The sequence below is a fragment of the Pseudomonas sp. BF-R-01 genome (assembly GCF_019946615.1).
In the GTDB taxonomy this organism is placed as follows: domain Bacteria; phylum Pseudomonadota; class Gammaproteobacteria; order Pseudomonadales; family Pseudomonadaceae; genus Aquipseudomonas; species Aquipseudomonas migulae.
The window spans coordinates 1-47,840 of the sequence record NZ_JAGYFX010000048.1 but is presented as its reverse complement, the minus strand read 5'-3'; the positions used below and the strand labels follow the sequence as shown (position 1 = coordinate 47,840).

Sequence of the window (47,840 nt, the reverse complement as noted above, 5' to 3'; positions counted from 1 at the left end):
TGTAGCTGTAGCTCACCACGCCGGTCGCCGGGTTGTAACCGGTGATGGTGAAGATCGCGCCGGTGTCGGTCTCGCTCGATTGCGGGAAACCTGCCGCCACGCCCGCCGTGACCACGGCGATGCCGCCGACGGTGAGGGTTAGCAGGCCATCCGGCGCGTTGACGTTGAAGGTGCCAGTCTGGGTCAGGGCCGGAGCATCCGGGTCGGTGCCGTAGGTGAGGTTTTTTTCGTAAACGGTCAGTTCACCGCCATACGCGTCGAGGCCGTTGAGGGTGACCGGGCTGATGCAGCCATTGGTGACGTCGATGGTGATGGTCGTGGTGCTTTCGTCACCGTCGTTATCACGCAGGGTGTAGGTGAACACGTCGGTCGCGCCGGGGCCGTTCACGGCATTCGGGGTGCTGTGATATTCGGCGTTGCCCTGGGCGTCCAGGGTCAGGTAACCGTAGGTGCCGTTGATGTGGGTGTTGAGGCCGCCGTTGACCGGGGTCGAAGTGTCCGAGCCGGCGCGCACGCCGACCACACCACCGCCGAGCAAGGGTCCGTCGGCGCCGGCGACGTCGTTCCACAGCACGTTGCCGCTGACGGTGCCGCCCTCCACCACCGAGGTCGCGTCCGGGTTGGCGTTCGGTGTGTCATCGACGATGTTGACGTTGATCTGCCCGGTTGCGGTGCTGCCGTCGACATCCTTGGCCACCACGTCGAAGTGTTCGGAAATGCTGTCGGCACCGCTGGCATTCGGGTGGTCGCTGTCGTAACGCAACGTGTAGCTGTAGCTCACCACGCCGGTCGCCGGGTTGTAACCGGTGATGGTGAAGATCGCGCCGGTGTCGGTCTCGCTCGATTGCGGGAAACCTGCCGCCACGCCCGCCGTGACCACGGCGATGCCGCCCACGGTGAGGGTTTGCAGACCGTCCAGCGCGGTGACGGTGAAGGTGCCGGATTGGGTCAGCGCCGGTGCGTCCGGGTCGGTGCCGTAGGTGAGGTTTTTCTCGTAGACGGTCAGCTCGCCGCCCTCTACGTCGAGGCCATCCAGGGTGACGGGATTGTCTGGATTGTCTGGAGTATCCGGAATGTCCGGACGATCCGGACGATCCGGGGTATCCGCCACAATCGGTGCAGCGGTCGCATTGCCGCCATTGTCCGGATCACCGGCGTCCGGATCACCGGCCAGACGCTCCCGGGGAAACTCGGGAACACCATTGAAGCCCGCAGTGGGAAAACCGACAGTCGGATCGACCCGCCCGGCCACTTCCTCCAGCAGCACAAAACTATGGCCGCCACCCAATGCACCGCCGGGCGCACCTTGTGTGCCCGGCCCCGCCGCGGTCGCTTCAGCGGTTTGGGTCGGGTCGTCGCCCGCAGCGATGGCTTTTTGCACTCGCTCGACATCTGACAGTTGAGCCTGAGTCGGCGTAGTCGCTTCAGGTGTATTCACATGGGAGGCGTGATCCACCAGCAACTGAGGGTTCATTTGCAGACTGCTGCCACGCCCGAGCGTCAGTTCCTGGCCATTTTGCAGGTGCACCGCCACCGCGCCTTCGGCCCCGGTGATCAGTTGATCGCCGGCAAACAGCCGGTCCCCCTCGATCAGCACACGCCGGGTACCGTCGCTCCCCTGGGCGAACACCTGACCAATGACCTTACTGACGATACCGATGAGCGTAGCCATGTGCACTTCCTCCGCTGCCGACTGCCGTCGGCATCCTGTTGTTTGCGAAGAACGTGCTCATGGGTCAAGCGGTGGCCGGCGAGCCTCTTCCGGGGAGCAGCTCGTCAACACCAAGCCACTGCCCTGGCGACTATCTCGCCAAGCGTGTCGCTCACGGGCGACGTGTCCGCTACGGAATAAAACCCTCTGCAATCAAAGGCATCGGGATCCTGTTCGGTAACACCTCGTCCAGTGAGCGATGCGTAACGGTTCTGAACCAACCAAGTGACAAAAAACCGTCACCAAGAAAACCGTTTCGCGTCCCTCCCCTCCAGCACTTCTACGCCCTAGTCGATATGTGGGTGGAACTTTCCTTTTGCCCTTTCGAGCGCCCTAACGCTCATAAATCAAGGGCTTTCGACGTGAACAATGTGCTGGATTTTGCAGAGCGCATAAGTTTTTTTTGGCATAACCCTTATGAGAAATCCTTCTTAGATTCCTCCCAGAATGTTCTTAGCTCTGTTGTAAAGAGCATGAAACGGTTTTACCTATAAATTCCGTCAAATAATTGGCGACTAATAAGCACCATTAGGACTCAGGGAGATGTACCCATGCGCCGATTGAACCCCATCTGCAGTGCGATTCTATTGGCGATGGCCTGTACTTCTCAGGCTCACGCCATGTCACTGACCGAGGCGATCCAGAGCACCATTGCGACCCACCCGGAACTGGCGTCGCGGGTGGACAGCCGTCTGTCGGCCGATGAAGACGTGAAAGTCGCCAAGGGGGGCTTTTATCCTTCCGTGGACCTGAACGCCTCGTACGGGCGCGGGTACAGCGATAACACCAATACCCGGGCCTTCGGCAATCACCACACGGAAATCCTGAATTACACCCAATCGGAACTGCGTCTGCGGCAGATGCTGTTCGATGGCTTCAACACGGCCAACGAAGTCGAGCGCACCAAAGGCGTGGTCAATTCACGGGCCTATTACGCGCAGGGCACTGCACAGGATCTGGCCCTGCGCACCATCGAGGTCTACCTCGAAGTGCTCAAGCGCCGCGAACTGGTGACACTGGCCAAGAACAACCTGCAAGCCCACCTGCGAGTCAACGACCAGATCGGCCTGCGCACCCAGCGCGGGATCGGCAGCACCGCTGACGCCGACCAGTCCGTGGCGCGTCGGGCACTCGCGGAAAACAACCTCGACACCGCCGAAGTCGATCTGGCCGATGCCGAAGCGAATTTCTACGCCGTCACAGGGCGCATGCCCGATGAACTGGAAACGCTGCCATCGATTCGCGGCGAATTGCCGGCCACGATCCGGGATGCCCAACAGAGCATGGTCGACAACAACCCCTACCTGAAATCGGCCCAGGCAGATGTGCAATCGGCCGAGAGCCAGTACGAAGTCGCCAAGTCGCCGTTCTACCCACGCTTCGACGCTGAAGCCGCGGTGGGGGCGAATAACAACATCGCCGGTGAAGAAGGCCACGACAACGAATGGCGCGTCGGCGTCGTGATGAACTACAACCTGTTCCGCGGCGGCAGCGACAAGGCGCGACTGGCCTCCGACGCGCACAAGATCAACCAGGCCATGGACATCCGCAACAACGCCCTGCGCCAGCTCAACGAGAACATTCACCTGGCCTGGAACGCCATGGTCAACGCAAAAAAACAAACCCCGACTGCCCGCGAATACGCCGAAACCACCACCCGTGTACGGGCGGCGTATCAGGACCAGTTCGGCCTCGGCCAACGGACCCTGCTTGACGTGCTCGACAGTGAAAACGAACTCTACAACGCCAACCGTCGCTATACCGAAGTGCGCTACACCGAGGAATTCTCGATGTACCGCGTGCTGGCAAACATGGGCCAGTTGCTGAGCAAACAACGCGTGGTACTACCCGCCGACGCGATTGCCCAGACCGAAGTGAAAAACGAAGCCCGTTTGCCTGAACTGAAGTAGCGTACTGGAGCGAGCAATGTGACCAGCATGGAATCCGGCAACACTGGTGTCGATCCGCGGCTGAGCTTCGATGACCCGCTTCTGGACGGTCTGTTGATTCTCTGCAAACTTCATGGCGCGACGGTCAGTCGTGCCAGCCTGAGTGCCGGGCTGCCAATGGCACACCAACGCCTGAGCCTGGACCTGCTGCCGCGCGCAGCGGCCCGGGCCAGCTTGCAGGCGCGTTTGTTGCGCCGTGAACTGGACGACATTTCTGCGCTCAACCTGCCCGTACTGCTGATCCTCGACAACGGTCGCACCGCCGTGCTGCGTCGCTTTGGCGATGATGGTCGCCTGCTGATTCTGCCGAGCGAAGCCGACGGCGGCGAGCAATGGGTCAGCCGTGAAGAGCTGGCCGAAAGTTATAGTGGCCAGGCCTTGTTCGCCCGGCCACGGCATGAACTCGAAGACCTGCGTTCGCCTCTGGTGCCGCGTGTGGAAGCGTGGTTTCGCGACACCTTGAAGCTGTCGAAATGGCTGTACAGCGATGCGATCCTGGCGAGTTTCCTGATCAACTTGCTGGGGCTGATGGTGCCGCTGTTCGTGATGCAGACCTACGACCGCGTGGTGCCGAACCAGGCCACTTCGACCCTGTGGGTGCTGTCCATCGGCTTGCTGATCGGCACCGGTTTCGAGCTGGCATTGCGGGTGGTCCGCGCGCATTTGCTGGACACCGCCGGCAAGAAGACCGACGTGATCCTGTCCGCGACCTTGTTCGAACGCATCACCGGCATGTCGATGAAAGCGCGGCCAGCGACCATCGGCGGTTTCGCCCAGAGCATTCATGACTTCCAGGGCCTGCGCGAATTCCTCACCGCCGTTACGCTGACCAGCCTGATCGACCTGCCCTTCGCCGTGCTGATGCTGGTGGTGATCGGCCTGCTCGGTGGCTGGCTGGTAGTCATTCCGTTGCTGGCGTTTCCGATTACGATCCTGTTCGCAATGGTGATTCAGGTACGGCTGCGCGACACCGTGCAAAAAAGCCTGACCCTCGGCGCCGAACGCCAGGCGTTGCTGATCGAAACCCTCGGCGGCCTGGAAACCCTCAAGGCCTGCAGCGCCGAAAGCGAGCGCCAGCACAAATGGGAAAGCACCCACGGCGCCCTCACCCGCCTCGACAGCCACGCGCGCAACCTCTCGGCGCTGGCCACCAACGGCACGCTGTTCATCCAGCAGTTCTCCGGCATGGCGACCATCGTCGCCGGGGTCTACAGCATCATCGCCGGCAACCTCAGCGTCGGCGCACTGGTGGCGACCTACATGCTTGGCAGTCGCGTACTCGCACCGCTGGGGCAGATCGCCGGGCTGATCACGCGCTATCAGCAAGCGCAACTGACCATGAAAAGTACCGATGCGCTGATGGGCCTGCCGCAGGAGCGCGATGCGAAACAGCGGCCATTGGAGCGCACGCAACTGCAAGGCGCCCTCGACGTCAGCGGCGTGACCTTTCGCTACAACGGCCAGAATGCACCAGCGCTGGCCAACATCAGTTTCAGCCTCAAACCCGGTGAGCGGGTCGGCATCATCGGTCGCAGCGGTTCGGGCAAAAGCACCCTGGGGCGACTGGTCATGGGGTTCTACGAACCGGAAGAAGGCCAGTTGCTGCTCGATGGCCTGGACCTGCGGCAACTGGACGTCGCCGACCTGCGCCAGCAGATCGGTTATGTCGCCCATGACCTGCCGTTGCTGGCCGGCAGCCTGCGCGACAACCTGACACTCGGCGCACGCTACATCAGCGATGCGCGGATGCTGGAAGTGGCCGAACTGACCGGCGTCACCGAGCTCGCGCGTCAACACCCACAAGGGTTTGACCGGCCCGTCGGCGAACGCGGGCAGTTGCTGTCGGGGGGGCAACGCCAGGCGGTATTGCTGGCCCGCGCCTTGTTGCTCGACCCGCCGATCATGCTGCTCGACGAACCCACCAGCGCCATGGACAACAGCAGCGAAGATGTTCTGCGGCAAAAACTTCACGGTTGGGTCCAGGGCAAAACCTTGCTGCTGGTGACCCACCGCACCTCGATGCTCAGCCTGGTGGATCGGCTGGTGGTACTCGACAACGGGCGGATCGTCGCCGACGGTCCGAAAGAAGCGGTCATCGATGCACTGCGCAAGGGCCGTGTCGGCTCTGCGGCCGTCTAGGAGTCCGCTCATGTCATCGTCACAAAGCTCACGCGGCTACTTCGACAGCTTCAGCAAAAGCGCCGAAAGCGAGTTCATGCCGGAGACGGCCGGCGCTTCGTTGCAGGATTCCCCACGCTGGTCGCGGATCACCGTGTGGCTCGCCGCTGCGCTGATCATCAGCGCCGTGGTCTGGGCCAAATACGCCGTGTTGCAGGAAGTCACCATGGGCGAAGGCAAGGCGATTCCGTCGAGCAAGGTTCAAGTGATCCAGAACCTGGAGGGCGGCATCGTCACCGAGATTTTCGTGCGCGAAGGACAAATGGTGAACAAGGGCGACACGCTGCTGCGCCTGGATGACACGCGGTTTCTGTCGAACAAGGGCGAGAGTGAAGCGGATCGTTATGCCTTGACCGCGCAGGTCGAACGCCTGTCTGCCGAGGCCGAGGGACGGCCGTTCAGTTTGTCGCCGGAGGTGATCGCCAAAGCCCCGCAAGTGGCCGAGGACGAGCGCTCGCTGTACGAACAACGGCAACGCCGGTTGGCCAGCGAGCAACGCACGCTGACCGAACAACTGCGGCAGAAAACCCAGGAACTGGCGGAGTTCCGCTCCAAACAGGGGCAATACAGTTCAAGCCTGGCGCTGCTGCAACAGGAAATGAACATGTCCGCGCCACTGGTGGGCACCGGGGCGGTGTCGCCGGTGGAAATCCTGCGGCTCAAACGCAGCGCAGTGGAGATTCGCGGCTCGCTGAATGCCACGACGCTGGCGATTCCTCGCGCCGAGTCGGCGATCAACGAGATCAAAAGCAAGATCGACGAGTCGGAACAAACCTTCCGTTCGGACGCGGCGAAGGAGCTGAATGAGAAACGCACCGAGCTGTCGAAAATCACCGCGTCGAGCATCGCCATCGACGACCGCGTGAGCCGCACCACGGTGGTATCGCCGGTACACGGGATTATCAAAGTGCTGAAGGTCAACACCATCGGCGGCGTGGTCCAGCCGGGCAGCGACATGGTGGAAATCGTGCCCATCGAAGACAACCTGCTGATCGAAGCCAAGGTGCGCCCGCAAGACGTGGCGTTCCTGCATCCGGGGCAGAAAGCGATGGTCAAGTTCAGTGCGTACGACTACACGATTTATGGTGGGTTGAGTGCCAGGCTTGAGTTGATTGGTGCGGACACGATTACTGATGACAAGGGCAACAGCTTCTATCTGATTCAGGTGCGGACCGATAAAAACCACTTGGGCGGGGATGTGAAACCACTGCTGATCATTCCGGGGATGGTGGCGACGGTGGATATCATTACCGGGGAGAAGAGTGTGCTGGATTATCTGCTGAAACCGGTGTTGAAAGCGCGGACGGAGGCGATGCGGGAGCGGTAATCACTTTCCGAAAAATTTGGTGTTTGACCCGGCCTCTTCGCGGGCAAGCCTCGCTCCTACAGGTTATGCGTTGATTCCGACATTACGCATACCTGTAGGAGCGAGGCTTGCCCGCGAAGAGGCCCTCACTGACGATTATTTCGGACCGTGGTTGCGCTGGAAAACCTCCTCCCCCATCGCCGCAATCTGCCCCTCGATCAACGCCTCGAACGGTTTCAATAACGGCTCGAAACTGACAGGCGCTTCCAGCGTCTGCAACGCCTGCACAATCGCCTCCACCGTCGATAACGCCCCCGGCGCTGGCGCCTTGCGCAAGCGATACCGCGACACGCCACCCTCCACCAAAGTCACTCGGGGCAATGCCGCCAGCAACGGATTGAGGTGCAGCATTTTGCGCGCCTTGCGCCAGGTGCCGTCCGGCACCACCAACAAGAGTGGCTCATCGTTTGCGGTGTAAGCCTGCATCGGTTGCGCATCATCGGCCGGAAACAATAATCGCGCCTGATAGCCCGGCTGATTCAATAGCGCCGGCAAATCCTCGAACACCTCACCCACAACCAATTCGGCATTGTTCAACCCCAACGCCGCCAGCCTTGCGGTGTTCAGCGCATGGTTCACTTCGCTCGGATGCTGCAACAGAAGCACCCGAGTGCGGCTGTCGAGGCTCGGGATCAATGGGCACAGGCAGTGGGTTTGCGGACGCAAACAGCGCGGGCATTGGATTCTGGACATGGTTTCAAGCCTGATTGAGCTGCGCCTTGAGCAGGTCGCGGAAGGTCTGGATCAACGGTTCGCGGCTGCGGCCCCGGCGCATGATCATCGAAAACGGCGCCTGGTAACCGAAGGTCGCCGGCAGCAACACGCGCAAATCACCCTTGTCGGCCCAGGCCTGGGCGTAATGCTCCGGCAGGTAACCGATGTAGGCGCCGGACAGCACCAGAATCAACTGCGCCTCCATACTTTCCACGGTCGCGGCACTGTGCTTGAAGCCGTGGCGCGCCAGTTCGGCCTGGCTCCAATAACCGCGACCGACCATGCGCTGCTGGGTGATGACCTGTTCGGGAATACGCCGCTCGGTGAACAGCGGATGACGGCTGCTGCAATAGAGCCAGTGTTGCTCGCGGTACAACGGCATGTAGACCAGCCCGCTCATGCGCGTGGAAAACGCGCCGATGGCCAGGTCGAGGCGGTTGTCCTGCACGCCGAGTTGCAGCTCGTACGGGCTCATCACCGACAGGTGCAAATGCACGGCCGGGTGTTCCTGGCTGTAGGCGCCGATGGCTTCGGCGAACGGCAAGGCCTTGTCGCTGACGGTGGAGTCGATGACGCCGAGGTTCAGCGTACCGCGCAATTCGCCCTTCAGCGCCGCCGCGTATTGCTCGAAGCCTTCAAGTTCGCCGAGCAGGCGCAGGGTTTCCTGATGGAACAGCTCGCCTTTGCTGGTCAGGCTGAAACCGCCGCGCCCGCGATGGCACAGCACCAGACCGAGGGCCGCTTCGAGCTGGCTCATGTAGGTGCTGATCGCCGAGGTCGAGAGGTTGAGCTCTTGCTGGGCGTTGGCAAACCCCTGATGGCGGACCACGCTGACGAAGATGCGTAATAGTTTCAGGTCGGGTAAAGCGTTGGCCATCGAAAGCTCCGATCTTGGGGTAACCCACACGGTTGAAGACAATGAAGATCATTGTGGGAGCGAGCCTGCTCGCGATAGCGGCAGCACAATCAACTCCAATGTTGACTGACCCACCGCCATCGCGAGCAGGCTCGCTCCCACAAGGGGTCACCGTGGCAGGGTGTCTGGCGAGAAGTCTATCCCCCCTCCCGCCATTAGTTTAGAAAAATCTGAACTAAGTATTTGTCCGTAGCGATTCTTCCCGGCCACTACATTTCGCAGAATCGGCCCCTAACGGTGCCCGAGCCTCCCCGGTGCGGTGCAACCGACATAAATAAAACAACGACGATGAGGCCCTACCCGTGGACAAGATTCTTCACCAACCACTGGGCGGCAACGAAATGCCGCGCTTCGGCGGCATCGCCACCATGCTCCGACTCCCCCATGTACCTACCGCTGCCGGCCTGGACGCTGCCTTTATCGGCATCCCACTGGACATCGGTACTTCCCTGCGCCCTGGCACCCGTTTCGGGCCGCGTGAAATCCGCGCCGAATCGGTCATGATCCGCCCGTACAACATGGCCACCGGCGCAGCACCGTTCGACTCGCTGTCGGTTGCCGACATCGGCGACATCGCGATCAACACCTTCAACCTGCTCGACGCCGTGCGGATCATCGAAGAGTCCTACGACAACATCCTTGAACACGATGTGATCCCCCTGACCCTCGGCGGCGACCACACCATCACCCTGCCGATCCTGCGTGCCATCCACAAAAAGCACGGCAAGGTCGGCCTGGTGCACATCGACGCTCACGCCGATGTGAACGATCACATGTTCGGCGAGAAAATCGCCCACGGCACCACCTTCCGTCGCGCCGTCGAAGAAGGTCTTCTGGATTGCGACCGTGTAGTGCAAATTGGCCTGCGCGCTCAGGGCTACACCGCCGATGACTTCAACTGGAGCCGCAATCAGGGCTTCCGTGTGGTTCAGGCCGAAGAATGCTGGCACAAATCCCTGGCCCCCCTGATGGCCGAAGTTCGCGAGAAAGTCGGCGGCGGTCCGGTGTACCTGAGCTTCGATATCGACGGTATCGACCCGGCCTGGGCACCTGGCACCGGCACTCCGGAAATCGGCGGCCTGACCACCATTCAGGCAATCGAGATCGTTCGTGGCTGCCAAGGTCTCGACCTGGTCGGTTGCGACCTGGTAGAAGTCTCGCCCGCTTATGACACCACCGGCAACACCTCGCTGCTGGGCGCCAACCTGCTGTACGAAATGCTCTGCGTACTGCCTGGCGTGGCCCACCGCTGAGGATTGGTCATGAACGAGCGTGATCAGGTTCTGCACGCTGCCGCCGATCTGGTGGCAGCCTTTGCCCGTAATGATCGCGAAGCCTACTTCGGCGCCTTCAGCGCCGATGCCAGCTTCGTCTTCTACACCCTCGAGCAGCCTCTGCTGTCGCGCGATGCCTATCAGGCGTTGTGGGACACCTGGCGTGCCGAGGATGGCTTCGAGGTGCTGTCGTGCACCTCGAGCAACGCTTTCGTCAGCCTGCAGGGTGACGTCGCGATTTTCATCCATGACGTGGCCACCGAGCTGCGCATGCAAGGGGAGCAACACTTCAGCCAGGAGCGCGAGACGATTGTTTTCAAGAAACAAGCGTCTGGCCAAGAACAACAAGGCCTATGGCTGGCCTGCCACGAACATTTGTCCGCAATGCCGGAAGGGCTGCCAACCCCTTAGCCAAACAGGTGACGCTCACACACGATGAGCGCGCCTTTATGATCGGAGCAGATCATGAATAACAACAACAACGACCAAAGCCTTACGCACATTGAAACCTACGGGGTCGAACAGATCCCGGACAACGAACGCACCGCAGGCCCGACGGACTTGTTCCGGATGATCTTCGGCGGTTCCAATACCTTTGCCACCGCCGTGCTCGGCAGTTTCCCGGTGCTGTTCGGCCTGTCATTCCAGGCGGGCGTCTGGGCGATTGTGCTGGGCGTGTTGCTGGGTTCGCTGATCCTCGCGCCGATGGGCCTGTTCGGCCCGATCAATGGCACCAACAACGCCGTGTCTTCCGGTGCGCACTTCGGCGTGCACGGGCGGATCGTCGGCTCGTTCCTGTCGTTGTTGACCGCTATCGCCTTCTTCTCGCTCTCGGTGTGGAGTTCGGGTGATGCGCTGATCGGTGGGGCGAAACGCCTGATCGGCCTGCCGGAAACCGACCTGACCCTGGGCCTGGCCTACGGTCTGTTCGCGATCCTGGTACTGACGGTTTGCATCTACGGCTTCCGTTTCCTGCTGTGGGTCAACAAGATCGCGGTGTGGAGCGCCAGCCTGCTGTTCCTGCTGGGCATCTTCGCTTTCGCCGGTCCTTTCGATGTGAACTACGCCGGCACCGTGAGCATGGGCCAACCGGGTTTCTGGGCTGCCTTCATCGGCGCTGCGCTGGTGGCGATGAGCAACCCGATTTCCTTCGGCGCGTTCCTCGGCGACTGGTCGCGTTACATCCCGCGTGAAACCTCCAAGCGCCGGATCATGGCCGCGGTGGTGATCTCGCAGATCGCAACGTTCATCCCGTTCCTGTTCGGCCTCGCCACCGCCACTATCGTAGCGATCAAGGCGCCGGACTACATCGCCGCGAACAACTACGTCGGCGGCCTGCTGGCCGTCTCACCGAGCTGGTTCTTCCTGCCGGTGTGCCTGATTGCGGTGATCGGCGGCATGTCCACCGGCACCACCTCGCTGTATGGCACCGGGCTGGACATGTCCAGCGTGTTCCCGCGTGTGCTGTCGCGGGTCAAGGCCACGTTGCTGATCGGTGTGATGTCGATTGCCTTCATCTTCATCGGTCGCTTTGCAGCGAACCTGGTGCAGAGCGTGTCGACCTTCGCCGTGCTGATCATCACCTGCACCACTCCGTGGATGGTGATCATGATCATCGGCCTGCTGGTACGCCGCGGCTTCTATTGCCCGGATGACCTGCAAGTGTTCACCCGCGGCGAGAAAGGCGGTCGTTACTGGTTCACCCACGGCTGGAACTGGCGTGGGCTGGGTGCCTGGATCCCGAGTGCATTGGTCGGTTTGTGCTTTGTGAACCTGCCGGGGCAATTCGTGGGTGTACTGGGGAACCTGGCGGATGGCATCGACATCAGCCTGCCGGTAACCCTCGGCCTGGCCTCGCTGGTGTACCTGGCGCTGCTGAGCCTGTTCCCGGAATCGGCTGCGGTGTTCGGCCCGAATGATCCACGCAGCAAGAGCACGGATTCGCTCGGTAAACCGGCGTTGCGACAAGCCGCCTGATTAAACGCATTACCTGTGGCAAACGCATTACCTGTAGGAGCGAGGCTTGCCCGCGAAGAACGATGACGCGGTCTGCCTGACTGTCCGCGGCGCTCCATTCGCGGGCAAGCCTTGCTCCTACATGGATGGTTTTTCCACAGAGATTGATTTTCGCCTCACCATAAAAAAGACAATCGGAGACACGCCATCATGGCATTGGATTTATTCGTCGTACTCATCTACGCCGCCGCGATGCTGATACTCGGCTACTACGGCATGCGCAAGGCCAAGACCAACGAAGACTTTTTGGTCGCCGGTCGTAACCTCGGTCCGAGCCTGTACATGGGCACCATGGCCGCTACCGTTCTGGGCGGCGCATCTACCGTCGGCACCGTACGCCTGGGCTACGTCCATGGCATTTCCGGTTTCTGGCTCTGCGCGGCTCTCGGTTGCGGGATCGTGGCGCTGAACCTGTTCCTCGCCAAACCGCTGCTGAAACTGAAAATCTACACCGTTACCCAGGTGCTGGAAAAACGCTACAACCCGATGGCCCGCTCCGCGAGCGCGGTGATCATGCTGGCGTATGCACTGATGATCGGCGTGGTTTCGATCCTGGCCATCGGCACCGTGCTGCAAGTGCTGTTCGACCTGCCGTTCTGGCTGTCGGTATTGGTCGGCGGTGGTGTGGTGGTGATTTATTCGGCGATCGGCGGCATGTGGTCCCTGACCCTGACCGACATCGTCCAGTTCGTCATCAAGACCGTGGGCCTGATGTTCATCCTGTTGCCGATCTGCCTGTATCGCGTCGGTGGTTGGGATCAGTTGGTGGCCAAACTGCCGGAGGCAAGCTTCAGCTTCACCACCATCGGCTGGGACACCATCATCACCTACTTCGTGATCTACTTCTTCGGCATCCTGATCGGTCAGGACATCTGGCAACGGGTGTTCACCGTCAAGACCGCCAAGGTCGCGCAATACGCCGGTACTGCCGCAGGCCTCTACTGCATCATCTACGGTCTGGCGTGCGCCCTGATCGGCATGGCCGCTCACGTGCTGATCCCGGATCTGGACAACGTCAACAACGCTTTCGCCGCCATCGTCAAACTGTCGCTGCCTGACGGTATCCGTGGCCTGGTCATCGCCGCTGCACTGGCCGCCATGATGTCCACCGCCAGCGCAGGCCTGTTGGCTGCCGCCACTACTCTGAGCGAAGACCTGCTACCTAAACTGCGTGGCGGTAAACAGTCGAGCCTGAGCCTGAACCGCCTGGTGACGCTGCTGACCGGTATTGTCGTGCTGGGTATCGCCCTGGTGGTGAACGATGTGATCAGCGCCCTGACCCTGGCCTACAACCTGTTGGTCGGCGGCATGCTGATCCCGCTGATGGGTGCGATTTTCTGGAAACGCGCCACTACCGCCGGCGCCATCGCCAGCATGGGCCTGGGCTTCGCCACTGCGCTGCTGTTCATGGTCAAGGACGGTCTGGATGCCAACACCCCGATCTACTACAGCCTGCTCGCAGGTCTGGTGAGCTTCATTGTGGTGAGCCTGATGTCTCGCCGCCCGGCTGCGGTGGCGAACGCCATCTAAGCTTTCTATAACGACTTGATGCTTTCTTCGACGGGTGTGGCGTCGGTTGCCACACCCGTTTTTTTTCGTCTGGAGAAAACCTTTGATGAAGATTGTTTCTCGCGATCAGTGGTTCGAGGTCAAGCAACTCAGCGACGGCATCCGTCTGATTCACGAGCCTTACATCCGTCCCTTCTACCGCTGCAACCTCTGGCACATTCAGGGCCGTGACAAGGACCTGCTGCTGGACAGCGGCTCCGGTTTGGTGAGCCTGCGCGAGCAACTGCCGTGGATTACCGAACGGCCATTGGTGGCGGTGGCCAGTCATTGCCATTTCGACCACATCGCCGGCCATCACGAATTTGCCGAACGCCTGGTGCATCCGGCCGAGGCCGACATCCTGGCGGCACCTGACGGCGAAAACGATTTGAGCCGGGCATTTGTCGGCGACGATATGTTCGAGGCGCATCCTGATTGCCCGCTGTGCTACGCCGAGTACCGGGTCAAAGCCGCGCCGGCCACGGGAATGATCGAGGAAGGTGACGTGCTGGATCTGGGCAATCGCGTGTTGCAGGTGCTACACACGCCGGGACACTCACCGGGCGGCATCAGCCTGTATGAAGCAGCGACCGAAACCCTGTTCAGCGGCGACATCATCTACGACGGGCCGCTGATCGAAGACGCTTACCATTCCAACCTCGACGACTACGCGCGCAGTCTGCAGCGCTTGCGTGAGTTGCCGATCCGCACCGTGCATGGCGGGCATTTCGGCAGTTTTTCCGGGGAACATCTGCGCACGATGATTGATGAGTGGCAGCGCTCGCATGGCTGAAGCCTGCTGTACTCGACACCAGGGAAAACAACAGGCATTTAGCGCCGAAGAAGAGCGGATGCTCAAAATCGCCAGGACGGCGAATGATCTGAGTCGGTTTTTGATGGAGATCGGGCGGTACTGATTTCGCCCGATTTTTGAATTTACACCTGCTACGCAGCCGAATGCAGCCGTCGACAGCTGCTACAACACGGCTGCGGTGTTCCAGACCTTGACGTTACCGACGACGCTGCTGGCGTCGACGCTGTTCATCGTCAGTGCGAATAGGCACAGGTTGCAGAGGCGGTTCGATCAAACCGAGTGCGACACCCAGGTCATGCAGCCAGTTTTGAATTTTCTCTTTCATGGTGCCCCCTTCAGGGTAGTGCCGAGCGGCTGAAATTCTGTAGCCCCTTCGCACTGATAATAGTCCGAAGTCCTACGAAATGCTCGGCAAAATCCGCAATGATCTGTTACTGAATTGATCAAAATACCTGACCATTAGCTCAGGCAATCGCCTGGGCCTGAATCGACACCCTGGGTTGACCGGTCACTGCTGGCCAAGGGCTTTGCGCAAACGACGGCGCACCCACTGCTCAGCGCTGACAAACGTAATGCCGAGCAGCACCAGCACGGCACCGATGACAAAGTTGAGACTCAGCGCCTCACCCAGCAACACCACACCGAACGTGACGCCGAACAACGGCGTCATGAACGAAAACACCGCGAGGTTCGCCGCCAGATACCGGCGCAACAGCCAGAACCACGTCAGGTAGCTGAAAAACGAGACCACCAGCCCCTGGAACAACACGCTGGCCACGGCCACGGTGGTCAGACTGACGTGGGTAACCTGGCCACTCAGCATCGCGATCAGCAGCAGGCCGACGAAACCGACAATCAACTGATAGAACAACGTGAGCGTCACTGGGGCTTCCGACAGGCGCGAGGCCCGCACCACGACCGTGGTCGCCCCCCAGGAGGCACCGGCCAATACGCCCAGTGCATCGCCCATCAACATGCGGTGATCGAGGTTGTCCCAGGACACCCCACCGGCAAACGCGATGGCAATCCCGACAAACGCCAGAAAAATCCCCAACCATTGCACCGGTCTTAAACGCTCACTCGGCAACAGCCAGTGCACGCCCAACGCGGTGAAGATCGGCGCCGTGTAAAGGAACACCGACATGTGTGCGGCCGTGGTCAGCTGCAAGCCTTCGGAAATGAAGAAAAATTCCAGTCCAAACAGCGCGCCGGCCAGTAGTCCGCCGCGCCACGTATGGCTGACCTGATCCCAACCGCCCTTCCAGCAAATCAGCAATCCTACAAGCAACGCAGAAATGCCTGACCGACCGGCCGCCTGCATGACTGGCGCGATGTCCGGCGCCGCCCACTTGATCATGACTTGCTGTACGCCCCAGATCAGGCACAACCCGACCATCACTTGCAGGGCAAACCCATCGGCGCTACGCCGGGTGGCGCTCACCGGAACACCTCGACAATACAATCCATGGCAGTGACTCGCAGTAGAAAGCAAAGCCCCGACTCAAGGTCGGGGCAAATAATTATGCTGTCGATTATTAACCAGATGGCCAGAAAAAGTAGCCTGTGGGAGACCTTCAAGTCACCACGGACGCCATCTTGCGCGACGTCACTTCAGTTCAATGCGATCGGCATGAATGACGATCTGGCCATTCTTGTACAACGCGCCGATGGCCTTCTTGAAGTTGCCCTTGCTGACACCGAACATGCTGGTGATCACCGCCGGATCGCTCTTGTCGCTCACCGGCAGCGCGCCGTTGTTGTCGCGCAACTTGGCGAGGATCTTCGAGTTCAGGCTGGTGGCGGCTTCTTCGCCCACCGGTTGCAGGCTCAGGCTGATCTTGCCGTCGGCACGGACTTCTTTGATGAAGCCCTTCTCTTCTTTACCGGCGCGCATGAACTTGAAGATTTCGTTCTTGTGGATCAAGCCCCAGTGCTTGTTGTTGATGATTGCCTTGAAGCCCATATCGGTGGCTTCGGCAACCAGCAGATCAACTTCCTGGCCAGGGGTGTAGTTGGCCGGGGTCTTGTCCAGGTAACGGTCCAGACGCGCGGTCGCGGTGATACGACGGGTGTGCTTGTCGAGGTAGACGTGCACCACGACGTACTCGCCCGCGGTCATCTGACGCTTTTCTTCGGAAAACGGCAGCAACAGATCCTTCGGCAAGCCCCAATCCAGGAAGACGCCGATGCTGTTGACTTCAACGACTTTCAAACTGGCGAATTCACCGACCTGAACTTTCGGCTTTTCGGTAGTTGCGATGAGTTTGTCATCGCTGTCCAAATAAACAAAAACGTTGAGCCAGTCTTCATCTTCGCTGGGAATATCTTTGGGAATATAACGATTAGGCAGAAGGATTTCGCCGTCCGCACCACCGTCCAGATATAAACCGAAGTTAGTGTGTTTAACCACTTGCAAACTGTTGTAACGCCCGACTAAAGCCATTTCCAATACCCTCATTGCGTGGGCGGCATTCTACCCGTTTTTGCAGGCCGCGTTCGGCGCCCGGCCCGGTGGCGCGAGAAAATCCTCTGGGGGCCTTAATTTTCCTGGGGTTTGACAGGCGGGTCTGGCCGCTCGTCAGGCCGACCTGTCGATTCATCGCCCTTCCAGCCAGGTAAAAATCCATTCTTCCCTACCGATGTTCTTATTTAAAACAGCAGCTTAGGGACATAACTCGAATAATAACTTGCGATTAATAGCGCTTTTGTGATGTGTATTTCAGGGGGATATTTGCCAAGCAATTGTCAAGTATTTCCTGTACGATGCGTGGCCAAGTTAATTTTCTACAGGTTAATGGCCGCCATGCGCGTAAAAGCATCCACCAGCAAAGCAAAGCCAGCTCCAGCCGTTGAAACCAGCGAATCGATCAACAATCAGATTGCTGCGTTCCTCAAATCCGGCGGCGAGATCCAGCAAATTGCCAAAGGCGTCAGCGGCCAGACGTTCGGCCCGTCCAAGCAGATTACCTTGGGCAAAAAATAACACCCGCGTTACCTGGTCCCTAAGCGCTTTGAGCTTCGAAGCGCTTGGACTGGAACCCTCCCCGCAACACCCCGCCAAACCCCATCAATATTTCAAAAATCGACGAACGGCCCTCGATGCCGAGCATTCGCCGGTAGCTCCGCCTATTCCGGGCACAACCGTCAGTGCGATGGCCTGGTCACCCTCAAGGCTGAACGCGCGTTTTATTGATTGGCTGAACTGGCAGGCTCATCCTGCGATCACATGAGAACCTACGCTTTCGCAAGGACTCGCCCATGTCGCGCTGGTTGAAGTGTCTCGCCGTCGTCATCACCCTCAGTCTTGCCCTCGGTGCCTGCAGCCGCATGGGCCTGGCCTATCGCAACCTCGACGTGATCATCCCGTGGACGCTCAGCGATTACCTGGACATGAACGGCGAGCAGAAAGGCTGGTTCAACGAGCGCCTCAAGGAACACCTGAGCTGGCACTGCTCCACGCAACTGCCAGGCTATCTCGACTGGCTGGACCGTTTGCAGGTGATGGTCGAAACCAATCAGGTCACCGACGCCGCGCTGCAAACCCGCACCCAGGAAGCCAAACAAGCCATCGGCCAGACCGCCCGGGAAATCACCCCGTCGGCCATCGAGCTGTTGCAGGGGCTGGACGACAAACAAGTCGCGGAAATGAACGAAGCCTTTGCCAAGGACCAGCGCAAACGCCAGCAGGACTACGTGAAACCGTCGCTCGTTCAGCAGATCAAGGAACGTAGCGAGCGCATGGAAAAACGTCTGGATGGCTGGATCGGACCGCTGATCCCGACCCAGCAACAACGGGTAGTAGCCTGGTCAAATGCGTTGGGCGACCAGAACACGCAATGGATTGCCAACCGCGTGCATTGGCAGAAACAGTTCAGCGCGGCGGTTGCGCAGCGTCAGAGTCCTGGATTCCCACAGCGCATCGAGACGCTTCTGGTGAATCGCGAGAGCTTATGGACAGCCGATTACCGCAAGGCCTACGCCAACACCGAAGCACAGGCACGAAGTCTGTTTGTGGATTTGATGGCCGAAAGCACGCCGGCTCAACGCCAGCGGCTGCTGAAAAAAATCGAAGGGGTGCGCAAAGACTTCAACGACTTGAAGTGCCTGAAAGCAGCGAAGCAAGGATAGTCCCCCCACCACAACCCCCTGTAGGAGCTGGCTTGCCAGCGATGAGGCCGTTACATCCAACATCCATGCTGGCTGAAAGACCGCAATCGCTGGCAAGCCAGCTCCTACAAGGGATATGGGGTCTTCAGGCAATTTGCGCGTGGGACGCCACCTCATCAAACGTCACCTCATCCAGCGCATCGTCCTGCTCATCCAGCACCTGCCGCGGATGATCATTGCCCGGAATGCTGCTGTCGATCAGGCTCAACAACCTTGAACCCCGCATCGTCAGCCTGTAATTCGAACCGGTTCCACCCTGCTCTTCAGGCCTAGGCTCGATGTAGCCACGCGCCAACAGTAACTTTTCATACTCGCCGGCCACCGCTTTCAGGTGATCCAGGTTTTCAGTCTCTTCGCCCTCCGTGGCTTTCTCCGCCGCGTACTGCTCGGCATAGGGCCGTGGCGTGAAGCTGGGTGCTGCGTTCTGCACTTCGTGCAGCAGGCGTTCAATCAAATCCCAGTTATAAGTCGTCATCCTGTCCAACCTCCAAAACCTGTGAGTGTGATGGCCTTCATAGCTTGTGACCGACAGCGCTCGCCGCCGTTCAGCGCAGTTCTTTAACGACGCTGACCGGCGGTATGTCGAATTTGGCATAGGTCAAACGACAAGGTTGTGTCAGTCACCGCCCAGCATTGCGCAGGAGAAAACCCGATGAACGTTCAGAACCATCCTGTCGTGTCGCGAGAAGAATGGCTCGCCGCCCGCAAACAACACCTGGCCCACGAAAAAGCCTTCACCCGGGAACGGGACAAACTCAGTGCCGAACGCCGCGCCCTGCCCTGGGTGAAAATCGACAAGGACTATCACTTCCAGGGCCCCAATGGTGAATTGAAGCTGGCCGACCTGTTCGGTGGTCGCAGCCAACTGGTCATCTACCACTTCATGTTTGCCGACGGCTGGGACGAAGGCTGCCCCGGTTGCTCATTCCTGTCCGACCACATCGACGGCGCCAACCAGCACCTGGCGCACCACGACGTGGCGGTGGTGGCGGTTTCCCACGCACCCTTCGCCGAATTCCAGGCGTTCAAGCGACGCATGGGATGGAAATTCGACTGGGTGTCGTCAGAAGGCTGCGACTTTAACTATGACTTTGGCGTCTCCGCCCGAGCCGAAGATGTTGCTGCTGGAAAAGCCACCTACAACTACGAAAAAACTGACGGCGCCGAAGAAGAACTCCCAGGCCTCAGCGTGTTTTATCGCAACGAAGCAGGCGAGATTTTTCACACCTATTCAACTTATGCCCGTGGCCTGGACATGCTGGTCGGCGCCTATAACTACCTCGACCTGACGCCCAAGGGGCGCAACGAAGAGCAGATCATGGAATGGGTACGGCATCACGACAGGTATGAAGACAAGGTGAATTCGAGCTGCTGCCATGGGGGGTAGACCACACCTTCGCGAACCAGCTTGCTCCCTCAGCGGTCAGGGCCGAACACAATGTCCGTGAACACCGCAATTCCTGTAGGAGCAAGCTTGCTCGCGATGACTCACTTACAATCAACGCCGATGCAACTGACACACCGCTATCGGCTACTTCACCGGTATATACGAATACCCCTTCACCATGGCTTTCCCGTCCTTGGCATCCCGCACCCGCACCATCTCCGCCGCGTACTCCTGCGTGTATTCAACGAAGTACTCTTTACCTGGCTCGACCGAGAGGGTCAGAAATACGTTCCGGGGATACGGACGCGGCCCGGCCGATACCTTGTGCAGGCCCGGACTCACGAACACCCAGGAATAGGTCTTGTCATTAAGCCCCACCACCGCACTGTCATTGATGCTGAACACGCTGTCATAAAAGCTGCCTTGAATGACCTGGGTCCGCATCATGTAAACCAACGCCTTGCCCTGAGGTGGCGCCGGTGGCTCGAAATAAGGCTGGCTGGAGCTAGTGTGACCGCAGCCGGCCAACAACAGCATGAGCAACAACGCCGGAATACTTTTCATTGCTGCGCTCATTTGTTTTGCCCCAGTAACTGGTTGATCACCGGCCCCATCTTTTCCTCGACCGACGCCACTTTGGACGGATCAAAACCGCCCTCGCCCGTCAGGTGGTATTGCCCGAAACCGATCTGCTGATCGCCCTTGAAGAGCCGGACATTGGCATCGGACAAGTACGGGGAAAAGTCCCAGGAACGAATAGCGGTATAAGTCAGACGATACTCACAGCTGCTCGGAATGGGAGTGGCGTAAAGCCGACTGTCGATGTTGTGCTTGCGCAACAGCGTCTGCAGGCCATCGACGAAATCGCCCACCACCACTTTCGGGTTTTCTTCGATGCAGAGTCGGGAGATTTTGTATTGAGGAGCGACCGGGTCGACTTTGATGTTGGTACAACCGGCCAATACCAGTAGAAGGCTTGCCGTGATGGCTCTGGACAGCATATTCGGTCCCTGAATCCAGAATAATGGCGCAATAATGGCTCATACTAGATCAGCAGAATTTCGGGGTCAATTTACGTCGTTTGACGCGGAGCAGATCGCAAGAAGCTCGCGTTTAGGCCCCACGAGAACGGCACTGTTCTCAGCAAAAATTGCGCAGCCAATGAAAACGGGCGACCTTTTGGGTCGCCCGTTTTTTATCGCGTGAGCAATAGATGAACCACTTTCACACCGCAGGTACGCTCGCCACGGGAATACGCTGATCAGGCTGGGTGACATCGTAAACATGCTGTTCGCAATCGGTGCCAATAAACTGGAACTCAACCAGGTAAACCTTGGCTCTTTCCGGGATGAAGGAACTTTGCAGCGGACCGCAACTATACAAGCCGCTTGCCACCCTGCTATTCGAATATCCCGACACCTGAAACGCCTTATCGGCATCGGCCTGTGCTTCCAACTGCGGGAAGCGTTTAACCGTGGCACTGTTGGCCACTTCGTTGAGTTTGGCTATCCAGCCGAACACCTTGCCCTGGCCCGAATCCACTACAGTTCCAAGCAACTCCATTCGCTGGTCAGGATCGGCGGCACGCTTGACTGAAAACTGTACAGGATGGGTGCTGCCTGTAGCTTTCATGATGACCTTGGCGTGCTGGGCATCTACGGTCACCGTGTTCTGGCGCAGTTGAATGCCGTCTTTCAGCAGGCTGGGGGAAGAGTCCCTGACGTTGGAATGGCAGCCGGTCAATGCGACAGCCAGGGTCAGTGGTAGCAGTGTGATTTTCTTCACGACGTATAGATTTCCTTATAAACGCGTATCTTTTGACTGATAAGAGGGCTTACACCAAGCGGCACGTTCTAAACGCTGAACCACTGAACGTGGCGGGGAGATTTTGCGGGGAAAAATGGGAGAAAATTGAGGCGAGACCACGTTTTCCACCTAAAAACTGAGAGTTTACTCGGTCTCCCGACATCAATATACGTGCTTTGCGAGGCATACAGCGAGTCCTTTCATACAAGTCAAACCGAATGCTTAATCAACCCAAGAAAAATATAACTCCTTTATATTTCCTATCATTTCGACCAATCAAAATATGCCTCAGACAACGTAATCCGCCCCCGTCACCCCCACAAATTAATAATATCCAGCAACTTATCCTTAAGGACACTTGCAGATTTAACCGCATTAGGATCCACCGCCAAATCATCTTCACCCTCTAACAATAGAGACATCATTTTTTTGGCGAGAATAATATTCCCACTCCAATAATGTGGCGATAGCCTCGATACCGCCCCAAGCAACTCAGCATCATCTATGAAGCCCGACAGCAAATCTTGCTCTAGAGTAGAAACCACTATTGGCAATAAGTCAGACATAAATAATTCTTGCCTCACTGCACGACATAGGTCCTCCACCTGAAGATCTTCAAGAGGTATATCGCGAATAGAAAGATACCATTGAGTCAAGGATGACATTTCAGCCTCGGGTTGCCACGAGCTATTATTTTCTTTCGCTACTGACCGAAATGTCTTTTTCATATACCCACCCCAGAAATTACATCTTCAATTAGTTTAATCGGAGAAAATGGGAACAGACCACGTTTTCCACCTAAAAAATTTAATGTTTTCTCGATCTCCCCGGGCATACTATCTGGGCTTACCGTCCAGATATAACGTGATCGACCGCTGACTAAATACTCCTAAACACGCACCACCATAGCCCCCATTAAAAACCTCTTTAGATAATAAACCTTGATTCATAAGCAATACTAAGCAGTTGCTGTTTCTGTTGGCTTTTTACCTAACCTGTGACTTTAAAAGCCTCAGTTATTTTCTTTACCACTCCCCCATCCACATTTTTCTCCATGGAAATGAAACATCCTTCAAACGACCCGCTCGTCAAAATCAACTTATGCCCCACATAACAAACAACAACCAACACTGAATACGGGCCAAACTCACGACTTTCCACTTTAGATTTTAAAGCTCTAAGTACAACATCAACAAACTCTTCAAACCGCTCCTCCTCATAATCCTCAAAAAACATGAACCGATTTGACTCAGAGCACGACTCAGAAATATTCATACGTCTACATCCCTAAACCATTATAGAAAAAAAGGGGCCAGACCACGTTCCCCCTATCATTTCGGCCAATCAACATATGCTTTAGAAAATATGGTCTATCCCAATTTTCCATAGCATCACAAAAAAAGTTGTCTGTCCCCGTTATCTATGAAAGAGTGTTTGGTGATTGCGTCGGAGTAAAACTTATGAAAATCCCCGGCAGTGCCGGGGATATTTTCATGCAGAATTAGAAAGCGAGGCTATTCAAAAGCTCTTTTACTTTCGCGGTATCTTCAGGATGACATTGAAGATATTTTTCGCAAGCTAACCGAATATATCTAGAGCAAACCGTTTCGTTCACAACAACTGTGTCTTCATCCCTAGGGGGATAGCCATAAGCAAACTCAACCCCTTCGAAGTGTTCTTCATCGAACGGGCTATTTTCATCAGGAAAGTTACAGTACGCACCATCCGTACTGAACCCCCATCTTTTCACAATATAGCCAACCGCCTCAATGAAATAACCACCATCATACATTCTGTCGAAATACCCTTTAACAACCCAATAAGGGTCTGACTCATTATATGGCTGACCGAACAACTCTCTCATATAAACACACTACCTTATTTAGGGTGGAAGTTGCTCACAGCCCCAGCAGCCTTATCTAAATACACCCTGAAAGCCCCCCGATTGTAGCATCGTACTATCGACCCTGAAGGAAAAATGGGGACAGACCACGTTTTCTATAAAGAAAACGTGGTCTGTCCCCGTTACCACCAAGTGGTGTTCTTTGTTGTTCTGGTGGTAATCGCTCCAATTTCTTTTGCACCACTTAAGCAACCGAGAACGATGAAAAATAAAACGATAATTTTCCATCTTCAAGATCACTAAATTGATAACGTATCCTATCAAAGCCAGAATCCAGCTTATTAACGTTCATATGCATCAGCTGAGTTAATCCGCCGCCAAAATCACGGGAAGTAAATTGGCTAATATCAATGATATCTGATACGCACGACATCAGCCCCTACCTTTTCAGAGGCCGAAATCGATAGAGATAAATCATAAGCCATCCCATCCTCATTCAACTGAATACTAATTGCATGCAAGCAGTTGTGAGCAACAAGCAATTCATTCAATTCTGGAAGACTAATCATTATTGACCCTCGTCTCTTTCCCATTGGAGCCGTAGCCTGGACCATATTCATAGGTATGCGTGTGCGGGTCGGAATGATATTCCGCAGGCTTTCCTTGGTCCCCATATCCGTGATTAGTGTAATCCGTTCTTTTAACCTGCCGGCCATACTGGTCGTACTCGATCACAGATTCTTCCAGTTTCCCAGTCGCGGGGTTGTACCTCTCCTGGGAAAAATGGGGTCAGACCACGTTTTTCATCTAAAAAACTAAATGCTTGTTCGGTCTCCCGGCATCAGGATACGTGCTCTGCGAGGCATATGGTGAGTACTTTCATACAAATAAAATCGAAAGCTTAGCCAAACCAATAAAAATAAAACCCCTCTCTATACCTCATCATTTCGGCTAATAAAAATACGCCTCAGAAAATGTGATCTGTCTCCTTCTTATAATCTTTCCCTCAGCAGTTACAACTGGAGAAATACCTTTTACACCAAAGCCTGCTTACTCTTCATAGCGAGAGTATTCTCGCATAAGCCGTAAAACCTCAGACCAGTTCCATAACACCCCTGGAATGTGACTCTCTGGAACTAACTTCCCTCGCTCACTCTCAGGAAAACCATCCATTGCTGTTTTGCAATGGCGATAGAACAGATTGAAACACTCACCTGAGACCTTATCTAAAATGATAAAGCTCTGTGCCTGCTCATCTAGCGCTTCGTATATTGTTCTCATACAGCTTTCTTGGTTTTTAGTGAAAAACTTCCTTGCGCCTTCAACAATACAATCAAAAACACCACCTGACGCCCCCCAACCCGACTTGTCATTTATCGATATATACATTCCCATAATTTTCACCGCAGAATTAATATTTTATCTTGCTGTTCCGAGGTTAGCAATTTTATCCAGCCGTTAACCATACCCTGATTTCCGGGTGTAAGATTCCTATAATCAATTGGAACGATATCCGCCTTATCCAAATGGGGAAAATGGGGAAAACGGGGAAAATGGGGACAGACCACGTTTTCCATACAGGAAATGTGGTCTGTCCCCGTTATCCCTTCTTTCGTCAAGAAGCCCACTGAGTTCTCTCGGGAAAATCACCACTTCTCATAAGACGAATTAGCTTCATAGCAGCTCTTTGAGACCATTCTCCTTCCATATCGAGAGGGCACTCTTTCAACACATGAATAGTTCCATCCTTCTTCCCAAGCCGGATTACTCCAATCTCAAGACCCCTACCGAACGTGTATTCAACATACTCTTCAGTTTCTGCAACTTTATCCATTTCAATATAAAATGCCATATAACCTCTCTCAGCTCCCTAGTGGACTCGGGTACCGAACCTGTGTTTTGTCATGCGAAACACCATAGTCAACTTTAAAAATGCCTTCAAATCTAGCTTCAAAATACTCATGCTTAAACAACTGGACGTCTTCTGCCTTGTAGGTTCCTTTTTGGAATCTAGACCATGCGTCAGCGATACCTGCATCCGGATCAAAACGCCCTACACTTCCATCACGCATTATAGAAAAATGGGGACAGACCACGTTTTCTATACAGGAAATGTGGTCTGCCCCCGTTAGCCCCTCTAACCTTCAACCTGACTTCCCTCAGGTAAAAAGAAATGGGCCGTTAACCAACAGGTAGCCATTGATGCGGCGAACAGCATCAGTAATTCAATAACATAGTCCGAATACTGAGCCCCCTTGATGTTTTGCACCACATTTGAAATAAACAAAAACACCCACGACGCGGCTACACAACTTCCAAAAAAGGAAACAACCATGCAATTACGAAGTCTCTTCTTGACTTTAATTAATACAATCACCAATGCGTAACCCAGAAACGGCAGGAAGAAAGCCAACTGTATGAGAAGCGGGGTCAAAAACGGCATCAACAGCAATTCAGCCCCCCTCACCGAACCCAGCAATTTTGGATTACTCACCAACTCGGTGAGCACTGTTACTGCTCTGATAATTCCAGCAATGAATCCAAGTATTAGCGGACAAAGAAAAAAAGCCAGGAAAACTTTACGACGAGGATAAATAACTTCACTCATGATGCACAACCTTGGCTTTTAGAGCCCCTCAGTAATTTGCAACCAAACTCCACCCGAGACGGGTAGAAAATGTGGTCTGCCCCCCGTTTTCTCCGTCAACGACGCCTGTTGCTTTTACAACAATGAATTTCAGGAAAAACCTAAGCCCCTTTATTATTTACACCATGTAACCCGCAGACCTCATCAGCAACAGTACCGTTTCATCAAATTGTTGATCCGATATACCTCTAATAGATTTGACACTCTTCCACTTCCATATTACAGGAAGAATTCTGCTATCCAGACGATCAAACTCTTCCAAAAAGATATCTGCTAAAGCGTATTTATCTAAATCATGATCGACCTCCAGCATCATATTCAACACGATGCTTGGCGACTTCCCATCCAGTATTTGCGCTAACACATATCTATTTCCCGAAAGTGACATAGGTAATTTAACCAATGGTGTCAATTTTTTCGACCTTCGTGCATCCGTATATCTGGGATATTTGGCCTGTCCAGGTATTCAAAGCAGCATTGTCTTTTGACATTCCATTGGCAAAGGGAAAATGGGGACGGACCACGTTTTCTATACAGGAAATGTGGTCTGTCCCTGTTACCCCAGCAGCTAACCCACCATACTCTTCAGAAACCTAACACCGGACTTATCTCGAATTGCATACAAAACTTCATACTGAAAGGATAGAGCAAATCTAAAGTTCGTTTCGGCTGATAAAATAGTGAGAAATGACTTGATATCAGCAGAGCTCTCCAACAAATAACTAATAGGGCAGTGAAACGCCCCGCTCAAACCGGCTCTCCAACTAACATCAGCTCCTTCAGCCGCAACATCTTCAGGAGCACCGAAACAGCGAAATACAAAATATATATTTGAGCTCTTAAAATTACCGATTAAACAACCATCTTCAATTTCGTACTCAGCCCCCATTTTAGAGAGCACTGAAACAATCTCTTCGAAACATATGCCCACCTCAACTTCAAGACTCATTGTAATTGTCATTTTTTAATCTCTATCACTCTAACCCCCCACACTTCATCAAATAAAGCTTTTTCAAACCTTCCACAGGATTCGAACTCAGCGCTCTCTCTATCTGATCAAAAGTCAATGGAGAGTCAGCGAGATTTACCACAACATTACTGGCTTGCAAAAAACGTGGTCTGCCCCCGTTTTCTCCGTCAACGACGCCTATTGCTTTTACAACAATGAATTTTAGGAAAAACCTAAGCCCCCTTATTATTCACACCATGTAACCTGCAGACCTCATCAGCAACAGCACCGCTTCATCAAATTGATGATCCGATATACCTCTAATAGATTTTGCACTCTTCCACTTCCATATTACAGGAAGAATTCTGCTATCCAGACGATCAAACTCTTCCAAAAAGATATCTGCTAAAGCGTATTTATCTAAATCATGATCGACCTCCAGCATCATATTCAACACGATGCTTGGCGACTTCCCATCCAGTATTTGCGCTAACACATATCTATTTTCCGAAAGTGACATAGGTAATTTAACCAATGGTGTCAATTTTTTCGACCTTCGTGCATCCGTATATCTGGGATATTTGGCCTATCCAGGTATTCAAAGCAGCATTGTCTTTTGACATTCCATTGGCAAAACCACGTTTTCTATACAGGAAATGTGGTCTGTCCCTGTTACCCCCACCCTACATTCTTTTTTACTTTAAGCATTCAACACTGCAAAGCTTACATCACCGGACCTCAAAAATTCTTGAAAACAAGAAATAACGATATCTATATTTCTTGTGACGAAACTCGCCGGATAGTAATCGCCCAGAACATCAACCAATTTTGCTCCAGCCGACGTATTATTAAGAGTACGCACAACATGCTCACCATCATCAAGGTATTGGTTCAGCATCAGAATATAATTTCCAGAATCAGCATAAAGATTGATTTCGTAAGGTCCGGCTTCAGGTGCCGGGGAAATAGACAACGAAGCGACGCCGTCGACTTTACTATATTCACATATAATGGACCTTACATCTTCCATGGTCGGCTGATCAATGAGAGGGATTTGCGATCTGCCATGCTCAGGACTAAGGGTATACCCTCCGATGATCATCTATTTTTTCTCCTTAATAGACTTCATACCTGACTCCCAGTAATAGTTTTTCGGAAGTCCTGTTTTATCATCTATAGCTCTTACGGTTAAAGATTTCAACTCAGCCTTTTCTGCGGCAGCGGCTATGTCACCTTTGCAGAATCCGCATACATCTTTCCCTGCGACTGTCATAGACATGTCCGCTCCGGCAGTTTTACCAGAGCTACGCTGGAGCCCAACTGGGTGAGGGTTTCTTCGGTGCGCAGGCCGCGACGCAGGGCGTCGCGGGTGACGGTGCGGTCTTCCACTGCGAGCAGGTTGATGTCGTTGCCGGCGGTCAACGTGGCATCGCCGCCGCTGCTGATCCGGCCTTTGCTGGTCAGGTTGTTCGCGGCGTTGATCGTCAGTTTTGAACCGGCGCTGATGCTGCTGCCGGCATCGAGTTGCGTGGCGCTGCCGGCGCCGATGTTGAATGTCGTGGCGGTGCGGTCGTTGACGATGTCGCCTTTGAGGCTGGTGAGGTTGACCTTGTCGGCGCGGATTTCCCCGGCCATGGCGTTGCGGATGCTGTCTTGCGCCAGCAGGGTCAGGTTGGCGTTGGCCTGTGCCAGGCCGCCCTGCAAGATGCTGCCGCCGCTCAAGGCGCTGAGGTCTTCACTGGCGCGCAATGTCCCGACGTTTTTCAGATCGCCGCCGGTGATTATCTCTACGTTGCGCCCTTGAATCAGGCTGCCGCCGCGCAGATTTCGCGAGTCGACTTTGGCCAGGTACAGCACCGGCACCAGCACGGTTTCGCCGTTGATGACCCGTTCTTCCATCCAGACGATGTCGTGGGTCAGGGCTGCCACCTGCTGCGAGGTCAGCATGACGCCGACGCTCAGGTTCAGGGCGTTTTTGCTGCTGATGGCGTTGTCCATCAGGTACTGGAATTGCTCGTAGTCGCTGCTCAGGCCATCGGCGAGGAAGCGCTGGCCGGTCTGGGCGCGCACGGCGTCGGCAATCAGTCGGGTTTCGTAGCGGCCGTCGCCCAGTCGGCGCGCGGCCTGGTCGGGGTCGTAGCCCAGCTTGCCGATCAAGTAGTCCGAGCTCATGAACTTCGAGAGGTCGACGAACGAGGGGTTGGTTTCGATCAGGTATTTGTTGGCCGGGTTGCGGCTCTGGGTGAACAGGCCGTAACTGCCTTGAGGCAGGCGGAAACTCGGGAGCGAGGTCGGGTCGATGCCGACGAAGGCTGTGGGATGAATAAAAACGGGCGAACCTTTAGGTCGCACGCTTCATAGTGTGAACAATAGCTAAATCCCTTTCACACCGCAGGTACGCTCGTCACGGGAATACGTTGATCAGGCTGGGTGACATCGTAAACATGCTGTTCACAACGCGACCCAATGAACTGGAACTCCACCAGATAAACCTTGCTTCTTTCCGGGATAAAGGCGCTTTTCAGAGGACCGCAGCTATAGGTTCCCCCGGAACCCGTGCCATTCGAATATCCCGACACCTGAAACCCCTGATCGGCATCGGCCTGTGCTTCCAACTGAGGGAAGCGTTTAACCGTGGCGCTGTTGGCGACTTCGTTGAGTTTGGCGATCCATCCGAACACCTTGCCCTGGCCCGAATCCACCACGGTTCCAAGCAGCTCCATTCGCTGGTCAGGATCTGCGGCACGCTTGACTGAAAACTGTACCGGATAGGTGTTACCCGAAGCTTTCATGATGACCTTGGCGTGCTGGGCATCGACCGCTACCGTATTTTGGCGTAACTGGATGCCGTCTTTTAGCAGGCTGGGGGAAGAGTCCCTGAGGTTGGAATGGCAGCCTGCTAAAGTGAAAATCAGGGCCAGTATTAGCAGCGTGGTTATCTTCACGTATGAATATCCTCATTGGCGGGTGTACGAACTAACAAAAACACCGGCAAAAAGTGGTGAATCATAGATACTTAAATCGTCTCCAAAAAAGTTTCTTTGAGACAACTTTATTTTCCGGGATCACAAACCAAGAAAACAAACTTGCCGCACCTTCCCCATACACAAACAACCTTCTCTCCCTTTACTACAGAAGCAATACGTCTTTTCATCACCAACTTAATCTTCAAACTCCACCCACTCATATCGATCACCGTCTCTTATTTCTTCGCATGCTCCAGATACGTAGTGACCATATTTTATGACCGAAGCACTAGAAAGATGTGGCGCTCCTTGAATGCGATTTATAAATCGAAAATACATCTCTCGAATTTTCTCTGGAAGTTCCGGCTCCAAGCCATCCATCATCAACCATACATTATACGGCTCGTCCATACAGGGAAACTTTAAAGAGCCAACCAACATCTTATTAATAAATGGCAGCAACTTCGACTGATACGAAAACTCTTTCACTTCCAAAGGATCTGCATGCTGAATATAACTTAGCAATGCTTCACCCTCTCTCCGGAGTGCTTTAAGATCAATTTCCGTCAGGCGACCATCTTCATCTTTTCGTATCAATTTATTCACATCATCCTCCGTTAATGCACGCTGACCTTTCCAACTAGTTCGGCCGATGTAAACAGCGACCGGTTTGGAACAATCACTTGTAGCGCACCTCCCCCTTGCGTTACTCCTGTTATGGAATTCTGCGTACCTGCAATCGTACTTTCAAAAACCGTGGCCGGCCCTTTGGGGGTAATCTGATAAATATCGTACGATTTAGCATTTGCGGTACTTGGTGGCAACCCGAATCGCGAACCTAATTGAGTGGTATTCTGCATTTCGGCATCCAAGGCTGATGTGGTTGTCCAATAACCGGTCGTCGTGGACGGAGATGTACCACTTGGCACAATTTTAACGAGTCTATCACCGGAATTAATTGTTTGCGCTACAGGAATATCAGCGCCGGATTGTAAAAATCCATTTGCGTATCGATTGGCGTTGTCAAAAGTCATTCCACTGGCTTGCAATTCCCCAATTAGCTGCCGCCCAACTGGCAACTCAGTTGCTGCCGTTGTAATACCCTTTGGCATCCAGCTTGCATTAAGTGCAGCAGCATCAACCGCAACTTTTGTCCCCCCAGTATAGACGGAGCCAAATAGCCCCCAGGCATTTAGTAAAGCTCCCACACCCCACATAACCTGCTCAGAACCAGACGCGCTCTCCCCTGTAATCGGGTTCGCCCCCCCTGCAGCCAAGAAGCTCTGACAACCTATACCAACGATCCCAGCCCCGCCACAACCCGCCATGAAAAGCTCATTGGACACTCCCTGAAGGCGAGCCGTAGCCTCCGCGTATTCCAGCTTATTTTTGGTTTCCCCTATGATGGACTGCTCATAAGAAGCCGGTTGTAGTACCCACTCCTCACCTTGATCCGTTGTGACCGACTTATTGGTGACGACGCAATAACCATTGCCTGATGTAGCACAGGAGATGATATCTCCAGGGTTGGTACTGAAAACAAAAGCACGCGTGAAGTCACTATCCGTTGCGACCTCTTCGTTCTTGAGTACGCTCAACCCCTTGGCAATTAGGCCAGCAATATCGTTGGACAGCCCTTGGCAGTAGCTTGATGCAGAGTCCTTACATGACGCGTCGTACTCTTTCTGTTTCATCCCAAGCGAGACATTTTCGATCACGCTCAGATGATTGTTTTCTACCGCATTTTTCGACGTCCAAGCCCCAAGTGCTGCCCCTGCGGAATTTCCCGTCACCATCGCCCCGGCAAGTCCACCTGCCAACGTCGACAATGCCGAAACCGTTTGCTTTTCCGACTCCGTCAGCTGTTCACCAGTCTTGCCCGAATAAAGCTGTTGGGCAATCAACTCTCCGATGCCGGCTCCCGTAGCGCCGGCCAATGCGGAACCACCCTGTGCCTTGGCGAGCACAGCCCCGAGCAAGGCATGCGCCATCAAGTTGGCGGTATCGTCCCCCTCAGTCATTTGTTTCACAGCTTGAGCCAAGTAGGGTGCAGATCCGCCAGCAAAAGCACCTAAAATGTTGCCGCTAAGCACTCCTTGCACGATCGCACTGACCGCTTGCGAAGCTTTTTGGAAGCTGCTGCCCGTGCCGTAATCATATTGAACTTGCTGCGCAATTTGTTCAGGGGTCGGGTCGGCATAGCCTTTGTCGTTGAGCTTCTGCTTTGCAGCTTTTGCCGCTTCGCTATTCAGGTCGTTGCCTTCCTTAATTTTCGCAGCAGCGATTGCATCACCAATGCCCTTCGCCAATTGCGTCGCGCTTTTTACTAGCTCGATGCGTTCGTCCATGGCATGCAAGTCAGGTTTGTCGAGTCGTTCATTGGCATTCGCAGTGTCACGGTTCAGGCCTACCAGATCATTCGCACCTTGCGGGTTACGCACGATGATGGTGCCTTCACTGACGGCACTACGGGTTTTGCTTTGGTCGGAATCGCTCAGTGCGATGCCATATAGACCACCAACGGAGCCGCTCCCCCCTCCTGCACTACCGAAACTGGCCGAGATGCCTGCAGACTTGGCATCGACCTCACTAACGTTCTTGATGTTGCTGACAATGAGTCGGTCTGTGATCAGCAGGTTTTTGTCCGGAGTCGCATTACTGGCAATTACCCCTCCCGTGAGTGAGGTGTTTTTGCCAACATCAATGGTGTAGCCTCCCGAACCGGCAAAAAGCCCGGATTGCTCCGTTACGGCTTTGTACTCGCTGCTCATGCTACCAGCGGCCAGGTTTACTGAACCGGCAACTGTGGTGCCATAACAAAACGGCGGGATGCAAATACTCGCACCGATACCGCCGCTGCTTTGTTTGCTGTCTTGGGTCTCAACATCCTGACGAGAAATGATGTTGAGGTTTCCGTCGATCAACGCATTGATGCTTTCAGCGTTAACTTGAGCTCCGGCAAGGGTGGTATCGCCGCCACTGCGCAGTAAGAGTGAGCCTGTGTTCACGGTGCTGTTGACTTGGGTGACGGAGCTGCCAGTACCCATGTTTTTTGCAGCCTGCGCCCCCAGATCGAGCGTGAAACCGTTTTGCTGTCCTATGTTGAAACTGGCACCGATTGCCGTTTTGTTGTTGTTTGTGTTGTTAGCCCAGTCTGCGGTGTTCTGCGCGCTTTCCAGCGTAATATCGTTTTTCGCAATCAAGGAAGTATCGGTGGCTTTTAAAGCACTCCCAATGACATGAATGTTACCGGGCTCTCCATCTGCACCGCCGGTGGCAACGATGGATAAAGTGCCGCCCGCGTTGGCAGAACTCTGTTTTGCTGTCTGACTGAAGTACGCACTCGTGCTTTTGCTGTGTGAGTTAGCAAGCTCGGTACCAATTTTAATCAGCGAGCCATTGTTGGACGTACCGCCTACCTTGTCTTTAAAACCGGTGCTATTTGCCTCCGTCTCACCTTTCATGCCGTACAGGTTGTAAGCCGCCAATGCCGCCTGGGCAAACTTCACCGCTTTAAGCCTCGGATCATCCGTATCATTCGCGGCCTTGACCGAAGTACGAATGGTGTTAACGGTGTCGATGACCGCCCCGCCGATAACGCGTCCTACTGCCAGGCTATTGGTTTGATCTGTAGTGCTTTGACTTGAACTTTCAATGCCCGCAGCAATTGTGACGTTGGTACCGCGCAAGCTCATGTTTTTGGTACTGATCAAATCGCTGGCGACGACGCTTAGGTCCCCTCCAGCCACAAGGCTCACATTGCCGTTGCTGGAGCCAATGGTGCTGCCAGTCAGAGTCGTTTGCGACATGGTGCCGTTATGACGCTGACCGCTGATGGAGAGATGTTGGTTTCCGGTAATGTCATCGACGCCGAGCTTATTGCCCGTCAGTACACCGGTCAGATCGCGATTCTTTTCCTTATGCGCCTCAGTGCGGGTGTAAGTATTTTCAGCGGCGGTAATCAACAAGTCACGGCCAGCACGTACTGCAAGGTCGTCAGTACTGACCAGTACCGAGCCGCTGATTGCCGCGTCACGTTTGGCGCTCACGGCAATGGTGTCACCGGATATCAGGCTACCCACAGCGGTGGTTTGAGATTCCGAGAGCGCGTCCTTGACCTTGCTCGACTTAAAACCGCCCCAACTGCTTTTGCTTGAGCTGCTTTCATGGCGCGCACTGGTTGAATCAGTGACGGCAACAACCTTCACGTCATTGCCTGCCGCCAGGCCCACACCTCCTTTCTCAGAGATTACACTGCTGCCTTCGATCAAGAGATCATTGCCAGCAGACAACACGGTTTTACCTTGAGCCGTTACTAAACTGCCGACATTGGTCGTGCTGAAAATCTCTTCAAGCAGGCTCTTTTTGCTCGACGAGGTTTTCTTGGTCTGGTTGAAGAAGCGGTAGTCTTCGTCCTGTGCTGCCCTAATCAGCAAATCCTTCCCGGCGGCCAGATAGGCCTCATTCCCGGCACTCAAGTTACTGGCCAACAGCGTTACATCCCCGGCGGCCTTAACGGACAGATTCCCACCCGCACTAAACTCGCTGGCTACCTGACGAGTCTGGTCATCAATCTCATGAACCTTTTTGTTGCCCTTCTTGTAGCGGCTCTCAAGGTTGTGTTCGTCCTCGGCCGAGATCAGGTTGATGTCGCCGTCGGCGCTGGCGTTCAGGTCCTTTCCGGCACTGGCCTTGCTGGCGACGGAGTTGAGGTCGCGACCGGCGTGCAGGGTCAGGTTGCCCGCGGCGGTTACGCTGGAGCCTAACTGGGTGAGGGTTTCTTCGGTGCGCATGCCGCGACGCAGGGCGTCGCGGGTGACGGTGCGGTCTTCCACTGCGAGCAGGTTGATGTCGTTGCCGGCGGTCAACGTGGCATCGCCGCCGCTGCTGATCCGGCCTTTGCTGGTCAGGTTGTTCGCGGCGTTGATCGTCAGTTTTGAACCGGCGCTGATGCTGCTGCCGGCATCGAGTTGCGTGGCGCTGCCGGCGCCGATGTTGAATGTCGTGGCGGTGCGGTCGTTGACGATGTCGCCTTTGAGGCTGGTGAGGTTGACCTTGTCGGCGCGGATTTCCCCGGCCATGGCGTTGCGGATGCTGTCTTGCGCCAGCAGGGTCAGGTTGGCGTTGGCCTGTGCCAGGCCGCCCTGCAAGATGCTGCCGCCGCTCAAGGCGCTGAGGTCTTCACTGGCGCGCAATGTCCCGACGTTTTTCAGATCGCCGCCGGTGATTATCTCTACGTTGCGCCCTTGAATCAGGCTGCCGCCGCGCAGATTTCGCGAGTCGACTTTGGCCAGGTACAGCACCGGCACCAGCACGGTTTCGCCGTTGATGACCCGCTCTTCCATCCAGACGATGTCGTGGGTCAGGGCGGCCACCTGCTGCGAGGTCAGCATGACGCCGACGCTCAGGTTCAGGGCGTTTTTGCTGCTGATGGCGTTGTCCATCAGGTACTGGAATTGCTCGTAGTCGCTGCTCAGGCCGTCGGCGAGGAAGCGCTGGCCGGTCTGGGCGCGCACGGCGTCGGCAATCAGTCGGGTTTCGTAGCGGCCGTCGCCCAGTCGGCGCGCGGCCTGGTCGGGGTCGTAGCCCAGCTTGCCGATCAAGTAGTCCGAGCTCATGAACTTCGAGAGGTCGACGAACGAGGGGTTGGTTTCGATCAGGTATTTGTTGGCCGGGTTGCGGCTCTGGGTGAACAGGCCGTAACTGCCTTGAGGCAGGCGGAAACTCGGGAGCGAGGTCGGGTCGATGCCGACGAAGGCTGCGCCGGTAAAATCGACCGGGACAAAGCTGACTTTTACGCTGCCGTCGACAGCGACGGTTTCAATGCGTTTGACGTCCTTCAACGGGCCTGGGCTGCCCACCGGGCTGGCCAGGATTATTTGCTGGCCACCGGCGCCAAAGGCCTGGCTGTCGAGGGTGGCGCCGATGAGTTGGGCGTTACCCTGGTTGGTGAGGCTGCCGTTGACCAGCTCACCGCTGACGTTCAGTTTCAGCGCGCCACCGGCCTGCACGGTGCCGACATGGGTCGTGTTGTTGCCGGGCATGATGGTGTTGGTGATGTTCTCGATCGGGTATTTCGTCACCTCGATCGGAATCGGCGCCTGACTGGCGAGTGGCTGCCCGGCGTAGCTGTCGTTCCAGGCGTTGGTCGCGGCCTCGGTGACCCGGTAGGTACTCTTGCTGACGCCGTCGAGGAAGTAGTTGATGTTCTCTTCGCGATTGTCGAGGGTGAACCCACGGTTATAAAAGTTGCTGGCCGTGATGGTCGTGTGGCGGTTGGCGGCCAGCAGGCTCTGGCCGTTGGTAACGGTGACCGCGTCTAGCAGCAGGTCCTGGTTAGCCAGCAGTCGCGACGCCGGGGAGTCCTTGAGAATGCTGCCTTCGTAAAGGGTGCGGACGATGTAATAGCCGGAGTGAGTACCGCCGCTGCAATCGGTGCAGTTGATCACGATGCGGCGGCTGGCGATGCTTTGGGTGGCTTCGAATTCGGCCTTTTCGTTGATCAGCTCGCGCACCTTGATGTCGATGTCACTGCCGCTTTCGATGCTGCCGGAGCGGTTGATCAACAGGCTGGCCTTGCCGCCATCACGGGCCGCGAAGCTGAGTTTTCCTTTGCTGTAGAAATCGGCGTAGCGGTTGAGCAGGCTGTCGGCGCGCAAGGTCATGTCGGCGCCGCTGAAGATCAGGCTGTCCGCCCGGTTGTTGATGTCTCGGGTAGCGCTGAGGGTGAGTAGCTGTTGCGCGCCAAGGGTGCCGCCGTTGTCGATGCGGTCGGCGACGACGCTCAGATTGGCGCTGGAGGTCAACCGGCCGAGGTTGTCGAGCGTGCCGCTCAGGACCAGTTCGCCGTTGCCGGCACTGGCGATTCGGCCGTCGTTCTGGGTCACGTTGACCGCTTTGATTTTCAACGCCTGCTGGGTCGAAATCAGCCCTTGGTTCGTCAGGTTGCCGGACAGCTTGAGGGTGAGGTCGCCGTCGCTGAGCAACTCGCCGGCATTGCTCAGGCTGACCGCATCCAGGCTCAGGCTGCTGGCGCTGGCAATGCGGTCACCGGCTTGCAGGGCGATGCTTTGCAGGCCGCTGATATCCAGCGCACCGTTGACATGCCAAAGGCCGATACCGTCGACGTTTGTGATGTTCCAGTCGCCACTGCCGAGACCGACCAAACGGCCCTGGGCGCTGAACAGGCTGGCGGTGTTCACGCTGAACTGACCGGTGGCCGCGTGTTCGATCTGCCCGGCGCCGTTGCGCAAGGTGCCGGCCTGCAGGACGAAGTTGTCGCTGCCGATGGCGATGTGTCCGCCACGGTTATCCAGTTCGTTTTGCAGGGCGATTCGACTCAAATCACCGAAGTGCGCCAGAAGTCGGCCCCCGGCACTGTTGTCCAGGCTCTGCCCATCGAGCTGCAACTTCTGGCTGGATTCGATCAAGCCACCCTGGTTGATCAGACGATCCACCGTCAATTGCAGGTTGCCTGCCAGGCTGACAAGGCTGCCGCCACTGTTATCGACGTCACCCGCGGTCAGGCTGACGCTGCTCGCGCTGAGGGTGCCCGACTGGTTGTCCAGACGGCCCTGACCCAAATCGAGTTCAGCGTGGCTGCCACCGGCGGTGATGTTGCCTTGTTGGTTCTGTAGCCCTTTGGCTTTCAGTTTCAAGCCGTCGCTGCCCGCGAGCAGTTGGCCGCTGTCACGGTTATCAACGGCGGTTTTGGCGTCGACCTCCAGACGGTTGCCAAGCACTTGCCCGGCGCGGTTGTCCAGATTGCCTGACGTGGTGGTCACTGCCACTTTTTGCCCGACTACGACACCTGCGCGGTTGTCGACGCTGCCGGCCTTGAGTGCAACATCACCGGCGGTGGCTTGCAGCCGTCCCTGCTGGTTGTTGACGGCTTGATCCACCGTCACGGTCAGTGCGCCGCTGTCCGCCACGACGCGGCCCTGCTGGCTGTTGTCGAGGTGGGTGGCGGTAACGGTGACCGCCTTGCCGAGCATCGCACCGTTCTGGTTGATGACCGTTGCACCGCTGACCACCAGATCAGTCTTTGCCTGAAGGGTGCCTTCGGTGTTGTCGAGCCGTCCGCCGACCGTCACTTTGGCGAGCGCCGCGTTCGCGCTCATCAGCCCCTTGCGATTATCGAAGTCTTTTTCGACGTTGGCGGTGAGCTTGCGCGCAGCAATGACCTGGCCCGCGTTGCGCAGGTTTTTGGCGTCGATCTGCACGTCGCCCGTCAGGTTGTGGGTGTTGTCGGCATTGATCCCGGCTTCGATGATGCCGAGGTTGGTCAGTTGGCCGTTACTGGCCAGCATCACGTTGCCGCCTGCAGCGATGCTCTTCTGATTGAACAGGTCTTCACTGGCCGTGACGTTCAGGTTGCCGCCGGCGTACAGCGGGCCATCCGCTTGCACACTTTGCGCCTTGACCGTGAGCGCGCCGCTGGCGCCGGTGGTCGCCAGTGTCAGCTTGCCATTGACGTCGAGGTTGAGATCACCGGCACTGGTCGCCATCTCCCCGCCGAGTTTGACGCCCACGCCCTGCTCGGTGCCCACCAGTTTGATCGCACCGGCGTACATGCCGCCGAGCGCGCTGCTGTCGATTGCCAGCATTGGCGCTGTGGAACCATCCGCCGCCAGTGGCTTGGCCGACAGGCTGGTGGCGTCAACGTTGTTGCGCCCGGTAATGACGTTGAGTTTTTTTGCGTAGAGGTTGGCGTTGATCGTCGCCGAGCGGGTGATGAGGTCGAACTGATCGATGTTGCTCGCGTTGAGCCCGGCACCTTCAATGGCAATGCTGCCTTGATCGACCTGGAAGTGATCGACGCGACCCGCGCCATCAAGCACCGGTTTGCCGGTGGTCAAGGTCACGCGCGGGGTGTTGATGAAGCCGCAGCCGTTGCAGGTGATGCCATAGGGGTTGGCGACAATGACGTGTGCCGACTGCCCCGCCACTTCGGTGTAACCGCGCAACTGGCTGGGGCTGCCGCCGATGACTTCGTTGAGGATCGTCTGCGCCGAACCGCTGTTTTTCAGGTTCGGGTTACCGATGATGATGCCGCCCATTTGCGTGAGCGAAGTCTGCGCCGAGCCGTTGTTGAGAATCAGCCCTTGGGCGCTGACGTTGTAATCATGGAACTGGTTATGCGACAGACCGCTGCCATTGGGCGTGGCGATGTTGACGATTTGCATGCCGTTGCCGGCATTGTCCAGCGTAGTGCCCGGCGTAGCGACCACAATGCCGTCGGCCTGTGCCCACATCGGTTGCCAGAACATGACGTTGGCCAGCAGGAACGCCAATCCGCGCTTGGGCATGCCCCAGAAGTGCTCGCGGGTTTTCACCACGGCAGAAGACTGGCGAGCGAGGAAAGCGTACTGGCGAACGTCCATGTGGAAGGTCTCGATGCAGCGAAATTAAAGGAAGAAATCCACGCGGAAATAGATCGGCGCTTCACGCTCGGTCAGGGTGTCCGGGCGTTCCAGGGAGTGGGCGAAGGTCACGCTGGCGGCGACATGCTGACCGCGTGCAAACAGCTCCACCGAGTTGCTGGACATGCGCCCGTGCTGATCGTCATTGAAACGATTGCCGCGGATCACGCCCTGGTCGTAACCGAGGCTAGTGCCGTATTCAGCGAACACCGGGCGCAGCCATTCGGCGCTCACTGGACGGGTCCAGCGCAGATCGTTGCGCCAGTAACCGCCACTGTCGCCCGACAAGGATTGGTCCTTGTAGCCACGAATCGACGATTGCCCGCCGAGGCTGGTGCGTTGCGGACTGAACAACACGTCTTCACTGCGCTGGCCGGTCATCAGGCTGGTGAAACTGAACGACTCGCCCCACACCTTGAACGGTTGCAGGTAGGACGCGACGGCCATGTATTTGCGGTAACGCGCATCCGGCTCGCCGGGGGCGGGATGGTCATTGCCCTGAGCATCGAGTGCGCCGATGCCTTCCTGCATACCCAGGTCGAGGTTGACGAACGCGCTGCCGACGCGCCGACCGTGATTGATGCCGAACTGCGACTCGGTAATCCGGTTGCTGCTGAACTTGAGCTTGCTGTCTTCAATGAAGTTGTTGGTGCGCAAATAAGAGAGGCCGGCGCTGAGTGAGGTCTTGCTCATGGCATCGCGGTGGATCACCCGCTCGGCCCGCAGCTGATGGTTTTCGGTGTCGCCGGTCAGCTTGAAGGGGTAATCGTTGGCGACAAGCTGCGTGCGGTACTCGTTCTGGGTGTAGGTGTAACTGAAGTCCCACCAGCCCCACGGCAGGCTGTAATACAGCGTTGCGTTGTTGGATGTGTGCTGGTGATCGGTCATCACATCGCCACCGCCGCGCAGCATCAACTGATCGGCCAGCCCCAGCGGACTGTCCCAGTCCAGCGTCGTGCGCCACTGCTGCTCGCCGGTGCTGCGCTGACCGTCGTTGCTGCGCGACAACCCGACGCGCCAAGGCTTTTGCGGTGTGTTCTTGACCAGGATTTCGCTGCCGCCGACGTTCTGGCCCGGGGTCAATTCCATCTGCGCCTGATTCGACGGCAAGCGGTTGAGCTGATCAACCATCTGTTCAATTTCACGCAGATTGACCAATCCGCCACTCTGGCCCGGAAAAGCCATGGCCAGTTCGCGGTCCGAGAGTTGGCTGCCCTGCGCACCTTTCAGACCTTCAAGCCGCCCTTCAACGACCAAGACTTTTAAATGCCCACCGGACAAGTCCTGCTGCGGCAAGTAAGCGCGGCTGGTCACCAGGCCTTTTTCGATGTAGCGAGTGGTGATGACCTTGAGCAATTCGTTGAGCTGAGAGACGCCCAGGCATTGGCCGATGTAGGGCTTGAGCAAGCGTTCGCGTTCACCGGCAGAAAGGCTGTCGGTGCCTTTGAGTTCGATGTCCTGGATAGGGAAGCAACGGCTGTCGGCAGGTGCCGAGGGCTGGACCGGTTTCACTTCCTCGCCGGGCAACTCTTTAAGCTCTTCGAGGCGCCGACGCTGCTCTTCGAGCAGACGATCCTGGCGTTCACGGATGAGGTCGGTTTCACCGGGAGTGGGCGCGGCATGAGCGAGATTCAGTGGAGAAAGGCACAGCAAAGCCAGGCACAACCTCGCCACGAGGGCGGGCAGAGACATGTTCGATCCCTCGAATTAGGGCGTAATAGCAAAATAGTGGCGCGATGTTAGATGGCCACTATCCTGACGTCAATTATTCATCCTGCCAGGAAACGCTAACCGATGAGCGCTATCGCCTGAAACAGACCAATCCGGGAAACGGCAGGAAACCTCTGAACGCATGCCGGAAGAAAAACCAAGGGCAACAGGACAATTCCCAGGCGCTGTTTTCACCGTGTGCAGCAAGCGGAACTTTAAGGTCCCGAGTGGCCTCAACCGATTAACCGCCCAAAACGGAATCGAGGCCCATTCCATGAAAACCTTGCTGAAACTCACCCTCGCCGCCACCCTCGCTTGCGCCCTCCCCGCCTGGGCTTGCACACCCGAGGAGGCCACCGCCAAACGCGAACAACTGGCCAAGGAAGTGGCCAAGCTCACCGAGCAGAATCCGAAGAAGGCCAAGGAGATCAACGATGAATTGCAGAAAATGGATTTGGGCACGGCCAGCGCGGATCTGCCGGACAAGTGCCAGTTGATCGATCAGCGTCTGAGGGAGTTGGAAACAGCAGATAAAAAAGCTGAAAGCTGACCTTGTAGGAGCCAGCTTGCTGGCGATTCGGTTGACCAGATACACCGAGTCGCGAAAGATCGCCAGCAAGCTGGCTCCTACAGGGATCGCGTTGCAATTTTCGGGCGTAAAAAAACCGGACATTTGTCCGGTTTTTTTATGGGATCGCTACGGCGCTTTATTCAGCAGCCGGGGCTTCCGGCTTGCGGCGCTTGAGCGGGGCCATGCCGTCCTTGCTGACCAGCGACAGGGCGTCGGTCTTCGGGCGGTTGGCGATTTTGCGCTTGGTCGGTGCCTTGGCGCCGGTTTTCTTCTTCTCGCCCTTGGCGTCGACCTTTTTCTTCTTCACGCCAACCGCTTTGCCCGATGCCTTGACCTTTTTCGGTCCGCCGTAGGTGCCTTTGACTTCCTTGATGGTGCGGCGCTCGAAGCTCTGCTTGAGGTAGCGCTCGATGCTCGACATCAGGTTCCAGTCGCCGTGGCAGATCAGCGAGATGGCCAGGCCATCGTTGCCGGCACGACCGGTGCGACCGATGCGGTGAACGTATTCGTCGCCGCTGCGCGGCATGTCGAAGTTGATCACCAGGTCGAGGCCGTCGACGTCCAGGCCGCGAGCGGCAACGTCGGTGGCCACGAGGATTTTCACGCCGCCTTGCTTCAGGCGATCGATCGCCAGCTTGCGGTCTTTCTGGTCCTTGTCACCGTGCAGGACGAACGCTTTGTATTCCTGCGCCACCAAGCGGCCGTAGATGCGGTCGGCCATGGCCCGGGTGTTGGTGAACACGATGGCCTTCTGATAGGTCTCGTTGGCCAGCAGCCAGTTCACGATCTGCTCTTTGTGCTGGTTGTGGTCAGCGGTGATGATCTGCTGACGAGTGGTCGCATTCAGGTCGCTGACGTTGTTCAGCTGCAGGTGTTCCGGGTTGTTCAGAACCTTGGCAACCATCTCGCGCAGGCCCGAACCGCCAGTGGTGGCGGAGAACAGCATGGTCTGCTGGCGATTGGTGCACTCGTCCACCAGACGCTGCACGTCTTCGGCAAAGCCCATGTCGAGCATGCGGTCGGCTTCGTCGAGCACCAGCACTTCGACTTCTTTCAGGTCGAGGTTGCCGGCGTTCAGTTGCTCGATCATCCGGCCCGGCGTACCGATCAGGATGTCCGGCACCTTGCGCAGCATGGCGGCCTGGACCTTGAAGTCTTCACCGCCGGTGATCAGGCCGGACTTGATGAAGGTGAATTGCGCAAAGCGCTCGACTTCCTTGATGGTCTGCTGGGCCAGCTCGCGAGTCGGCAGCAGGATCAGGGTCTTGATGCTGACGCGGATTTTCGCCGGGCCGATCAGACGGTTGAGGATCGGCAAAACGAAAGCAGCGGTTTTGCCGCTACCGGTTTGCGCTGTCACCCGCAGGTCACGCCCTTGGAGCGCCAGCGGAATAGCCGCTGCTTGCACAGGCGTTGGCTCGACAAATTTAAGCTCGGCCACGGCTTTGAGCAGGCGTTCGTGCAGGGCGAATTGGGAAAACACGGGTGCTACCTCGAAGAAATACAAAAAAACAGCTGCATAGGGTAACGGTTTCGAGCGCGAAGGCCGAGTTTCTTTATGCAATCGACCGTAAACAGTGGCTTTTTTGTTGCCTCTTTTGTCCTTAAACGTCATGCAAAGCGTCTTAAATGCTCTAATCGGTCCGACACGGACTATAGAAGAAACGGTTTTACCCATGGATATCAAACAGCTCTGGCTCAACGTCCAAGACATCTGGGGTGCGCTCGATCAGCATCCGCTCCTGCATTCCGGCCTCGGGCTGCTTCTGTTGCTGGTGGTGGCGCTGACCCTCGGACGAGTGGCGCGTTACCTGATCCTGCACGCGACCAAAATGCTCGGCCGCCAACCGGCCTTGCACTGGGTCAACGACTTTCGCCAGAACAAAGTGTTTCATCGCCTGGCGCAGATGACGCCGTCGCTGGTGATCCAGTTCGGCCTGCACCTGGTGCCGGAGCTGGGCAAAACCAGCCTGATTTTCCTCGGCAACGTCGCACTGGCCTTCACCATTCTGTTCCTGGTGCTGGCGATCAGCGCCCTGCTCAATGCGTTGCTGGACATCTACGCCCGCACCGAACACGCCCGCACCCGCTCGATCAAAGGCTACGTGCAACTGGCGAAAATGGTGTTGTACGTATTTGGCGCGATCATCATCGTCGCCACGTTGATCGACCGCTCGCCGCTGTTGCTGCTGTCGGGTCTGGGCGCCATGTCGGCGGTGATTCTGTTGGTCTACAAGGACACCCTGTTGTCGTTTGTCGCCAGCGTGCAGTTGACCAGCAACGACATGCTGCGGGTCGGCGACTGGATCGAGATGCCGCAAGTCGGCGCCGATGGCGATGTGGTGGACATCACGCTGCACACGGTCAAGGTGCAGAACTTCGACAAGACCATCGTTTCGATTCCGACCTGGCGCCTGATGTCCGAGTCATTCAAGAACTGGCGTGGCATGCAGCAGTCCGGTGGACGACGGATCAAACGCAGCCTGTTCATCGACGCCAGCGGCGTGCGATTCATCCGTGATGACGAAGAGCAAAAGCTGTCCCAGGTGCACCTGCTGACCGACTACATCAGCCGCAAACAGGCGGAACTCAAGGCCTGGAACGAGGCTCAGGGCAACGTCGCGGCAATGTCGGCCAACCGTCGGCGGATGACCAACATCGGGACCTTCCGCGCCTACGCGCTGGCGTATTTGAAAAGCCATCCGGAGGTCCAGCCGAACATGACCTGCATGGTTCGGCAGATGCAGACCACAGCGCAGGGGATTCCGCTGGAAATCTACTGCTTCACCCGCACTACGGCGTGGGCGGATTACGAGCGGATTCAGGGGGATATTTTCGATTATCTGCTGGCGGTGCTGCCGGAGTTTGGCTTGAGCCTTTATCAGCAGCCGAGTGGCGGGGATCTGCGGGCCGGGTTGCTCCCGGCGATGCTAGGCGCAAGCCACATCCCCGAACCCGAAAAACACATCATGTAAACACCGCCTCTGTAGGAGCGAGCGATGCGGCGGTCCGACTTGCCCGCGAAGGCGGTGTGTCAGTCAACATTAATGTCGACAGACACACCGCCTTCGCGGGCAAGCCTCGCTCCTACAGGGGTAGTGGTGTCAGTTGATTTTTCGCTGCGGCGCCTTGTGCACCATGGTGTAGGCGTAATCCACACCCATGCCATACGCGCCGCTGTGTTCCAGCACCAGTTCCATTACCGCCTCGTAAGTGTCTTTGTGTGCCCAGTCACGCTGGTATTCCAGCAGCACTTGTTGCCAGGTGACCGGCACCGCGCCTGCCTGAATCATCCGCTGCACCGACATGTCGTGAGCTTCTTTGGTGGTGCCGCCAGAAGCGTCGGTCACGATGTACACCTCGTAGCCTTCAGCCAGGGCTTCCAGCGCCGGGAAGGTCAGGCAGACTTCAGTCCAGAGCGCAGCGATGATCAGCTTCTTGCGGCCGGTGGCTTTCACCGCGTCAACCAGCGCCTTGTCTTCCCAGGAGTTCATCGAGGTGCGCTCGATCGGCTTCTGCTCTGGGTGAACAGCCAGCAACTCCGGCCAGATAAAACCGCTGAAGCTTTCGGTTTCCACCGAGGTGTAGATCGTCGGCACGTTGAAGATCTTGGCGGCCTTGGCCAGGCCGACGGTGTTGTTCTTCAGGGTCTGACGGTCGATCGACTGCACGCCGAAAGCCATTTGCGGCTGGTGGTCAATCAGGATCAGAGCGGAGTTGGTTGGGTTGAGCAGTTCACGAATAGACATGGCGCGTTCCTTTTGATGTCGATAGTTCAAATCAGTAATGGGTTAGTCGACGCGGCTTCCAGAGGCTTTGTCGTCGGCTTGGATGTCACTTTAGGGGCTAGCAAGGAAAGGGACAATTACCTAAAATAGAGAATCATTGATTCTAAAATAGGGACAATCATGGATCGCATCGAATGCATGCGCGCGTTCGTCGTCACGGTCGGCGAGAACGGCTTTGCCGCCGCTGCACGGGCAATGGATGTGCCGCGATCAAAAGTCAGCAAACAGATTCAGGCGCTGGAAGAAGCCATCGGCGTGCAACTGTTGCAACGCACCACGCGCAGCCTGCACCTGACCGAGGCAGGCGCGGAGTATTTCGACGCGGCGCGGGAAGTACTGGCCTCGCTGGACGAGGCCGAACAGCGTGCCCGTAACGGCATCGGCGAGTTACGCGGGGTGCTGCGGGTCAATGCGCCGATGTCCTTCGGGTTGCGCCGGCTGGGGCCGCTGATTCCGCTGTTTCATGAACAACACCCGAACATAGAGCTGCAACTGGTGCTCAGCGATCAGCAGGTTGACCCGGTGCGCGGTGGTTTCGACGTGACCATCCGCATCGCCAGCATGCCGGACTCGACAATGATTGCCCGGCAACTGGCGCCGGCCCCGCGAATCATGGTCGCCTCACCTGCGTATCTCAAACGCGCAGGCACTCCGCAGACGCCGCAGGATCTGCGCGCCCATCAATGTTTGAACTACGGGTATTTGCAAAGCGGCGTGAGTTTGCAGCTGTGCAACGGCAAGGAAACCCAACGGGTCAACGTCACGGGCCCGCTGCACGCCAACAATGGCGACTTGCTTGCCCAAGCCGCCGAGGCCGGCATGGGCATCGCGCTGTTGCCCAATTTCATTGTCGAGGATGCGCTGGCGGCTGGCCGGTTGGTGCCGGTGATGTGTGAATGGCAGGCGCCTGCGATCACGATTAACGCGGTCTATCCATCGGCACGCCGGGTGCCGCAAAAGACCCGGACATTCATCGAGTTTCTGGTGGCGCAACTGGCAGAGAAATAACACATCCTTTGTAGGAGCGAGGCTTGCCCGCGAAGGCGGTGCCTCAGCCGACATCAATGTTGCCTGGCAGGCCCCGTTCGCGGGCAAGCCTCGCTCCTACGAAGAGCGGATTGCGGTGGGTCTGATGCCCAACCGGCTGATCCACACCGCCATCAAAATCACCGATCCGCCAAAGAACAACCGCCCCAGCTCTTCATGCTGATTCCAGATCAGCAGATTGATCAGCAACCCCACCGGCACATGCAGATTGTTCATCACCGCCAGCGTCCCGCCATTCACCAGGCACGCGCCCTTGTTCCACCAGTACAACCCCAGCGCGGTCGAGACCAGGCCGAGGAACACCAGCACGCCCCATTGCAGCGGTGCTTCGGGCAGGAAGTTCTGTTTGCCGAACAACAGAAACGCCGGTAACGCCACCGCCAATGCGCCGAGATAGAAATAACCGAAGCGCCGGTAATGCGGCAGATCGCTTGGATGACGCGCCACCAGGTGCTTATAAAGCACCTGCCCGGCGGCGTAGGTGAAGTTGGCCAGTTGCAGCAGCAGGAACCCCATGAAGAAATCCGGGTTGATCCGGTCGTAGCGAATCACCGCCGCGCCGAGCACCGCCACCAGCGCCGCGACCAGGGCCCAAGGATTGAAGCGTCGGTTCAGCGCGTCTTCGATCAGCGTCACATGCAGCGGTGTGAGGATGGTGAACAGCAACACTTCCGGCACCGTCAGCACCCGGAAGCTCAGGTACAGGCAGACGTAAGTCACGCCGAACTGCAACGCACCGATCAGCAGCATGCCGCGCATGAACGCAGGCTCCACCGAGCGCCAGCGCGTCAACGGAATAAACACCAGCCCCGCCAGCAGCACGCGCACCAGCACCGCGAAGTAACTGTCGACATGACCGGCCAGGTATTCGCCGATCAGACTGAAGGAAAACGCCTGGATCAGCGTGACAAAAAGTAGATAGCCCATGCTCGCCTCGTTTTGAATGGCGGCGACGATAGCGGGTTTTGCCGACGATCGCGAGAACACACAGATCCCTGTAGGAGCGAAGCTTGCTCGCGAAGACGGTGTGTCAGCCGCTATCTCTGTTGAC

Annotated in this window: 43 protein-coding genes and 2 pseudogenes; 15 read left to right on the top strand and 30 right to left on the bottom strand. The window is 56.5% G+C overall.

Annotation, left to right across the window (positions count from 1 at the left end; translation table 11 throughout):
• Positions 1-1,672: retention module-containing protein (locus KGB27_RS18535; RefSeq protein WP_223555674.1), on the bottom strand; the 1,672-nt coding region annotated here is incomplete at its 3' end.
• 590 nt (positions 1,673-2,262) lie between these two features.
• Between KGB27_RS18535 and KGB27_RS18530 the strand changes: the two genes are divergently transcribed.
• The 3 genes from KGB27_RS18530 to KGB27_RS18520 are packed head-to-tail and all read left to right on the top strand — an operon-like array spanning position 2,263 to position 7,165.
• Positions 2,263-3,621: a TolC family outer membrane protein gene (locus KGB27_RS18530; RefSeq protein ID WP_008040966.1), complete on the top strand. Its 1,359-nt coding sequence runs from the start codon at positions 2,263-2,265 to the stop codon at positions 3,619-3,621.
• Between the two features lie 18 nt (positions 3,622-3,639).
• The gene (locus KGB27_RS18525) at positions 3,640-5,799 is read left to right on the top strand and encodes a type I secretion system permease/ATPase (protein ID WP_008034252.1); all 2,160 of its coding nucleotides are present in this window, start codon (positions 3,640-3,642) and stop codon (positions 5,797-5,799) included.
• Between the two features lie 10 nt (positions 5,800-5,809).
• On the top strand, positions 5,810-7,165 hold the full coding sequence (locus KGB27_RS18520; RefSeq protein WP_223481428.1) for an HlyD family type I secretion periplasmic adaptor subunit: 1,356 nt from the start codon (positions 5,810-5,812) through the stop codon (positions 7,163-7,165).
• Positions 7,166-7,300: 135 nt separating this feature from the next.
• On the opposite strand, the gene KGB27_RS18515 is transcribed toward KGB27_RS18520, so the two are convergent.
• Positions 7,301-7,897 carry a tRNA-uridine aminocarboxypropyltransferase gene (locus KGB27_RS18515; RefSeq protein ID WP_008040967.1) on the bottom strand — a complete coding sequence of 199 codons (597 nt, stop codon included), beginning with the start codon at positions 7,895-7,897 and terminating at the stop codon, positions 7,301-7,303.
• Positions 7,898-7,901: 4 nt separating this feature from the next.
• Entirely contained in the window at positions 7,902-8,795 is an 894-nt protein-coding gene (locus KGB27_RS18510) for a LysR family transcriptional regulator (protein ID WP_008034255.1), read from the bottom strand.
• A 341-nt stretch (positions 8,796-9,136) separates the two neighbouring features.
• On the opposite strand from KGB27_RS18510, the gene speB reads away from it, so the two are divergent.
• The 6 genes and pseudogenes from speB to KGB27_RS18480 form a co-directional block, all read left to right on the top strand.
• On the top strand, positions 9,137-10,087 hold the full coding sequence (gene speB / locus KGB27_RS18505; protein ID WP_008034256.1) for an agmatinase: 951 nt from the start codon (positions 9,137-9,139) through the stop codon (positions 10,085-10,087).
• A 9-nt stretch (positions 10,088-10,096) separates the two neighbouring features.
• On the top strand, positions 10,097-10,519 hold the full coding sequence (locus KGB27_RS18500; protein ID WP_008040968.1) for a YybH family protein: 423 nt from the start codon (positions 10,097-10,099) through the stop codon (positions 10,517-10,519).
• Between the two features lie 54 nt (positions 10,520-10,573).
• Positions 10,574-12,085: a purine-cytosine permease family protein gene (locus KGB27_RS18495; protein WP_008034259.1), complete on the top strand. Its 1,512-nt coding sequence runs from the start codon at positions 10,574-10,576 to the stop codon at positions 12,083-12,085.
• 189 nt (positions 12,086-12,274) lie between these two features.
• A complete protein-coding gene (locus KGB27_RS18490; RefSeq protein ID WP_008034261.1) occupies positions 12,275-13,654 on the top strand; it encodes a sodium:solute symporter in 1,380 nt (459 codons plus the stop codon).
• Positions 13,655-13,739: 85 nt separating this feature from the next.
• Entirely contained in the window at positions 13,740-14,465 is a 726-nt protein-coding gene (locus KGB27_RS18485) for an MBL fold metallo-hydrolase (RefSeq protein ID WP_008040969.1), read from the top strand.
• A gap of 34 nt (positions 14,466-14,499) precedes the next feature.
• Positions 14,500-14,589, top strand: a pseudogene (locus KGB27_RS18480) (acyl carrier protein); the annotation flags it as partial.
• A gap of 93 nt (positions 14,590-14,682) precedes the next feature.
• On the opposite strand, the gene KGB27_RS31390 reads toward KGB27_RS18480, so the two are convergent.
• The 3 genes from KGB27_RS31390 to KGB27_RS18470 form a co-directional block, all read right to left on the bottom strand.
• Positions 14,683-14,811 carry a PA1414 family protein gene (locus tag KGB27_RS31390; protein ID WP_007914492.1) on the bottom strand — a complete coding sequence of 43 codons (129 nt, stop codon included), beginning with the start codon at positions 14,809-14,811 and terminating at the stop codon, positions 14,683-14,685.
• A 183-nt stretch (positions 14,812-14,994) separates the two neighbouring features.
• Complete coding sequence (locus KGB27_RS18475; RefSeq protein WP_008040970.1) at positions 14,995-15,927, bottom strand: DMT family transporter; 933 nt, start codon at positions 15,925-15,927, stop codon at positions 14,995-14,997.
• Between the two features lie 165 nt (positions 15,928-16,092).
• A complete protein-coding gene (locus KGB27_RS18470; protein ID WP_192225978.1) occupies positions 16,093-16,929 on the bottom strand; it encodes a S1 RNA-binding domain-containing protein in 837 nt (278 codons plus the stop codon).
• Between the two features lie 351 nt (positions 16,930-17,280).
• Here KGB27_RS18470 and KGB27_RS18465 point away from each other — a divergent pair, with 351 nt between their 5' ends.
• Entirely contained in the window at positions 17,281-17,469 is a 189-nt protein-coding gene (locus KGB27_RS18465) for a hypothetical protein (RefSeq protein ID WP_028621608.1), read from the top strand.
• Positions 17,470-17,744: 275 nt separating this feature from the next.
• The gene (locus KGB27_RS18460; RefSeq protein WP_223555671.1) at positions 17,745-18,614 is read left to right on the top strand and encodes a DUF6279 family lipoprotein; all 870 of its coding nucleotides are present in this window, start codon (positions 17,745-17,747) and stop codon (positions 18,612-18,614) included.
• Positions 18,615-18,738: 124 nt separating this feature from the next.
• Here the strand turns inward: KGB27_RS18460 and KGB27_RS18455 are convergent, their stop codons facing one another.
• On the bottom strand, positions 18,739-19,128 hold the full coding sequence (locus tag KGB27_RS18455) for a hypothetical protein (RefSeq protein WP_008034272.1): 390 nt from the start codon (positions 19,126-19,128) through the stop codon (positions 18,739-18,741).
• A 177-nt stretch (positions 19,129-19,305) separates the two neighbouring features.
• Between KGB27_RS18455 and KGB27_RS18450 the strand changes: the two genes are divergently transcribed.
• The gene (locus KGB27_RS18450) at positions 19,306-20,040 is read left to right on the top strand and encodes a DUF899 domain-containing protein (RefSeq protein ID WP_008040974.1); all 735 of its coding nucleotides are present in this window, start codon (positions 19,306-19,308) and stop codon (positions 20,038-20,040) included.
• Between the two features lie 144 nt (positions 20,041-20,184).
• Here the strand turns inward: KGB27_RS18450 and KGB27_RS18445 are convergent, their stop codons facing one another.
• The 20 genes and pseudogenes from KGB27_RS18445 to KGB27_RS18350 form a co-directional block, all read right to left on the bottom strand.
• Positions 20,185-20,604, bottom strand: coding sequence for a DUF2846 domain-containing protein (locus tag KGB27_RS18445; RefSeq protein WP_223555668.1), 420 nt, complete (start codon positions 20,602-20,604; stop codon positions 20,185-20,187).
• Between the two features lie 8 nt (positions 20,605-20,612).
• The gene (locus KGB27_RS18440; RefSeq protein WP_223555665.1) at positions 20,613-21,041 is read right to left on the bottom strand and encodes an Sbal_3080 family lipoprotein; all 429 of its coding nucleotides are present in this window, start codon (positions 21,039-21,041) and stop codon (positions 20,613-20,615) included.
• A gap of 223 nt (positions 21,042-21,264) precedes the next feature.
• Positions 21,265-21,825, bottom strand: a complete 561-nt coding sequence (locus KGB27_RS18435) for a hypothetical protein (RefSeq protein ID WP_008040977.1) — start codon at positions 21,823-21,825, stop codon at positions 21,265-21,267.
• 332 nt (positions 21,826-22,157) lie between these two features.
• The gene (locus KGB27_RS18430) at positions 22,158-22,574 is read right to left on the bottom strand and encodes a contact-dependent growth inhibition system immunity protein (protein ID WP_223555662.1); all 417 of its coding nucleotides are present in this window, start codon (positions 22,572-22,574) and stop codon (positions 22,158-22,160) included.
• 262 nt (positions 22,575-22,836) lie between these two features.
• The gene (locus KGB27_RS18425; RefSeq protein ID WP_223555659.1) at positions 22,837-23,121 is read right to left on the bottom strand and encodes a hypothetical protein; all 285 of its coding nucleotides are present in this window, start codon (positions 23,119-23,121) and stop codon (positions 22,837-22,839) included.
• A gap of 226 nt (positions 23,122-23,347) precedes the next feature.
• Positions 23,348-23,710, bottom strand: coding sequence for a ribonuclease toxin immunity protein CdiI (gene cdiI, locus KGB27_RS18420; RefSeq protein ID WP_223555655.1), 363 nt, complete (start codon positions 23,708-23,710; stop codon positions 23,348-23,350).
• Between the two features lie 1,029 nt (positions 23,711-24,739).
• Positions 24,740-25,084 (bottom strand): hypothetical protein, encoded by a 345-nt coding sequence (locus tag KGB27_RS18415; RefSeq protein ID WP_223555652.1) that lies wholly within the window; start codon positions 25,082-25,084, stop codon positions 24,740-24,742.
• A gap of 5 nt (positions 25,085-25,089) precedes the next feature.
• Positions 25,090-25,266 carry a hypothetical protein gene (locus KGB27_RS31610; RefSeq protein WP_223555681.1) on the bottom strand — a complete coding sequence of 59 codons (177 nt, stop codon included), beginning with the start codon at positions 25,264-25,266 and terminating at the stop codon, positions 25,090-25,092.
• Between the two features lie 38 nt (positions 25,267-25,304).
• Positions 25,305-25,541: a hypothetical protein gene (locus tag KGB27_RS18405; protein ID WP_223555649.1), complete on the bottom strand. Its 237-nt coding sequence runs from the start codon at positions 25,539-25,541 to the stop codon at positions 25,305-25,307.
• A 285-nt stretch (positions 25,542-25,826) separates the two neighbouring features.
• Complete coding sequence (locus tag KGB27_RS18400; protein WP_223555646.1) at positions 25,827-26,297, bottom strand: hypothetical protein; 471 nt, start codon at positions 26,295-26,297, stop codon at positions 25,827-25,829.
• Positions 26,298-26,454: 157 nt separating this feature from the next.
• Positions 26,455-26,748, bottom strand: a complete 294-nt coding sequence (locus KGB27_RS18395; protein WP_223555643.1) for a hypothetical protein — start codon at positions 26,746-26,748, stop codon at positions 26,455-26,457.
• Positions 26,749-26,904: 156 nt separating this feature from the next.
• Positions 26,905-27,285: a hypothetical protein gene (locus tag KGB27_RS18390; protein WP_223555638.1), complete on the bottom strand. Its 381-nt coding sequence runs from the start codon at positions 27,283-27,285 to the stop codon at positions 26,905-26,907.
• A gap of 250 nt (positions 27,286-27,535) precedes the next feature.
• Positions 27,536-27,829, bottom strand: a complete 294-nt coding sequence (locus KGB27_RS18385) for a hypothetical protein (RefSeq protein ID WP_223555635.1) — start codon at positions 27,827-27,829, stop codon at positions 27,536-27,538.
• A 156-nt stretch (positions 27,830-27,985) separates the two neighbouring features.
• Positions 27,986-28,387, bottom strand: coding sequence for a DUF6911 family protein (locus KGB27_RS18380; protein WP_192225953.1), 402 nt, complete (start codon positions 28,385-28,387; stop codon positions 27,986-27,988).
• Positions 28,388-28,564 (bottom strand): hypothetical protein, encoded by a 177-nt coding sequence (locus tag KGB27_RS18375; RefSeq protein ID WP_223555633.1) that lies wholly within the window; start codon positions 28,562-28,564, stop codon positions 28,388-28,390.
• A gap of 26 nt (positions 28,565-28,590) precedes the next feature.
• Positions 28,591-29,442, bottom strand: a pseudogene (locus tag KGB27_RS18370) (hypothetical protein); the annotation flags it as partial.
• Positions 29,443-29,669: 227 nt separating this feature from the next.
• Positions 29,670-30,230: a hypothetical protein gene (locus tag KGB27_RS18365; RefSeq protein WP_223555630.1), complete on the bottom strand. Its 561-nt coding sequence runs from the start codon at positions 30,228-30,230 to the stop codon at positions 29,670-29,672.
• A 216-nt stretch (positions 30,231-30,446) separates the two neighbouring features.
• On the bottom strand, positions 30,447-30,857 hold the full coding sequence (locus KGB27_RS18360) for a hypothetical protein (RefSeq protein ID WP_223555626.1): 411 nt from the start codon (positions 30,855-30,857) through the stop codon (positions 30,447-30,449).
• A gap of 11 nt (positions 30,858-30,868) precedes the next feature.
• A complete protein-coding gene (locus KGB27_RS18355; RefSeq protein WP_411736707.1) occupies positions 30,869-39,634 on the bottom strand; it encodes a hemagglutinin repeat-containing protein in 8,766 nt (2,921 codons plus the stop codon).
• Between the two features lie 24 nt (positions 39,635-39,658).
• Complete coding sequence (locus KGB27_RS18350; protein WP_223555623.1) at positions 39,659-41,365, bottom strand: ShlB/FhaC/HecB family hemolysin secretion/activation protein; 1,707 nt, start codon at positions 41,363-41,365, stop codon at positions 39,659-39,661.
• Positions 41,366-41,657: 292 nt separating this feature from the next.
• On the opposite strand from KGB27_RS18350, the gene KGB27_RS18345 reads away from it, so the two are divergent.
• Positions 41,658-41,933 (top strand): hypothetical protein, encoded by a 276-nt coding sequence (locus tag KGB27_RS18345; RefSeq protein WP_008044007.1) that lies wholly within the window; start codon positions 41,658-41,660, stop codon positions 41,931-41,933.
• Positions 41,934-42,090: 157 nt separating this feature from the next.
• Here the strand turns inward: KGB27_RS18345 and KGB27_RS18340 are convergent, their stop codons facing one another.
• Positions 42,091-43,437: a DEAD/DEAH box helicase gene (locus tag KGB27_RS18340; protein WP_008034278.1), complete on the bottom strand. Its 1,347-nt coding sequence runs from the start codon at positions 43,435-43,437 to the stop codon at positions 42,091-42,093.
• A 193-nt stretch (positions 43,438-43,630) separates the two neighbouring features.
• Here KGB27_RS18340 and KGB27_RS18335 point away from each other — a divergent pair, with 193 nt between their 5' ends.
• Entirely contained in the window at positions 43,631-44,929 is a 1,299-nt protein-coding gene (locus KGB27_RS18335; protein ID WP_008034280.1) for a mechanosensitive ion channel family protein, read from the top strand.
• A gap of 129 nt (positions 44,930-45,058) precedes the next feature.
• Here KGB27_RS18335 and KGB27_RS18330 read toward each other — a convergent pair whose 3' ends face one another.
• Complete coding sequence (locus KGB27_RS18330; protein WP_192225943.1) at positions 45,059-45,703, bottom strand: hydrolase; 645 nt, start codon at positions 45,701-45,703, stop codon at positions 45,059-45,061.
• A 159-nt stretch (positions 45,704-45,862) separates the two neighbouring features.
• Between KGB27_RS18330 and KGB27_RS18325 the strand changes: the two genes are divergently transcribed.
• Positions 45,863-46,750: a LysR family transcriptional regulator gene (locus KGB27_RS18325; RefSeq protein ID WP_008040939.1), complete on the top strand. Its 888-nt coding sequence runs from the start codon at positions 45,863-45,865 to the stop codon at positions 46,748-46,750.
• 96 nt (positions 46,751-46,846) lie between these two features.
• Here KGB27_RS18325 and KGB27_RS18320 read toward each other — a convergent pair whose 3' ends face one another.
• Complete coding sequence (locus KGB27_RS18320) at positions 46,847-47,716, bottom strand: carboxylate/amino acid/amine transporter (RefSeq protein WP_223481451.1); 870 nt, start codon at positions 47,714-47,716, stop codon at positions 46,847-46,849.
• Positions 47,717-47,840: the final 124 nt, after the last annotated feature.

Excerpts from the sequence above, each read along its gene's own strand:
- KGB27_RS18335 (WP_008034280.1), top strand. The coding sequence starts at position 43,631 with ATGGATATCAAACAGCTCTGGCTCAACGTCCAAGACATCTGGGGTGCG.
- KGB27_RS18350 (WP_223555623.1), bottom strand. The coding sequence starts at position 41,365 with ATGTCTCTGCCCGCCCTCGTGGCGAGGTTGTGCCTGGCTTTGCTGTGC.
- KGB27_RS18490 (WP_008034261.1), top strand. The coding sequence starts at position 12,275 with ATGGCATTGGATTTATTCGTCGTACTCATCTACGCCGCCGCGATGCTG.
- KGB27_RS18460 (WP_223555671.1), top strand. The coding sequence starts at position 17,745 with ATGTCGCGCTGGTTGAAGTGTCTCGCCGTCGTCATCACCCTCAGTCTT.
- KGB27_RS18400 (WP_223555646.1), bottom strand. The coding sequence starts at position 26,297 with ATGAGTGAAGTTATTTATCCTCGTCGTAAAGTTTTCCTGGCTTTTTTT.
- KGB27_RS18515 (WP_008040967.1), bottom strand. The coding sequence starts at position 7,897 with ATGTCCAGAATCCAATGCCCGCGCTGTTTGCGTCCGCAAACCCACTGC.
- KGB27_RS18355 (WP_411736707.1), bottom strand. The coding sequence starts at position 39,634 with ATGGACGTTCGCCAGTACGCTTTCCTCGCTCGCCAGTCTTCTGCCGTG.
- KGB27_RS18530 (WP_008040966.1), top strand. The coding sequence starts at position 2,263 with ATGCGCCGATTGAACCCCATCTGCAGTGCGATTCTATTGGCGATGGCC.
- KGB27_RS18325 (WP_008040939.1), top strand. The coding sequence starts at position 45,863 with ATGGATCGCATCGAATGCATGCGCGCGTTCGTCGTCACGGTCGGCGAG.
- KGB27_RS18510 (WP_008034255.1), bottom strand. The coding sequence starts at position 8,795 with ATGGCCAACGCTTTACCCGACCTGAAACTATTACGCATCTTCGTCAGC.
- KGB27_RS18495 (WP_008034259.1), top strand. The coding sequence starts at position 10,574 with ATGAATAACAACAACAACGACCAAAGCCTTACGCACATTGAAACCTAC.
- KGB27_RS18440 (WP_223555665.1), bottom strand. The coding sequence starts at position 21,041 with ATGCTGTCCAGAGCCATCACGGCAAGCCTTCTACTGGTATTGGCCGGT.
- KGB27_RS18390 (WP_223555638.1), bottom strand. The coding sequence starts at position 27,285 with ATGAGTCTTGAAGTTGAGGTGGGCATATGTTTCGAAGAGATTGTTTCA.
- cdiI (WP_223555655.1), bottom strand. The coding sequence starts at position 23,710 with ATGAGAGAGTTGTTCGGTCAGCCATATAATGAGTCAGACCCTTATTGG.
- KGB27_RS18405 (WP_223555649.1), bottom strand. The coding sequence starts at position 25,541 with ATGGCATTTTATATTGAAATGGATAAAGTTGCAGAAACTGAAGAGTAT.
- KGB27_RS18485 (WP_008040969.1), top strand. The coding sequence starts at position 13,740 with ATGAAGATTGTTTCTCGCGATCAGTGGTTCGAGGTCAAGCAACTCAGC.
- KGB27_RS18470 (WP_192225978.1), bottom strand. The coding sequence starts at position 16,929 with ATGGCTTTAGTCGGGCGTTACAACAGTTTGCAAGTGGTTAAACACACT.
- KGB27_RS18430 (WP_223555662.1), bottom strand. The coding sequence starts at position 22,574 with ATGAAAAAGACATTTCGGTCAGTAGCGAAAGAAAATAATAGCTCGTGG.
- KGB27_RS18415 (WP_223555652.1), bottom strand. The coding sequence starts at position 25,084 with ATGGGAATGTATATATCGATAAATGACAAGTCGGGTTGGGGGGCGTCA.
- KGB27_RS18455 (WP_008034272.1), bottom strand. The coding sequence starts at position 19,128 with ATGACGACTTATAACTGGGATTTGATTGAACGCCTGCTGCACGAAGTG.
- KGB27_RS18450 (WP_008040974.1), top strand. The coding sequence starts at position 19,306 with ATGAACGTTCAGAACCATCCTGTCGTGTCGCGAGAAGAATGGCTCGCC.
- KGB27_RS18375 (WP_223555633.1), bottom strand. The coding sequence starts at position 28,564 with ATGTCTATGACAGTCGCAGGGAAAGATGTATGCGGATTCTGCAAAGGT.
- KGB27_RS18465 (WP_028621608.1), top strand. The coding sequence starts at position 17,281 with ATGGCCGCCATGCGCGTAAAAGCATCCACCAGCAAAGCAAAGCCAGCT.
- KGB27_RS31390 (WP_007914492.1), bottom strand. The coding sequence starts at position 14,811 with ATGAAAGAGAAAATTCAAAACTGGCTGCATGACCTGGGTGTCGCACTC.
- KGB27_RS18520 (WP_223481428.1), top strand. The coding sequence starts at position 5,810 with ATGTCATCGTCACAAAGCTCACGCGGCTACTTCGACAGCTTCAGCAAA.
- KGB27_RS18500 (WP_008040968.1), top strand. The coding sequence starts at position 10,097 with ATGAACGAGCGTGATCAGGTTCTGCACGCTGCCGCCGATCTGGTGGCA.
- KGB27_RS18425 (WP_223555659.1), bottom strand. The coding sequence starts at position 23,121 with ATGAATATTTCTGAGTCGTGCTCTGAGTCAAATCGGTTCATGTTTTTT.
- KGB27_RS18345 (WP_008044007.1), top strand. The coding sequence starts at position 41,658 with ATGAAAACCTTGCTGAAACTCACCCTCGCCGCCACCCTCGCTTGCGCC.
- KGB27_RS31610 (WP_223555681.1), bottom strand. The coding sequence starts at position 25,266 with ATGGAAAACGTGGTCTGTCCCCATTTTCCCCGTTTTCCCCATTTTCCC.
- KGB27_RS18330 (WP_192225943.1), bottom strand. The coding sequence starts at position 45,703 with ATGTCTATTCGTGAACTGCTCAACCCAACCAACTCCGCTCTGATCCTG.
- KGB27_RS18320 (WP_223481451.1), bottom strand. The coding sequence starts at position 47,716 with ATGGGCTATCTACTTTTTGTCACGCTGATCCAGGCGTTTTCCTTCAGT.
- KGB27_RS18445 (WP_223555668.1), bottom strand. The coding sequence starts at position 20,604 with ATGAAAAGTATTCCGGCGTTGTTGCTCATGCTGTTGTTGGCCGGCTGC.
- KGB27_RS18380 (WP_192225953.1), bottom strand. The coding sequence starts at position 28,387 with ATGATCATCGGAGGGTATACCCTTAGTCCTGAGCATGGCAGATCGCAA.